Origin of the sequence: Xanthomonas sp. LMG 12459, assembly GCF_009192905.1 — a bacterium.
In the GTDB taxonomy this organism is placed as follows: Bacteria; Pseudomonadota; Gammaproteobacteria; order Xanthomonadales; family Xanthomonadaceae; genus Xanthomonas_A; species Xanthomonas_A sontii.
The window spans coordinates 1-55,556 of the sequence record NZ_NSGT01000084.1 but is presented as its reverse complement, the minus strand read 5'-3'; the positions used below and the strand labels follow the sequence as shown (position 1 = coordinate 55,556).

Here is a 55,556-nt window from a genome sequence, read left to right as displayed (position 1 = left end):
CTGATGCGCGAAGGCTTCGCCCCGTACCCTCACCCCAACCCCTCTCCCGGGGGGAGAGGGGCTTACGTTGCTCCTGACGATGACGGAGCAGTGCCGACGTCGCCGGATGGGGGCGGCACCGCGCGCTCAGCCCAGGCGCTGCCGTACCGCTTCGAACAGGGTCACGCCGGCGGCGACCGAGACGTTGAGGCTCTCGATCTCGCCCGGCATCGGGATCCGCACCAGGCCGTCGCAATGCTCGCGGGTCAGCCGGCGCAGGCCGTCGGACTCGCCGCCCAGCACCAGCGCCACGTTGCCGCGCAGGTCCTGCGCGTAGAGCGAGGTCTCGGCCTCGCCGGCCAGGCCGTAGATCCACACGCCCTGCTTCTGCAGCTCGCGCAGGCAGCGCGCCAGGTTGGTCACCGCCACGATCGGCAGGCGGTCGGCGGCGCCGGCCGAGGTCTTGCGCACGGTGGCGTTGACCGGCGCCGATTTGTCCTTGGGAATCACCACCGCGGTCACCCCGGCCGCGGCGGCACTGCGCAGGCAGGCGCCGAGGTTGTGCGGATCCTGCACACCGTCGAGCACCAGCAGCAGCGCACGGCCTTCGGCGGCGCTGACCAGGCCTTCCAGCTCGCTCTCGGCCCAGGTCCGCGCCGCGGCATAACGCGCGGCCACGCCCTGGTGCCGCACCGAGCCGCCGACGCCGTCCAGCGCCTGCGTGTTCACCCGCCGCACGTCGATGCCCTTGCGCCGCGCGTTCTCCTCGATCTCCTGCAGACGCGGATTCTTGCTGCCCGCTTCCACCAGCACCTCGCGCACGTTGTCCGCGTCGTTCTCGATCGACGAGGCCACGGCATTGACGCCGACGATCCACTGGTTCTGCTTGCTCATGAGGCGGGACTACGCGTAAGGAAAGCGGGCATGGTAGGGGTTGTGGCCGCTGGCGTCATGCCTGGGGGCCGGGATTGGGGATTCGGGATTGGAGATTGGTAGAAGCGGCTTGGCCGTGACGTCGCACTTTCCTGCGACGCCCGGGGCCTGCGTGTCGCGACAGCAAGACCAACGACGCAGCGCCATCCAGACAAGGCGCGGCGCAGCCTTGTGGGAGGGACTTCAGTCCCGACGCGATGACGTCGGGAACACCGGCCAGCTGCCTGGCGCGACCGATTCCCGAGGTCGCCAGCGATCTCCCGACAACGCGCCGCGCGAGGTCGGCACTGTCAGTCACGGCTCAAGCCGGCCAGCGCTCGGTGTCGTGGTCCGGATGCTGGCGCGAGACGATATCGGCCAGAAAGGGCGCGGCGACCAGATCGCCCTCGGTGCGGACCGCCGACAGGCGATGCAGGGCGTCGACGAATGGCAGCTTCGCCTCGACGCCATACTGGATGGTCGGCGGCAAGGCCTCCGGATGGTCGAAAGCGCCGGCCGCGATGGCGACACCATCCGGGGCCTCGTAGGTCAGAGGCGTGCCGCAGTCGGCGCAGAAGCCGCGCTGCACCAGGTTGGACGAGGCGAAGCGCCTGGGCGCGCCGCGGGTCCAGGTCAGGTCCGCACCGCGGGTGGAGACCAGCGGCGCGTAGTAGGCGCCGAACGCCTTCTGGCACATCCGGCAATGGCAGATCGAGGCGTCGTGCAGCCGCCCGCGCACGCGGAAACGCACCGCCCCGCACTGGCAACCGCCGCTGTACTCCTGCTCCATATCCGCTCTCCGCTGCGAACCGCATCGCGCAGGTGACCTCCCGCACGACGCACGGGAAGCGCGATCGCGGCGGCCGCCAGGCGGTTCGCCGCGACGCTGCGCCGTCAGTACTTCTTTTTCTTGCGCTTGGCCGGCTGCCCACGCGGTGGCGGCGGCGGCAACTCGTCATGCGCCGACGAGCCTTCCTCGACCAGGCGAAAGTCGATCTTGCGCTCTTCCATGCTCGCCTTCAGCACCAGGATGCGCACGCGGTCGCCCAGGCGGAACTCGCGCCCGCGGCGCTCGCCGGTCAGGGTCTTGCGGGTCGCGTCGAACTGGTAATAGTCCTGCGGCAACTGGGTCACGTGGATCAGGCCGTTGACCTTGGACTGGTCCAGTTCGACGAACAGGCCGAAGCTGGTGACGCCGCTGACCACGCCGTCGAACTGCCCGCCGACGTGCTTCTCCATCCACGCGGCGCGGTAGCGCTCGTCGACCTCGCGCTCGGCCTCGTCGGCGCGGCGCTCGCGCTCGGAGCACTGCAGCGCCAGCGCCGCCATCGCGCGCGGCGCGTACAGGTACTTGTCCGGCGCGCCGCGGGTCAACGCGTACTTGATCGCGCGGTGCACCAGCAGGTCCGGATAGCGGCGGATCGGCGAGGTGAAGTGCGCGTACGCCTCCAGCGCCAGGCCGAAGTGGCCGGCGTTGTCGGGCGAGTACACCGCCATGCTCTGGCTGCGCAGCAGCACCGATTCCAGCAGCGCCGCGTCCGGGCGCTCGCGCACCTTCTTCAGCAGCTTGGTGTAGTCGCCCGGCACCACCTTGCTCCACGCCGGCAGGCTCAGCTTGAATTCCTTGAGGAACTCCAGCAGGTCGGCGTACTTGGATTCCGGCGGGCGCTCGTGCACGCGGAACGGCGCCGGAATATGCGTTTCCAGCAGGTAGCGCGCCGCGGCCACGTTGGCGGCGATCATGCATTCCTCGATCAGCTTGTGCGCGTCGTTGCGCACCAGCATGCCGGCCTGGGTCACCTCGCCGGTGTTGTCGAGCACGAAGCGCACTTCCGCGGTCTCGAACTCGATCGCGCCGCGGCGCGCGCGCGCCTTGGCCAGGATCTGGTACAGCTGATGCAGCCGATCCAGCTGCGGCAGCACCGCCGCCACGTCCTTGCGCACCTGCTCGTCTTTTTCGCCGACCGCCTGCCACACCTGTTCGTAGGTGAGCCGCGCGTGCGAGTTCATCACCGCCTCGTAGAAGCGCGCACTGGCCACCTCGCCCTGGCGGTCGATCTGCATGTCGCAGACGAAGCACATGCGGTCGACCTTGGGGTTGAGCGAGCAGATGCCGTTGGACAGCGTCTCCGGCAGCATCGGCACCACGAAACCGGGAAAATACACCGAGGTCGCGCGCTTGACCGCCTCGGTGTCCAGCGGCGTGCCCGGACGCACGTAGTGCGACACGTCGGCGATCGCCACCACCAGGCGGAACCCGTCGGCGTTGGACTCGCAGAACACCGCGTCGTCGAAGTCCTTGGCGTCGGCACCGTCGATGGTCACCAGCGGCGTCTGCCGCAGGTCCACGCGGCCCTTGATCGCCGCCGGCTCCACCGTCAGCGGCACCGCCGCGGCTTCGTCCAGTACCTCTTGCGGGAACTCGTAGGGCAGCTCGTGGCCGTGGATCGCCGCTTCCACCAGCAGCGACGGGGTCAGCTTGTCGCCCAGCACGGCGATGATCTTGCCGATCGGCGGGCGCCGCGCGTCCGGCGCGGAGGTGAGTTCGCACACCACCAGTTGCCCGTCGCGGGCCTCGCCGACGGCGTCGGCGGGGATCTGCACATTACGCTGGATGCGCTTGTCGTCGGGCACCACGAAGGCGATGCCGGCTTCCAGGCTGAAGCGGCCGATCATCCGGGTCAGGCCGCGCTCGAGCACGCGCGCGATGCTGCCCTCGCGGCGACCGCGGCGGTCGATGCCGGTGACGTTGGCCAGGGCGCGGTCGCCATGCAGCACCTTGCGCATTTCGTACGGCGGCAGGAACAGGTCGTCGCCGCCCTCGTCCGGGCGCAGGAAGCCGAAGCCGTCCGGATTGGCGATCACCACGCCGGGGATCAGGTTGGTCTGCTGCAGCGGCGCGTAGCCGCCGCGGCGGTTCTGCACGACCTGGGCTTCGCGCAGCATCGCACCCAGGCGCTTGCTCAGCGCTTCCTTGCGCGTCGGCTCGGTCAGGCCGAGCTGTTCGGCCAGTTCGTCCAGGGTCTGCGGGCCGTCGCAGCGTTCGAGCAGTTGCAGGATCGCCTCGCGGCTGGCGATCGGCTGCGCATAGCGCTCGGCCTCGCGTGCGGCATAGGGGTCGTGGATCGGCGCGGCAGTGTCGGGCGCGGCCGCCGGCGGCGGCGACGGAGGGTGCAGCGGTTGCAGCGGCGGCTTGGGGCCACGGCGCAGGAAGCTGGGCATCCAGGCGGGCAGACGCGATTTCTTCGGCGTATCGGAGGTGGGCGCGTCGCCGGACGCGGATTTGCCGGGCTTGCCGGACTTGCTTTTGCGAGTTGTCATCCGCGCATGGTACTCCCATGCAGGTGGCGTCACCCGAACCGGGCGGCGCGCTGCGGCGAACGTGCGCCCCAGAAACGACGAAGCCCGCGTCAGCGGGCCGGTCGGTGCGAGAGTTCAGCGCTCTCGCGATCTTGCATGTGGTGCCCAGGAGAGGACTCGAACCTCCACGGTTTTACCCGCTAGTACCTGAAACTAGTGCGTCTACCAATTCCGCCACCTGGGCGCTGAAGGCCGCGAATTCTGCGGTGCCCGCGCGACCTTGTCAACGCCTATTTCGCATTCGCTCGCGATCGCCTGCACCGATGCCACGACCCCGTCGGGCCAAGCAGCCGCACCGCGCGCGTCGGCGGCGCACGCATTCGGCGGAAAACCGCAGTGCAATGCGGATTCCGACACAGCGCTGTCACAAGCGGACCCGCTTCGAAGATCCGGCGTGACGGCGGCGGAAGTTCGCGATTTTGTCGGTTGACCCGGATCGGCGCCCCGCTAGCTTGCATCCGGCAATCCGTCGCCCTCCCCCACGCTCCGGAGCATCCCCATGCACAACCTGTCCGCCTCCCTGCTCGCCGCCGCCCTGTTCGCCAGCGCCACCAGCGCCTCCGCCGCCGGCGCCGACGACGCCACGCTCAATTCCCTCACCGAGATCCAGCGCGCCCTGGACAGCGGCGCCTCGGTCGCCGTGGCGATCGACCTGAGCCAGTGCACGCCCACCTCCGGCGGCGCCACGCCGAGCCAGACCCGCGGCGGCCTGCGCATCGGCGCCTACCGCGTCACCGCCGACGGCACCCTGTCCTTCGCCGACGAGCACGTGACCGTCGGCCGCGACGGCAAGCCGATCCAGCAGTTCCTGCGCTACCAGGTACATCCGGACAACAGCATCGACTTCACCATGTTCGTGTTCGCCCTGCCCAGCTACCAGCAGACCGGCAGCACCCTCGGCTACCGCTGCGCGATCAACCAGGGCCTGCGCTTCAACGTCGGCTACTGAGGTCGCCACCGACGCGTCCGCGACGGCGCTGCACTGCCGCCGTCGCAAAACGCTTGACAGCGTCTGCTGCCACGCGCACAATTCTCGTTCTGAGTTGCCCAGGTGGCGGAATTGGTAGACGCACTAGTTTCAGGTACTAGCGGGTAAAACCGTGGAGGTTCGAGTCCTCTCCTGGGCACCACGACCGACAGGTCGAGCAAGATCTCAAAACCCGCTTCGGCGGGTTTTTTGTTGGCTGCGCGCAGGCCGCGGCGCTCAGCGCTGCGGCGGACGCAACGGACCGATGTCCACGCGCACGCCCTTCACCCACACCGCCACCTTGTAGGCACGGTAGCCCGGGTTGTGGCGTTCGGCCGCACGCGCGGCCAGGTAGGCATTGGCGGCATGCACCAGCACCTGCAAGGACGGCTCCAGTTGCGCGACGCGCCGGAGTCTCACTTCGTAGGTGGCCATGCGCCCTCCCCCACGTACCGGCAGGCGCCGCGTCGTGCCGCGATCGGCCAATGCATGGCGGCGGCGCACCGCGGCGCCGACACCCCCGTGTCCACAACATCCATGTCCTGCATGCGCATCCTCGCGCGTCCGTGCATTCCGCACCGCACGAGTATTGAATCTCCGAACAATTGGAGTCAAGCGTGACTGTACGACAAGCCGGCGGATGCTCCATATCTTGGTAGGCCCGCCGTCCCCCAAGGCCCACCGCGATGAATAGCTTCGGCGAGCGTTTGCGCGAAGCCAGAAAAGCCGCCGGGCTCACCCAGGAGCAGTTGGGCTTCGCGCTGGACGTCACCAAGTCCTCGGTGTCGGCCTGGGAGAACGACCGCGAAACGCCGAGCTTCCGCCTGCTGCCGACGCTACGCAGCGTGCTGAACCGCTCGCTCGACGAACTGGTGTGCGGCGTCGGTCCAGGCAAGCGTGTGCAGGACCTGCCCGCCGACTATCCGTTGCTGGCACAGGACGCGCAGGAGCGCGCCCTGCTCGCGCGCTATCGCAACGCCTCGGTGCGGCGCCGCGAAGCCGTGCTGGAATTGCTCAAGCCGGACAACGGCTGAGCCACACTGGCGGCGCGTGTGGCGTTCGGGCATCGCCAGTAACGACGGAATGCCATTCGCAGGAGCGGCTTCAGCCGCGACCAAACCCTACCGACATGCCCGTCGCGGCTGAAGCCGCTCTTACGAGGACGACCACGCTTCCCGCTGAGTCGCGGCACGCGTGATGTTCGAGACGCTCTTCAGCCGCCGACGCCGAGCGTGCGCAGCGCCTCGCCCCAGATCGCGTAGCCCGCTTCGCTGGGATGGGTGCCATCGGGCATCAGCGCCACCGGCAGCGTGCCGTCCGGCTGCAGGAAGCGCGCGCCGATGTCGAGCCAGCGCACCTGCGGGTCGTGGGCGAAGCGCGCGGCCAGCAGGCGGTTGGTCTCCAGGATCGGCGCACGCTGCGGCGCATCGGCGGCGAAGCCGCGCGGGAAGATGCCCATCAGCACGATCCGGCTGCGCGGCAGGCGCCGCCGGATCTCGGCGACCACCGCCGCCACGCCGTCGGCGGTCTCCTGCGGCGTGTTGGCGCGCGCATGCTCGGTGCCGGTGAGATTGTTGGTGCCGAGGTTGATCACCACCCAGCGCGGCGCCAGGCCGTCGACCTCGCCCTGGCGCAGCCGCCACAGCACGTTCTGGGTGCGGTCCCAGCCGAAGCCCAGGTTCAGCATCCGCGCGTCGCCGAAGGTGCGCTGCCAGGCCTGCGCGCCATTCACCCGGATCGCCTGTGGCGCGCCCGCCCAGAAATGGGTGATCGAGTCGCCGAGCATCACCACCTGCGGCTGCAACTGCCGCGCGGCGTCCAGCGCGGCATGGTGGCGGCCGTACCAGTCGTACGAATCCTGCTCCAGCCAGGGCACCGCGATGCGCGCGGTGTCGACGTCGGTCATCGCGTCCAGCGGCACCCGCGGCGCCTCGTCGAGCAGCCGCGCCAGGGTCGGCTCGATGGCCTCGGCCATGCGCCGCTGCCCACGCGTGTCCGGATGCAACGCGCCACTGCCGGGACGCTGCCGCGGATCGTAGAACAGGCTCGGGTCCAGCGTGCCATCGACGCGCTGGAACACGGTGCCGATGTCCAGGTAGGCCACACGCGGATTGTCGCCGTAACGCACCGCCAGCGCGCGGTTGACCTCGGCGTCGCGCGCACTCTTCTGCGCCGACAGTGCGCTGGGCAGCAGGCCGAGCAACAGGATGCGGGTGCGCGGCAGGCGCTGCTCCAGCGTGGCGACCACCGCATCGATCCCGCGCACCGTGTCCGCCGCGCTGTGCCCTTGGTGGCCGGTATTGTTGGTACCGATCAGCAGCAGCGCGACCTTGGGCCGCAGACCGTCGACCTCGCCGTGCTGCAGACGCCACAGCACGTGTTCGGTGGCGTCGCCGCTGAAGCCGAGGTTGAGCGCGCCGCGGCTGCCGTAGAAGGTCTGCCAGGTCGACTGGAAGTCTTCGTCCGGTGCCTGCGCCTTCTCGTCGTTCTGGGTGATCGAATCGCCGATCAGCAGCAGCGGCGCATCCGGGTGCGCGCGTACTTGCGCCAACACCTGTTGGTGGCGCTCGGCCCACCAGGCTTCGTGCAGGCGATCGGCCGGGGTCACCGGCACTGGCGACGGCGCCGGCAGCGGCGCGGCCTGGACGTTGCCTGGGTGCGCACCGAGGCATAGCAGTACGAGGACGGCCGCGCGCGGAAGCGATGCGGCGAAGCGGGCGCCGAAGGCGCGGAGAAAGCGCTGCATGTGCGGGGCTGCCGAAGCCTGCGAAGAGCGGCATTCTGGTGCGCAGGCCGCGGCAGCGGCAAGTGTCCCCGCGCCTGAGCGCGACGCCGGACACGCATGCCACTTGGCATGCCCGGGTGCGGCGCGCCGGACGGCACGCCATCAGGCAATGGCGCGTGCAAGCGCTGCTATCGCACCACCATTGCAGCGGCACGGAACGGCACAGGGCGTGGTGCCGTCCGTGCCGACGTGCCGCCGTCGAGGCTCAGTGGCCGCCAGCCGCCGCCGCGCCACCGCCGCCGCCGAACGGCGGCTTGGCCAGCCACAGGAAGAAGATGATCCCGAGGAAGGTCCAGCCCAGCAGGTAGAAGATGTCGTTGAAGCCCATCTGCGAGGCCTGGTGGTTGATGGTGTTGTTGAGCAGCGCCGCGCCGTTCTGCAGGCTGCCGTTGCCCATCATCTGCACCTGTTCCTGCATACCCGGCGTGTAGGTGGAGATGTGCTCGGTCAGATGCGCATGGTGCAGCTGCGTGCGCTTGGCCCACAGGTAGGTGGTCAGCGACGCCGCGAAGCTGCCGCCCAGCGTGCGCAGGAACGTGGCCAGGCCGGAACCGGCGGCGATCTCGCGCCCGTCCAGGTCCGACAGCAGGATCTGCAGCACCGGCATGAAGAACAGCGCCACGCCCACGCCCATCAGCAACTGCACCCCGGCCACGTGCGGGAAATCCACCTGCAGGTTGAAGTCCGAGCGCATGAAGCTGGTGGTGGCCATGAAGATGAAGGCGATGCTGGCCAGCAGCCGCAGATCGAAGCGCGAGGCGTACTTGCCGACGAACGGGGTCATGATCACCGGCAGGATGCCGATCGGCGCGGTGGCCAGGCCGGCCCAGATCGCGGTGTAGCCCATGTCGCGCTGCAGCCACTGCGGGATCAGCAGCGACACGCTGAAGAACGCCGCATAGGCGACGATCAGCGCCATGGTGCCGGCGCGGAAGTTGCGGTGGCGGAACAGCCGCAGGTCGACGATCGGATCCTTGTCGGTCAGCTCCCAGATCAGGAACACCGCCAGCGCCACCGCCGAGATCGCGGCCAGCACGACGATCTTGGTCGAACTGAACCAGTCCTCGTCGTTGCCCAGGTCCAGCACCACCTGCAGGCAGCCGACGCCGATGATCAGGGTGATCAGGCCGACGTAGTCCATGCGCGGACGCTCGATCGGCTCGGGACGGTCGCGCAGCTGCGAGCCGACCACGGTCGCGGCGATGATGCCCAGCGGCACGTTGATCAGGAAGATCCATTCCCAGCTGTAGTTGTCGGTGATCCAGCCGCCGAGGATCGGCCCGGCGATGGGCGCGACCACGGTGATCATCGCCAGCAAGGCCAGCGCCTGGCCGCGCTTTTCGCGCGGGTAGATCGACACCAGCAGGCTCTGGGTGATCGGGTACATCGGGCCGCAGACGAAACCCTGCAGCGCGCGCGATACCACCAGCATGCCCATGCTCTGGGCCAGGCCGCACAGCAGCGAGGCCGCGGTGAAGGCCAGCGTGGCCCACACGAACAGCTTGGTCTCGCCGAAACGGCGGCTGAGGAAGCCGGTCAGCGGCAGCGCGATGGCGTTGCTGACCGCGAACGAGGTGATGACCCAGGTCGCCTGCTGCGAACTGGCGCCGAGGTTGCCGGCGATGGTGGGCAGCGAGACGTTGGCGATGGTGGTGTCGAGCACCTGCATGAACGAGGCCATCGCCAGGCCCACCGTGCACAACGCCACACTGGCCGGGCGGAACCCGGCGGCCGGTGCGCCCGGAACCCCGGGCGCGGCGGGAGCGGCAGCTTGGTTGGACATGACCGGGCTCAGTTCGCCTTGGCGGCGTCGGGCAGGTTGGCGTGGATGATCTGCTTCACGGCCGCATCGGCCTGCTGCAGCTGCTGCGCATACACATCGGTATCCAGCAGCGTGCCGCTGGCCGGCTTGGTCGGCAGCACCGCGCCGTTCTGGTCATGCAGGTTGACGTCGGCCTTCATCGACAGGCCGATGCGCAGCGGATGCTGCTCCAGCTGCTTGGCGTCGATGGCGATGCGCACCGGCACGCGCTGCACGATCTTGATCCAGTTGCCGCTGGCGTTCTGCGCCGGCAGCAGCGAGAACGCACTACCGGTGCCGATGCCGAGGCTCTGCACGGTGCCGTGGTAGGTCACCGCGCTGCCGTACACGTCCGACTCCAGTTCCACCGGCTGGCCCAGGCGCATGTGCTTGAGCTGGGTTTCCTTGAAGTTGGCGTCCACCCACACCTGGTTCAGCGGCACCACCGCCATCAGCGCGGTGCCGGGCTGCACGCGCTGGCCGACCTGCACCGAGCGCCGCGCCACGTAGCCGGCCACCGGCGCGACGATGGCGCTGCGGGCGTTGTTGAGGAAGGCCTGGCGCACCTGCGCGGCGGCGGCCTGCACGTCGGGCTGGTCGGCCACGCCGTTCTCATCGATCAACGCGCGGTTGCGCGCCAGGGTCTCGCGCGAGCCGCTGACCGCGGCTTCGGCGGCGGCCAGCTGATCGCGGGCATGCGCCAGTTCTTCGGCGGAGATCGCACCGGTGGCGACCAGGCTGGCGCGGCGGGCGACGTCGGCGCGGGCGCGCTGCAGGGTCACCTGCTGCGCGGACAGCTCGGCCTGGGCGCCCTCGACCGAGCGGTACAGACCGCGCACCTGGCGCACGGTCCGCGCCAGATTGGCCTCGGCCTGCTGCAGGGCGACCTCGGTGTCGGCCGGGTCGAGCTTGACCAGCGGCTGGCCGCGCTCCACGCGCATGCCGTCGTCGGCGTCGATGCGCACCACGGTGCCGGCCACCATCGGGATGATCTGCACCAGGTTGCCCTGCACGTAGGCGTCGTCGGTGTCCTCGTGCCAGCGGCCGACCAGGAAATACCAGATCGCCAGCGCGATCAGCACCAGCACCACTACCACGGCCAGGCCGCGCAGCAGCTTGCCGCGCCGGCTGGGGGCGGGAGCGGAGGAAGCGGGGGTCGTTGTCTGATTCATTGCAGCGATCTCAGGAATGCGAAGGTGCGGAAGAAGAAGAGCTCGGCGCATCGGCGGCGGAGGTGGCGTCGTAGCCGCCGCCCAGCGCCTGATTCAGGCGCACCGAGACCAGGATCTGATTGGATTGCAGCGACGCCAGGCGCTGCTGCGCGTCCAGCAACTGCTGTTGCGCGCTGAGCACGTCCAGGTAGTTGCCGATGCCGGCGCGGTAACGCTGCTGCGACAGGTCGAAGGCGGCCTGCGCCGTCTCCAGCGCCTGCGCCTGCTGCTGCGCCTGCTCGGCCAGCGAACGCGCGGCGTTGACCTGATCGGCCACCTCGCGCAACGCCGCCACCAGGGTCTGGTTGTAGTTGGCCACCGCCAGGTCGTACTGCGCATCGCGCTCGGCCAGTTGGCTGCGCAGCCGCCCGCTGTCGAACAGCGGCAGGCTCACGCCCGGGCTGAGCAGACCCAGCACCGACGAACTCTTGAACAGGTCGCCCGGATTGGTGGCGGCGACGCCGCCCAGCAGGGTCAGATTGATGCTGGGATAGAACTGCGCCTTGGCCGCATGGATGCCCTGCGAGGCGGCTTCCACGCGCCAGCGCGCGGCGACCACGTCGGGCCGGCGGCCGAGCAGGTCGCTGGGCAGCACCGACGGCACCCGCGCGGCCTGCGGGTCGAGCAGGCGCGGGCGCTCGATCTGCAGCCCGCGGTCCGGGCCGCGGCCGAGCAAGGCCGCCAGGGCGGTGCGCGCTTCGTCGATCTGCTGCTGCGCCGCCGCCTGCTGCTGGCGCGCCGCCGGCACCCGCGCCTCGGCCTGGCGCAATTGCAGGTTGTTGTCGATGCCGGCATCGCGGCGCTGCCGCACCAGCTTCAGGCTGTTCTCCGAGCGCGCCAGTTCGGCGCCGGCCAGGTCGTACAGGTGCCAGGCGTAGCCCAGTTGCGCGTAGGCCCGGGCGACGCCGGCCGACAGGTCCAGGCGTGCGGCCTGCGCGTCGACCTCGGCCGCATGCGCCTGGTCCACTGCCGCTTCCCACGAGGCGCGCTTGCCGCCCCACAGGTCGAAGCCGTAGCTGAAGTCCAGCAGCGCCTGTTCGTTGTGGATGTACTTGCCGCCGATCTCGTTGCCGACCAGGCCCTTGGGCAGTTGCAGGCCGGTGTAGCCGGCCGACAGCGACAGCTTGGCGCCGCGGTCGGCATCGGCCGCGCCGGCCTGGGCCTGCGCCAGGCGCAGCCGCGCATCGGCGGCGTCCAGGCTGGGCGTGCCCTGCAGGGCCTCGGCGATCAGCGCGTCGAGCTGCGGATCGCCCAGCGCCCTCCACCAGTCCTGCTGCGGCCACGGCGCCGGCGCCAGCGCGTCGGCGGCCAGGGTCTTGCCGATGTGCAGCTGGCGGTCGGCATCGAGCCGGCGCCCCTGCGGTTCCAGGCCACGGCTGCTGGCGCAGGCCGCCAGTGCCAGGGTGAGGGCCGCGACCGCGAACGGGCGCAGGCGGGAGGGAGAAGAAGACAGAGTCATGTGGGCGGGTTCAGGGCGAATTGAGGGAATCGCGGACGCGGACCAACAGCGAAAACAAGTGCTCGCGCTCGTCGGCGGACAGATCGCGCAAGGCATCGGCGATGACGTCGTCGCCGCGCTGCTTGAGCTGCTGCCACCGCGCCTGGCCTTCGTCGGTCAGCACCAGGCGCAGCGCGCGGCGGTCCTGCGCGTGCGCCTCGCGGCGCACCCAGCCCAGGTCTTCCAGCTTGTCCAGCAGGCGCGTCACCGCGCTGGGGTTCTGGTCGATGGCCTGGGCCAGTTCGTTGGCGGTGCACGGCGCCATGTGGGCCAGGGCCTTCATGCCGATGTAGTGGCTGAAGCCCAGGTCCGGCTCCAGCCCGGCCATGGCGCGGTCGAGGCGGCGCATCAGGCCGTCACGCACCTGGCGCAGCAACAGGCCGAACGAGGGCTGGCCAGGAAAGGAGGGAGCGCAGTTCATGGGCGCCTATTATTTTCATTTAGAAATATATGTCAAGAAAATATCCCCAAGGAAACTAGATGCTGCGTTGCAGCGGAGGAACGCTGACGGCGAGCGCACTGTAGCGGCGCGCGGCCATGGCTCGGTATTACAATCCGGACAATGGATATCGAAATCGCGCCAACCCAGCCGGCCGACGTTCCGGCCATCATCGGCTCCGACAGCGCGCTGGACCCGCGCGCCATGGAGTGGTTCGAGCGCGCCGATGGCCCGCCCGCGCTGGCCTTCATCGCGCATTCGCCGGTGTCGCTGCGACGCGAGGTGGACTGGCACCGCCACGTGCGCGGGCAATTGATCTATGTGGAGGACGGCGTGCTGAGCACCCGCACCGCGCACGGCCAGTGGTCACTGCCGCCGGGCTGTGCCGGCTGGATGCCGCCGCAGGAACTGCACACGGTGCAGGTGTCCGGGCGGGTGCGCAGCTACCTGGTGCTGATCCGCCCCGACGTCTGCGCCGACCTGCCGCCGCGGACCTGCGTGATCGGCATGAACGGCCTGTTCCGGGAGGTGCTGCGGCGGATGAGCCAGTGGGGGGTGCCACCGGTGCTGGCGGCCGAGCAGCAGCGCCTGTGCGCGGTGCTGCTGGACGAGGTGCGCAACGCCCCGGTCGAGCATCTGCACCTGCCGATGCCGCGCGATCGCCGGCTGCTGCGCATCGCCACCCAGTTGCTGGAAACCCCCGCCGACGACCGCTCGCTGGCGCAATGGGCGCACTGGGCCGGGCTGTCGGCGCGCAGCCTGAGCCGCCACTTCCGCGACGAGACCGGCTTCGGCTTCGCCGGCTGGCGCCAGCAGGCGCGGCTGGCCGAGGCGCTGCGCCGGCTCAGCGACGGCGCCAGTGTCGCCGACACCGCCTTCCGGCTCGGCTACAGCAGCCCCAGCGCCTTCGTCACCGCCTTTCGCGGCCGCTTCGGCCATCCTCCGGCCCGTTACCTGGCCAGCGCCGGCGGCACGCGCGGCTTGGCATCGCCGGCCGCATCCGGATAATCGACCGGCTGACCTGCGGCGCCTGGCGCCGCGTTCCCCTATAGGTATTTCCTGCGCATGACCGATCTCGCCCGCCCCGCCTTCCATGGCTTCGAACAGCTGCCGCTGCGCGAATACGCCGAACGCGCCTACCTCGACTACTCCATGTACGTGGTGCTGGACCGCGCCCTGCCCTTCCTCGGCGACGGGCTCAAGCCGGTGCAGCGGCGCATCATCTATGCGATGAGCGAGCTGGGCCTGAACGCGACGGCCAAGCCGAAGAAATCCGCGCGCACTGTCGGCGACGTGATCGGCAAGTACCACCCGCATGGCGACAGCGCCTGCTACGAAGCGCTGGTGCTGATGGCGCAGCCGTTCTCCTACCGCTACCCGCTGATCGAAGGCCAGGGCAACTTCGGCTCCACCGACGACCCGAAGTCGTTCGCGGCGATGCGCTACACCGAGTCCAAGCTGACCCCGATCGCCGAAGTGCTGCTGGGCGAACTGGGCCAGGGCACGGTGGACTGGTCGCCGAACTTCGACGGCACCCTGGACGAGCCGACCTGGATGCCGGCGCGGCTGCCGCACCTGCTGCTCAACGGCACCACCGGCATCGCCGTGGGCATGGCCACCGACGTGCCGCCGCACAACCTCAACGAGATCGTCAGCGCGCTGATCCGCCTGCTCGACGACCCCGACGCCAGCGTCGCCGACCTGTGCGAGCACGTGCGCGGCCCGGACTACCCGACCACCGCCGAGATCATCACCCCGGCCGCCGACCTGCGCGCGATCTACGAGACCGGCCATGGCAGCGTGCGCGCCCGCGCCACCTACCAGAAGGAAAACGCCAACATCGTGGTCACGGCGCTGCCGTACCAGGTGTCGCCGTCCAAGGTGATCGAGCAGATCGCGCAGCAGATGCGCGCCAAGAAGCTGCCCTGGCTGGAAGACATCCGCGACGAGTCCGACCACGCCAACCCGGTGCGGGTGGTGCTGGTGCCGCGTTCCAACCGGGTCGACGCCGAGCAGTTGATGGGCCACCTGTTCGCCACCACCGACCTGGAGCGCAGCTACCGGGTCAACCTCAACGTGATCGGCCTGGACGGCCGCCCGCAGGTCAAGAACCTCAAGACCCTGCTGGAGGAGTGGCTGCGCTTCCGCAGCGACACCGTGGTGCGCCGCCTCAACCATCGGTTGGAGAAGGTCGAGCGCCGTCTGCACCTGTTGGAAGGCCTGCTGACCGCGTTCCTCAACCTGGATGAGGTGATCCGCATCATCCGCACCGAGGACGAGCCGAAGCCGGCGCTGATCGCGCGCTTCGGACTCAGCGAGGAACAGGCCGACTACATCCTGGAGACGCGCCTGCGCCAGCTCGCGCGGCTGGAAGAGATGAAGATCCGCGGCGAGCAGGACGCGCTGGCCAAGGAACGCGAGCAGCTGCAGGCGCTGCTGGCCAGCAAGACCAAGCTGAAGAAGCTGATCAAGGACGAGCTGACGGCCGACGCCAAGAAGTTCGGCGATGCGCGGCGTTCGCCGCTGGTGCAGCGCGGCGCGGCCCAGGCCATCGACGAGACCGAGCTGGTGCCGAGCGAGCCGATGACCGTGGTGATGTCGGAGAAGGGCTGGATCCGTGCGGCCAAGGGCCACGACGTGGACCCGGCGGCGCTGTCCTACCGCGACGGCGACGGCCTGCTGGCGGCGGTGCGCGGGCGCAGCACGCAGCAGGTGGCGTTCCTGGATTCGGAAGGCCGTGCCTATTCGACCCTGGTGCATACCCTACCCTCGGCGCGCGGCAACGGCGAGCCGCTGACCGGACGCTTCTCGCCCGCGGCCGGTGCGTCGTTCCAGGCCATCGCCAGCGGCGAGAACGACAGCCGCCTGGTGTTGGCGTCCTCGCACGGCTACGGCTTCGTCACCCGCTTCGAGAACCTGACCAGCCGCAACAAGGCCGGCAAGGCCATGCTCAACCTGACCCCGAACGCCAAGGTGCTGCCGCCCGCGCCGGTGAGCGGCGCCGGCAGCGACCGCATCGTCGCGGTCACCAGCGCCGGCCACCTGCTGGCGTTCCCGGTCGCCGACCTGCCCGAGCTGGACAAGGGCAAGGGCAACAAGATCATCGACATCCCCAAGGCCAAGCTCAGCACCGAACGGGTGGTGGCGATCGCCGCGGTGGCGCCGGGCAACACGCTGCTGGTCAAGAGCGGCCAACGCACCATGTCGCTGTCGTTCAAGGACCTGGACGCCTACCTCGGCGCCCGCGCCAGCCGCGGCGGATTGCTGCCGCGCGGGTGGCAGAAGGTCGACGATCTGGCGGTGGAGTAAGCGCTTGGCGCCAAGCGCGGGATTCGGGATTTGGGATGCGGGATGGGAGTTTCGCGCCGGTGCAGCGTTTGCATACGGCGCGGCATCCCGCTTCTCTTAGGAGCGGCTTCTGCCGCGAGGCCTTACCGCTGAAGCGTCGCGGTTGAAGCGCAACAGCGACCACTGGCTGCACGCGCATCGCGTGCGAACCCAAGCGTCCCCAATACCTGCACGTCACGAGGCTTTTGTGGGAGGGGCTTCAGCCCCGACGCGCATCACCTGCAGCGCGTCGGGGCTGAAGCCCCTCCCACAACGCGGCTGCCCGAGCGACCGAGTCCAAGTCGCCTAGCCTACTGTCGCAGCATCGCGCAACTGCTCGATATGGCTGGCGATCATCGCCGCCACCGTGTCGGCCACCGCGCGCGCGCTCAGGCGGGTATCGAACAACAGTTCCACCGTGGCATAGATCAGGTCGACCACGATGCGGCTGACCAGGCGCAACTGGCGCGGGTCGGCGTCGGGGAAGGCCTCGCTGAGGAAGCGCACCTGGCCCTTGGTCACCTGCGCATGCGACTCCAGGCGCACCTGCTGCAGCGCCGGCACCGCGCGCAACGCACGCAGCACCCACACCCCGCCCTCGGTCGCCTTGGTGACGCGGTAGGTATCCAGCACCAACCCGGCCAGCGCGCGCTGCAATTCCTCGCGCGTGCCGCTCATCGCATGCAGGGTGATCCACTTGGGGATGAGCTGGTTCTGCCGCTCCATCAGCCGCCGGCCCAGTTCCGACAGCAGCGCGTACTTGTTGGGGAAATAGCGGTACAGCGCCGGCGGCGTCAGCCCGGCACGCGCGCACACCAGGTTGGTGGACAGCCGCTCCACGCCGACGTCGCCGAGCAGTTGCGCGGTGACCGAGAGGATCTGTTCGTAGGTCTCGGTGGCGCGATGCTGGGCCGGCACCTTGTTCCCGGTCAGGCGCGGGCGGTGCGGTGCGGAGGGACGCGGCGTGTCGGCGGGCATGGGATCTCGATGGTGGTAAAGCAGCAGGCGCCGCAGTGGCGGCACGTCGCCAGCCTGACGGCACGCATCGCCGCGGCAATGGGTGCGCGGGCTGCGCCGCGACGTCGCGGCACGCGCCGACATCGCATCTTACCGCGCCCGCCGCTGGCACACCGGCAACGTCGCTCAGCGCCGTGCCAGCCAACCGCTGAGGCCGGCCGCCAAGCGCCGCTGCAACGTGGTGTACGGAGGAAAGAACGCCTTGACGATCGGCAGTCGGCCGCCGCGCAGCAGCGCGCGTTCGTGCGAGAAGGTGCGGAAGCCGTGCACGCCGTGCGCGCTGCCGAATCCCGAGGCGCCCACCCCGCCGAACGGCAAACCGCTGTGCACGAACTGCTGCAGGCAGTGGTTGACCACCGCGCTGCCGGAACTGGTGCGCGCCAGCACCTGGGCGATGCCGGCACGGTCTTGGCTCCACAGGTACAGCGCCAACGGCTTGGGCGCGACGTCGAGCCGATCGAGCACCTCGTCGAGGCGCGCGAACTCGACCACCGGCAGTACCGGACCGAAGATCTCCTCCCACGCGATCCGCGCCTGCGCCGGCACCTGCGCCAGCAGCGTCGGCGCCACGTAGCAGCGCTCCGCGTCGTGCTCGCCACCGGCCAGCAACTGCGCGCCGCCGGCGCGCGCTTCGTCGATCAGCGCGGCCACCCGCGCGGCATGCGCCGGGTGGATCATGCGCGCCAGGTGCGGGCTGGAGGCGACCGCCTGCGCGTCGGCACCGTACCGCTGCGCCAGCAGGGCGCGGCAGTGTGCGAGCAGGCGCGCGCTGACGTCGCGATGCACGAACAAGGTATCCGGCGCGATGCAGGTCTGTCCGGCATTGACCAGCTTGGCCCAGACGATCACCTCGGCGGCAAGACGCAGGTCGGCGCTGCGGTCGACGATCACCGGCGACTTGCCCCCCAGTTCCAGGGTCACCGGCGTCAATTGCCGCGCCGCCGCGGCCATCACCTCCCGGCCGACCGACGCCGAACCGGTGAAGAACACATGGTCGAACGGACAGGCCAGCAAGGCCTGCGCAGTGGCCGCACCGCCCTGCACCAGGACCACCTCTTCCGGTGCGAATGCCTCGTCCAGCACCGCCTGTAGCACCGCGTTGACCTGCGGGGTGAATTCGGAGGGCTTGATCAGCGCCGTGTTGCCGGCGGCCAGTGCCGACACCAACGGCCCCAGCACGGTGGCCACCGGGTAGTTCCAGGGCCCGATGATCAGGCAGCGGCCCTTGGGCTGGAACGCGATGCGCGCGCGCGTGCCCAGGGCCAGCAGGGTCGGGGCGACCTTGCGCGGACGCATCCAGCGCGGCAGCTGCGCGATGGCGGTGGCGATCTCGTCGACCACCGGCAGCAGCTCGGTCAGTTCCACTTCCAGTGCGGGCTTGGCGAAATCGGCGGCGAAGGCGGCGATCAGCGCCTGCCGTCGCGCCAGCAAGGCATCGCGCAGCGCACGCAGATGCGCGCGCCGCGTGTTCGCCGAGGAGCCGCGCCAGGCCAGCGCGGTGGCCTGCTGCGCGGCGAACAGCGCCGCGACCGTCTCCGGTGGGGTGTCCAGCACGGGCTCAGACGCCATCGCCGCGCTCCTGCTTGGCGGACATCGGCCATCGCCCGGTGCCTGGCAATCTCCTGCCCTGCGCCATGCGCGGCCGACGGAAGCGCGTCATCGCAGCGGCCAGCACGCTCGCACGGCCACCACCATCAGCCCGCATGCGAGCCCGCCTCCACGACGGCCGGACGGCGCTGCCGCCGGCCGATCCACAGCGCCAGCAGCGCCGCGGTCAGCGCAAAGCCCAGGCCGACCAGCGGCACCGGCGCCGGATCGTCGGCGTGCAGCAGCAGCGACGCCAGCAACGGCCCGCAGGCCGACCCGATCAACTGCGCGGCCGGCACCAGCACCGCCACCCGCCCCTGCGCATCGGCGCGCAGCGCCAGGCCGACATGGAACGGCATCAGGAACATCCAGGCGAAGCCGAACGCCACGCACACCGCGGCAAAGCCCAGCGCCGCATTGCCCGGAACCCGGTACATCGCCGCGGCCACCAGGCACAGCGCCACGCTGCCCAGGGTCAGGGTCGCCGTCACCGACAGTCGCCGCACCCAGTAGATCGCCGCCAGGCCACCGACGATCTGCATGCCCAGCACCCACGAGGTCTGCAGTTGCGCCGCGTGCGCGTCCAGCCCCGCGCGCAACGCCAGCGGCTCCAGGTACGCCCACAGCGCGCCGATCGCCGACATCTGCAGGAACGCCACCAGCAATGGCGCCAGCGTCGCCGGCGACCAGCGCAGCCTGGCGGTGGCGGTCGCCGCGCACTGCGCATCGGCGGCGGGAGCCAGGCTTGCCGGCACCGGCAGTGCCGCCGCCAGCGGCAGCACCAGCAGGCAGGTCGTGGCCATGGCGACGAAACCGCCCTTCCAGCCGGCCGCCGGCAACACCCACAGCGCCAGCGCCGCCGCCAGCGCGATCTGCGCCAGCGCCTGCAGCACCATGAACACCGCGGTGACCCGGTCCGGGGTGGCCGCGCGCACGATGCTGACCGTGGCCACCCAGACCAATAGACCCTCGGCCAGGCCGGCGACGGCACGCAGCGCGACGAACGCCGCATCGCCCTGCGCCTGCACCGTGGCCAGGTTCAGCGCCGCGGCCAGCAAAGCCGCCACGACCGCCGTGGCACGCTGCCAGGACACCGGCAGCAGCGCATCGCCCAGCGCCACGCCGATCCCCAACGCGATGATCTCGCCCATCGCCACCACGCCGACACCCGGCAGCGTGATCAGGTGCTGCTCGACCAGTGCGCCGAGCACGATCGGCTGCACGCCGAGGATCAGCAGCGCGATGGCGCCGATCGACAAGGCCGCGGCGAGCGGACGTGTCGCGTGGACGGCGGTTGATGCGACGGAAGACGGGGACGGCGTGGCGGTCATCGCGATGGACCCTCAGTAGCCTTTGCTTTCGGCCGGCAATTCGCCCGCGGCGAAGGCCGCGGCGGCACGCATCTGGTCCTTGCGCAGGCGTCCATTGGCGATGCGCCGGACCCACCAGGGCAGCTCCCGCACCCGGCCGCCGGTGGCCGCGGCGAGGATGTAGGCCTTGGCGCATTTTTCGAACAATTCCACGTTCAGCGCCAGCCGCTGCGCGGTGATGCCGAGGCACAGCGGGCGTCCGCCAAACAACAAGACGCTGCCGCTGCCCGGCGCGGCCGTCGCCAACGCGTCGACCGCAGGAAATGGCGCTGGCATCGGCCCGATGTGCCGGGCCTGTTCGTCGAACACCTGCGGCAGCACGCCGCCGACATTGGCCAGAAGGTGGCCGAACGCGCCGGCCGACCAGGCGCTGGCACCGACATCCGGACGCCGCGCATACACCTGCGCGTGCACCTGCGCCCATGCCGGCAGCGCCGGGTCGCGCCAGTCCAGCCACTGCGGCCGCTCCGCCTCGAGCGCGCCACAGCACATCGCCGTGCTGCCCGGACAGCGCAGCGCCAGCGCTGCCGCGTCGTCGCCGAGCAGGCGCTTGGCCACGAGCCGCTCGCGGGTGTGCAGCCAGAGCGCTTCGATCTGCGGGACGGTGGGCATGCGCTACACCAGCTTGAACACGTCGTCGAAGCGGTTCAGCGCCTCGTCGACCACCGCATCGGTATCGGCGCGACTGGTGTAGATGCGGCTGCCGGCCAGGGTGATCAGCCCGTGCGCCGAATACGCCGCGCCCATCTCTTCCATCATGTGCTTGCGCTCCTTGGCTTCGTTGCGCACGCGCCACAGCTTGTACAGGTTGCCGGTGTCCAGCAGCAGCACGCCGGAGGTCTGCAGGTGCACGATCGAGCCCATGTTGTAGACCACGTAGGGCAGGCCGAGACGGCGGATGATCGCCTCCAGGCCCTGCCGCAGGCGATCGCCGGCGCGGCCGGCCTGGCCGGCGGCGTCGCTGCGCTGCGCTTCCAGCAAGGCGTGGTAACCGGCCACGCAGGACAGCGGATTGGCCGACAGCGTGCCGCCGACGAAGGCGCGCCGCGCGGTGGTGCCGATGCCGCCGACCAGGCTCATCATCACCTCGCGGCGACCGCCGATCGCGCCGGCCATCGGATAGCCGCCGGCCAGGCACTTGCCGAGCACGGTGATGTCCGGCAGGACCCCGAAGTAGCCTTGCGCACCGCCCGGCCCGAGCCGGAAGCCGGTGACCACTTCGTCGAAGATCAGCAGCGCGCCGAACTCGTCGCACAACTTGCGCACCTGCCGGTTGTAGTCGTGATGCACCGGCCGCGTGCCGCTCTCCGGCCCCAGCGGTTCCAGCAGCACCGCCGCGGTGCCGCCGCGCAGGCGATTGAACTGCAGCTTGCGCCGCAATGCCTCCAGATCGTTGGGATGGCATTCCTGGGTATGGGCGGTGGCGCCGCGCGGGATGCCGATCGCCTCCATGCGCCCGGTGCCCGGCAGGCGCATGCCGTACACCAGCTGGTCGCTCCAGCCGTGATAGGCGCCGCCGATCTTGATGATCCATTTCTTGCGCGTGTGGGTGCGGGCCAGGCGCACCGCGCCCATCACCGCCTCGGTGCCGGAGCCGAGCAGGCGCAACATCTCCACCGCCGGCATGCTGGCGCAGACCAGTTCGGCCAGCTTGACCTCGTACTCGTGCAGCAGGCCGGTCACCGGGCCGCACTGGTCCAGCACCGCCTGCACGTGCTCGCGCAGTTCCGGCGGATTGGATCCGAGCAGGGTCGGGCCACCGGCCTGCAGGAAGTCGATGTAGCGGTTGCCGTCGACGTCGGTCAGGTACGCGCCCTCGGCGCTGTGCATGGCCAGCGGGAACGGATGGTTGAACGCCAGGTTGTGCTGCACGCCGCCTGGGATCACCTGCTTGGCCGCCTCGCCCAGGCGCCTGGAGCCCTGGCAACGCGCGTCGAAATAGCGCATCACCTTGGCCATGCCGGCGGCGCCGATCGGCCGCATCGGCTGGTTCACCAGTGCATGGAAGCGTGCGTACAACTGGTCCACATCGGGCCATTGCGAAATGGCGGGGGTCTGGCTCATGGTCGGTGCCGGGTTCGGGGGAGCGGAAACGGAAAGGGCGTGCATGGGGTCAGGCCTCCAGGGCGGTGAGGACGGCACGCAACGGCGCGGCCAGGCCGGCGTCGTGCAGCGCGCGGCGTTCGATGCGGCGCGCCAGGTGATCGCGCGCCAGCTGCTCCAGTGCATCCACCGCCGCCACCGCCTGTTCCAGACTGCGGCCGCAGCACAGCACGCCGTGGTTGCGCATCAGGTAGGCGTTGCTCGACGGGCGCAGTTGCCGCGCCAGCAGCCAGGCCAGCAGCCCGGTGCCGGACGGGAAGTAGCCGACCATCGGCACGCGGGCACCGATCGTTGCCTGCAACGCCGGATCCTCGACCGGCAGCGCCGCGCCGAGCAGCGCGCAGGCGCTGGCCACCGGCTGGTGGGTGTGGATGCTGCAGGCCACGTCGGGCCGGCGGCACAGCACCTGCGCATGCAGGCCGGTCTCCACCGACGGCGTGGCGGCGCCGTCCAGTTGCCGCAGGTCGGCCAGGCGCACCACGCAGATGTCCTCGGCGCGCATCGCCAGGTAATCGATGGCCGACGGCGTCACCGCGAAGCGTTCGGCGTCCAGGCGCAGCGCGACGTTGCCGCCGGTGCCGGCCAGGTAGCCGCGCCGCGACAGCTCCACGCACAGCGCGACCACACGCATGCGTTGTTCATGGGCAAACATGCTGGGGAACCTCCGGCACGCATTCGGGAACGGGATTCATGCGCCGGTAGATCGGCGCGAGCGTGCGCTGCAATTCGCGGAACATCGCATAGCGGTCGTCGTACAGCGCGCGGGTGCGCGGCGACGGCTCGTACACCCGGCGCGCGCGTTGCAGCGCCGGCAGGTCGGCGAAGCGCAGCCGGCCCAGGCCGACGCCGGCGATGAAGGTGGCGCCGATCGCATTGGCCTGGATCGGATTGTGCAGTTGCCGGATCGGCTGGCCGCTGACGTCGGCGATGATCTGGCACCACAGGTCCGATTGCGCGCCGCCGCCGACCGCGGCGACCACGCCCGGATCGCGGCCGAGCAGACGCGCGAACGGCTCCATCATCCAGCGCGTGTTCAACGCCACCCCTTCCATGAAGGCGCGGATGATGTCCTCGCGAGTGTGCATCAGCGACAGGTTGACCAGCCCGGCGCGCAGGCTATGGTCCTCCACCGGGGTGCGCTCGCCGAACAGCCACGGCATGTAGACCAGGCCGTTGGCCCCGGCCGGCACCCGCGCGGCGATGACGTTGAGCACCTCGTACACGTCCGGGCGTTCTTCGTCGCGCAGCAGTTCGTCGGGATGGAACAGGATGCGGTCGCGCAGGAACGACAGGTTGGCGCCGGCGGTGGACTGCAGCGCCGTGGCCAGGTAACGCCCGCTGACCGCGCACGGCACCGCGGCGATGTTGCTGAACACGTCGGTCTTCATCCGCGGCACGTGCGCGCCAAGCCACGACGACGTGCCCAGGTACAGATGCGCGGCGTAGTCCTCGACCGCCGCGGCCACCGCCACCGCCGAGTTGTCGATGGCGCCGGCGATCACCCGGGTCTGCGGCGACAGCCCCAGCTGCGCCGCCACCTGCGGCAGCAGCGGCCCCAGCACTTCGGTGGAGGCCACCAGCTCCGGCAGCTTGTCGCGCTCGATGCCGAGCAGCCGCAGCAGGCCGTCGTCGTAGCGGATGCGCATCGGGTCGCGGTTGTCGGTGACCCAGGTGGTGAGTACCGAATCGGCGGTGGCGCAGAAACGCCCGGTCAGGCGCAGGTTGAGATAGTCCAGCGCGTTGAGGAACTTGTGCGTGCGCTGATAGCGCAGCGGCTCGTGGTCGCGCAGGTAGGCGATATGGCCGGCGCAATCCTTGCCGCTGCCGGCCGGTGCGCCGCCGCTCAGGCGCAACCAGCGCAGCAGTTTCAGCGGCGCGTAGCCGCGCACGTTGAGCCAGCGCCCGCGCAGGCGCCGCGCGATCGCCGCCTGCCCGCGCATGTCCAGCCACAGCATGGCGTTGCCCAACGCGCGGCCGTCGCGGTCCACGCATACGGTGCACTCGCCCTGGGTCGAGCAGCACACCGCGGTCACCCGCCGGCGCAAGGCCTCGCCGCCTTGCAGCACCGCCGCCGCGGTGACCAGCAACGCGTTCCACCAGTCGCGCGGATCCTGCTCGGCGCAGACCCCGTGCACGTGCAGCGGCACCGGTTCGAAGGCCCAAGCGATCACCTGGCCCTCCAGGGTGACCAGCGCGCACTTGCAGCCGGAGGTTCCCAGGTCCACCGCCAGCACCAGCGGCTGGTCGCCGCCCCGGTCGGCATCGAGCAGTTCGCTGCGCATCGGTCAGAACGTGTAGCCGATCGAGGCCACCAGGGTGTCGCCGTCGGTCTTGCGGATGCGCGCGCCGTCCTGCACCCAGTACAGCTCGTGCGCGTTGACCCGGGTGCTGACCCAGTCCAGGTTCCAGTCCAGGCCCCAGCGCTTGTGGGTGACGCCGATCTGGTAGTCGGCGAAGCTGCCCTCGCTGAAGTTGCGCAGCTTCTGGTAGCCGGCGTGCAGGCGCAGCGTGGTCGACGGCAATATCGACGGCAGCAGCGGGGTCTGGTAGTTCAGATCGCCCAGCAGCGTACCGCGCGAGTCGTGCTCGCCACGGGCGAAGCAGCGCAGCGCCGCCGTCGGGTCGGCGGCGAACTGCAGGATCTGCGCGCACACGCCGCCGGTGTCGGCACCACGGTAGGTCTTGGAGAACACGTACAGCAGGCGGCCCTCGACCGCGCCGTAGCCGAGTTCGAGCACGCCGAAATTGCTGTCGTAGTCGGTGCGGCGGATGCCCTCGGGCGTTCCGGTCTCCAGGTCGATCCGGTGCGGGGCCAGGAAGCTGGCGCCCGGGAAGCGCTCCGTCGCCAGACCGACGCCCGCATGCCAGGCATCGGGATTGCCGAAGCGGTAGCCGGCCGCGGCGGTGATGCCCAGGCCGTCGCCGTCGAGGAACTGTTTCTTGCTGACCTTGGCCACCTCCAGCAGCGCGACGAAGCCGCTGGCGTGCACGAACTGGGTGGTCCACTTCAGCGACGGGCGCATCAGCGAGTCGGACACGCCGCGCGTGCGCTGCTCGCTCATCAGCTTGATCTGGTTCTGGAACTCGTAATTGACCATGCCATCGGCGTCGGCCTGCTGGGCCTGCGCCTGCGCACAGCACGCGCCGTGCAGAGCCAGTGCGCCCGCGAGGATTGCCATGAAGCGGACTGCGGTCATCTCAATCTCCCCTGTTCGCTGAGGAAGGTGGGACGCGCGGCGGCCGTCGCTGGCCCCGCACATTGATGACGCCGGCGCGTTGCGCGCGCGGCGGGTGATTACTTGGCGCAGACCGGCGTGCTGGGCAGCGTCTGCACGCGTGTGAAGCGTTCGGTCTCGCCGAGCACTTCCACCCCGACGAAGGCGCGCAGGTCCAGCGATTTGCCGCTGGCGCGCAGCGTGGCCTTGTAGCGCTTGCCGCTGCGCGGATCGAAGGCCCAGCCGTCGCGCCAGGTATCGCCGTCCTCGCGCCCCAGACGTGCGATCTGCACGCCGCAGGTATCGGTGGCGGTGCCGGCGTCCTTGTCCCAGACGATGCGTCCGCACAAGGCCGTGGCCGCATCCGCGCACGGCGCGAACTCCACCACCGCGTCCTTGGCCGCGGTCAGCCACAACCCCTGCGCCGCGGCCGGCGCCGCACACGCCGGCGCGGTCGCCAGCAGCCATCCCGCGACCACCACGCCGTACCGCTTCATTCCCGGACTCGCCTGCATCGAACGCCCCCTCGCCATCGCGCAATTAAGTAGTGAAAACTACCGTATAGCGATCACTACCGTTTTGCAAGCATTGCCCGCGCGGCGTTCGCCACGGACGTGGCGAGGCGCGCAAACGCCTGGATTTCAAGGGTTCGCGCATGCAGCGACATGCGTGCGACGGCCGATTTTTGCGGCGTTGCAACAGCCATCGGCGAGGACGGCGACAACAGATCGGCTCGCCCGATCGCCATGGCGTCGCACTGCGAACCGAGCGAATGCGCCAGCCACGCCATCCAGCGACGCGGCCGCGCGCGGCCGAACCCGATCGGCGGCGTCAGGAAACGAGAAGGGCAGAAGGCGTGTCGGCAGTCGTTGCGGCCTTGCTGCAGCAGCAACCGCCGCGACATCGCGATGCGCACTATCGCCCGCGAAGGTGGGCAGCGCCGGTGCGGGCCAGCGAGAGTTGTGGCGACCGGCACGATCGGCGGGTCAGAAGCGGCCGGCGATGGCACGGCCGCGGTGGCGGGGATGGGTCCCGCTCAGTGCATCGGCGCCTCCCGCAAGCGGGAGGCGCACGGACGGATCAGGCGTCCTTGCCGGACACGTGCCCGTCGATCTTCGACGTCTGGTACAGCGCCATGCCGATGCGCTTGATCAGGCCGAGCTGTTGCTCCAGCCACCAGGCATGGTCTTCCTCGGTGTCGCGCAGCTGCGCCAGCAGCACGTCGCGGCTGACGTAGTCGCCGTGCTGCTCGCACAGCTTCATGCCCGCGGCCAGATTGGCGCGCACTTCGTACTCGACCTTCAGATCCTTCTCCAGCATCTCCTCGACCGTGCGCCCGGGTTCGAAGGCATGCGGGCGCATGTCCGGGTCGCCCTCCAGGAACAGGATGCGCCGCAGCAGCGCATCGGCGTGCTCGGTCTCCTCTTCCATCTCGTGGTTGATGCGTTCGTACAGCGCCAGCAGGCCCTGGTCCTCGTAACGCCGCGAGTGGATGAAATACTGGTCGCGCGCGGCCAGTTCGCCGCGCAGCAGCTCCTTGAGGCATTGCACAACGTCGGGGTGTCCCTTCATGGGGCGGGCTCCGTGGGGTCGACTGAGGGCGCCATAGTGCCCGATGCCGCCGCGCCGCGTTCCAATCGGAATCATTCACATCCCGACTCGCACATCCGCGATGCGTGACCCCGCGCACAGCGCGCCGCGCCTACGCGGGAACGACACGCAGTCGTGTCTAGAATCGGAGACTTGCCCACCGGAGAGAGACGATGCGCGGTCGATGGAAACGCCTGCTGCTGGGGACGCTGCTGCTGACGGCGGCCGTGGCGCTGGGCATCTGGCTGCTGCTGCGCGGCAGCCTGGCCACGCTCGACGGCAACGCGCCGCTGCAAGGCCTGCGCGCGCCGGCAAGCATCCAGCGCGACGCACTGGGCGTGGTCACCATCGAGGCCGCCGACGAGGCCGATGCGATGCGCGCGCTCGGCTACGTGCACGCGCAGGAACGCTTCTTCGAAATGGATCTGCTGCGCCGCGCCGCCGCCGGCGAGCTGTCCGAACTGGTCGGCCCGCACGCGCTGGAGGTGGACAAGGCACGGCGGGCACATCGCCTGCGCGCGCGCAGCAGTGAGCAACTGGCCGCGTTCGCCGGCACGCACGCAGCGGCCTTGCAGGCCTACAGCGCCGGCGTCAACCAGGGCCTGCACGCGTTGCGGATACGGCCGTGGCCTTACCTGATGCTGTTCGCCGCACCACGCGACTGGCAGCCTGTGGATTCGGCGCTGGCCGGCCAGGCGATGTACTTCGACCTGCAGGGCAAGCAACTCGAGCGCAAGCTGGCCCTGTATCGCCTGCAGCAGCGCTTGCCGGCGCCGCTGTACGCCCTGCTGCGTCACGAGGGCAGCAGTTGGGACGCGACACTGGACGGCAGCGTGCGCGGCGACGCGGAGCTGCCCTCCGCCGATCAGGTCGATCTGCGCCGCCTGGCGGGCGCGCCCGCCCCCGCCGCGACCGAGGCGGTCGCCACCAGCGCGCCCGGCAGCAACAACTGGGCGATCGCCGGCAGCCGCACCGCCGACGGCCGCGCCATCGTCGCCAACGACATGCATCTGGGCCTGCGCGCGCCCAGCCTGTGGTTCCGTGTGCGCCTGCGCTATGCCGATGCGCAGGCGCCGGGCGGCCACGTGGACGTGTCCGGATTCTCGCTGCCCGGCCTGCCGGCGGTGATTGTCGGCAGCAACGGTCACGTCGCCTGGGGGTTCACCAACAGCTATGCCGATACCGCCGACTGGTACCGGCTCACCCCGTGCGCCGCGGTGGCGCAGCCCGGCTGCACGCCGGTCACCGTGCATCGCGAACGGATCAAGGTCTCGGGCGCCCCCGACACCGAACTGCAGGTCGAAGACACCGCCTATGGCCCGATCCTGCAACACGAACCCGACGGCAGCGCGCTGGCGTTGCGCTGGACCGCGCAGTTGCCGGGTGCGCTGAATCTGGGGCTGGCCGACTTCGCCCGCGCCACGTCCCTCCCCGACGCCTTCGCCCGCGCGCAACGCATCGCCACGCCGGCGCAGAACCTGGTGCTGGCCGACCGCGACGGCCATATCGGCTGGCGCGTGCTCGGCCCGCTGCCGCTGCGCGGCCCGCATTGCGCGGCCGATGCGGTGATGCACGACGTGCGTGCGACAGTGCCGGCGGAGGCGCGCTGCGTGCCATGGCCGCTGTCCACCAGCCAGTCGCCGCAACGCATCGATCCCGCCGACGGGCAACTGTGGACCGCCAATGCCCGCGTAGTCGGCGGCGCCGAACTGGCACCGCTCGGCGACGGCGGCTACGCGCTGGGCGCACGCGCACAGCAGATCCGCGACGACCTGCGCCTGCATCCGCGGCTGAACGAACCGCAGTTGCTGGCGATCCAGCTCGACGACCGCGCCCTGTTCCTGCAGCGCTGGTGGGCGCTGCTGCAGCAACGCGACGCGGGCGCGGCCACGCCGGCGCTGCACGCCGTGTCGCAGGCGGCCGCGCACTGGGAGGGCCGCGCCAGCACCGGATCGGTGAGCTACACCCTGGTGCGCGCCTGGCGCCTGGCGGTGCTGACCCGGATCCGCGACGGCCTGATCGCGCCGGCACCTACAGGATCGGACGCCGATGCCGCGCCACCGGCGCTGCCGCAACTGGAAGGCGTGGCCTGGCCGCTGCTGCAGCAACAGCCGCTGCACCTGCTGCCGCGCCGCTACGGCAGCTGGCAGGCGCTGCTGGAAGACGCCGCCGCCGAGGTGCGCACGCACCTGCAGGCCGATGGCCCGCTGGACACACGCCGCTGGGGCCAGGAGAACCGTGCGGCGATCTGCCATCCGCTGGCGCAGGGCCTGCCGGCGCCGCTGCGCGGCTGGCTATGCATGCCGGACACGCCGCTGCCCGGCGACGACGACATGCCGCGGGTGCAGCGCCCGGCGTTCGGCGCCTCCGAGCGCATGGTGGTGGCACCGGGCCACGAGGCCGAGGGCATCGTGCACATGCCCGGCGGCCAGAGCGGCCACCCGCTGTCGCCGTTCTGGGGCGCCGGCCACGCCGACTGGGTGCAGGGCCGCGCCACAAAGTTCCTGCCCGGCCCGACCCGGTACACGCTGACATTAAGCCCGTCCGCACCACAATGACCCGCGATCGGCTCCGCGCCGGCGTCCGCCCGCATACGCCGGCCTGCCTTCCCCCTTCCCCCACTGCCGAGTCTGCCTACCGATGAAGCGCCCTCCCCTGCTCGCCCTGTTGCTGCCGCTCGCCGCGGCCGTGTCGTTTTCCGCCTGCGCCACGCCGGCTGCCGACGCGCCCGCGGCCGCCTCCGACTGCAGCGTGCGCGCCCAACCCGGCGACGATCTGCAGGCCGCGATCGACCGCGTCCCCAACGACGGCAAACCCGCCACCGTGTGCCTGAGCGCCGGCGAGTTCCCGGTCGGCAAGCTGATCTCGATCCAGCGCGACGGCCTGCGCCTGCGCGGCCAGGGCGACAGCACCGTGCTGCGCATGCGCGACCACGTGCAGCAACCCACCATCGTCATCGGCGACTACCAGAACGAGCGCCCCATGCGGCCGATCCGCGACGTGCGCGTGGAGCAGTTGCAGATCGTCGGCGGCACCATCGACAAGGAGTTCATGCCCGAACGCCCGTACCTGAGCAACAGCCTGGTGGTGGTGCGCAACGGCCAGAACATCCAGCTGACCCACCTGCGAGTGAGCAAGTGCCGCAGCGCCTGCCTGCTCAGCGAGTTCGACAGCCGCGACCTGCTGATCGCGCACAACGACGTGTCCGGCGCGACCTGGGACGGGGTGTCGTTCAACCGCACCGCCAAGGTCAAGCTGATCGACAACGTGATCCACGACAACGTCGCCGCCGGCATCACCACCGAGCATCTGGAAGACAGCGAGATCCGCGACAACCGCCTGGAGCGCAATGGCAGCCAGGGCGTGTACCTGGCCGACGCGCGGCGCAACCTGTTCGCGGGCAACCAGTTCATCGACAACAAGGGCGCCGGGCTCTACCTGACCTGCTCGATCCGCCAGCGCACGCCGCAGATCCTGTGCTGGGACAACAGCATGAGCCAGGACAACACCTTCGAGAACAACACCTTCCGCGGCAACCCCTACACCTACACCATCGGCGTGGACAGCGCGGCCAACTGCACCGGCCCGGAGTTCCGCCCCAATCTGTGGCGCAAGAACAACCAGGCCGATGCCTCGGGCATCGACATCCAGCCCGAACGCTACGGCCACTGCGTGCGCTTCGAGTAAGCGCGCGCGGCCGCGGCGCCTGCGCACGCCACCCGGCCGGCCTTGAACAGGTCGGCCGGGGCGCGCCCGCCCGCGCGTGGCGGCAGAACCGGGGTGACCCCCAGGCCAGGCCGCGTCCAGGCGGGTGTCGGACCACGACCAGGCGGACGACACGCACGCCGCGACACATCCATTAAAGCTCTGCCTGCAGCGGCCGCTAACCGGTGACGACGCCCCAGCGACCGACGGACCGCGCTGGACCACCGACCGGCCGTGCCGCAGACGCTGGAGTGCCGCGGCGCTCTGGGAGAGCAGATGAACTACCACCTTCATGTCCGCCGCACCCTCGACACGCCGATCCTGGCGATCCAGGGCCTGACCCTGTGCGTGTGGCTGGCGCTGCTGCTGTGCAACCCCTACCTGAGCCACCCACTGGACGCGCGCTACGCGCTGGCGTTCGTCGCCATGCTCGGCAGCGGCCTGGTCATGCGCATGGCCAGGCGGTCCTGGCAATGGCGGCTGGGCGCCTTCCTGTCGGTGATCGCGTTCGATGCCGCGTTCCGGCTGCAGTTGCACCACATGGGCGGCGCCGGCCTGGCCTGGATGCTGCCGGTGGCGGTGACCCTGAGCCTGGGCTACAGCGTGCTGTTCTGCCACGCGCGCGACTATCTGCTGGCGCTGGCCTGCACCTGGGCGATCATGCTCGGCTGGCACGACAGCCTGGTGCCGGCCTCCGCCGACCTGCCGCTGCTGGAGATCCTGGTGGCGGCGGTGACCATGGTCGGGTTCGCGTTGAACCGCATCTTCGTCACCACCATGCGCAGCAACCACGCACTGAAGGAAGGCTATCGGCGCCTGGCCGCGACCGACGCACTGACCGGCATCCCCAACCGGCGCGCGCTGATGGCCGACCTGCAGGCAGCGGTCGGCACCCAGCACGCCGTGCAGTTGGCCATGCTGGACATCGACGACTTCGAGCAGATCGGCGCCGAGCACGGTCACCACGTCGGCGATGCGGTGCTGCAGGCGCTGGCGACGGAACTGGTGCGGCTGGACCCGCGTTGCCGCGTCGGCCGCCTCGGCGGCGAGGAGTTCGGCCTGCTGTTCGAGGGCGTGTCGCAGGACAAGGCGAGCGCACTGGTGCGGCGCCTGCAGCAGCGCATCCGCGGCCTGCGCGTGGATGGCACCAGCTTCACCTGCAGCGTCGGCATGGCCTCGTTGCCGGCCGGCGGCGAACTGTCCGACCTGCTCGCCCGCGCCGACCGCGCGCTGTCCGCCGCCCGGCAGGCGGGCAACGGCAGCCTTCGCCTGGACGGCGCCACGCCGGTGTCGGCCAGCACGTCCGCGGCGTTCGCGGGCGATCCCGGTCTGCCGGCCGCCACGTCGCTGTAGCAGGCAGCACCAACAGCCCCCCGCGGGGCGGCGCATGCCGCCGCCCCGCAGCGCACTCGCTCGTGGTGCACGCGCATCAGGCCCGACGCAGACAGCGCAGACGTCCACCCCGCTTCACCGCCGCTGCGTGCGGCACCAACAGGCTGAACCGCAGACGCTGCGGCCACTCAAGCCGCCACGCCGGCATGCCGATAAGCTGCCATCGATCCATCGCGTGCGCGTCGGCGTCCGCACATCACGAACCGGCCGGGACGCGCCGTTGGGCAGCACATGACGTACCCGGAGTACATCCGCCACCTGCTGGGCCGGTCGACCACCGCCATCCAAGCGCTGACCCTGTCGATCTGGGTCGCGACGCTGCTGTTCAATCCGTATCTGCAGCGACCATGGGGCCTGGTCAATTTGATCCTGCTGGCCGCGCTGCTCGGCGCCGCCGCCTGCACCCTGCTGGTCCGCCGCTTCTGGCACTGGCGCCTGAGCGGCGCGCTGTATGTGCTGCTGCTGTCGTGGGCGTATCACATCGAGCTGCTGCAGATGGGCGTACATGGCGAATTCTGGTGGCTGCCGACCGCGGTCACCCTGTGCCTGGGCATCAATCTGTTGTTCCCGTTCACGCGCGACTACCTGCTGGCGCTGGCATACACCTGGACGCTCATGCTGAGCGGTCGGGCGCTGCCACCGGCGGCCGCCAGCGACCCGATGCTGCTGGGGCTGCTGGTCGCCGCGGTGTCGCTGATCGGCCTGGCCATGAACCGCACCTTCGCGCGCAGCATGCTGATCACCTACCGTCTGAAGGAAGACTACCGGCGCATCTCCGAGACCGATGCGTTGACCGGGCTGGCCAACCGGCGCGCCCTGATGGCGCAACTGCATGCGCTGGCGGCCGAGCGCGGTCGCCGCGGCACGCTGCAGTTCGCGATGCTGGACATCGACGATTTCAAGCAGGTCAACGACCGCCATGGCCACGATGTCGGCGATGCGGTGTTGCTGGCCCTGGCCGCCGAACTGACCCGGCTCGGGCACGGCTGCCGGGTCGGCCGGCTCGGCGGCGAGGAATTCGGCATCGTGCTCGACGGCATGAGCGACGCGCAGACCGATGCCCTGCTGCAGCGGTTGCTGGAACGCGTGCGCCAGACCCGCGCCAAGGGCGTGGCCTTCACGTTCAGCGCCGGGGTCGCGCGCATGCATCCCGACGGCGACGTCTCGGATCTGCTCAAGCGTGCCGACCGTGCGCTGTATGCGGCCAAGCGCGACGGCAAGAGCCGGATCTGCCTGGACAGCGCCACAGGGCCAGCCCCCATCGCGGCCATGCACGGCGCCCTCGACAGCGCGGCGCCGACGGCGGATCCGGCGTAGCGGGAGGCGCGCGGAAAGGAGCCGCATCCCGCGGCACGCATCGCCGGCGTCGAACACGCACGCTACCGGAGCAGCGCGACCCGCCTGCGCTTGCGGCTACACCGCCCGCCACAGCAGGCGCAGGCCCAGGCCACTCATCAGCACCGCACTGAGCCGGTCCAGCGGCCGCCGCGCGCGCAACCACCAGCGCCGCGGCGCCGGTGCGGACAGCAACCCGGCCACCAGCGCGAACCAGGCCGCATCGATGGCGAAGGCCAGCGATGGCAGCGCCACGTACTCGACAGGCACGCGCTGCGCCGGCAGCAGCGCGGCGAACAGGCCGGCGAACACCAGCGCGGTCTGCGGGTTGCCGAGCTGGGTCAACAGGCCCATGACGAAGGCCGAGCGCACCGCCGGCACCTGCTGTTCCGGCGCGGTGGCGGCCAGCCACGCCGGCGTCCGCCACGCCCGCCAGGCCAGCCACAGCAGATAGGCGGCACCGGCGACCGACAGCGCGCGATGCAGCGCCGGCACCCGCTCCAGCAACGCCTGCAGGCCGAACAAGGCCGCCAACGCGAACAGCGCGCAGCCCACGCCCATTCCCAGTGCCGCGGCGAGCCCTGCCGCGCGCGAGCGCCCCGCGGCCAGCCGCGCCACCAGCAGGAAGCTGGCGCCGGGGCTGATCGCCCCCAGCGTCAGCACCCCGGCGATCGCCAGCAGGCTGGCACAGGTCACCCCAGCGCCTGCGCGTGCACCCCGGCCACCGCGCGACCGGAGGGATCGGCCATCGTCGCGAAGCTGGCATCCCAGGCGATCGCCGCCGGCGAGGAGCAGGCGATCGACTTGCCGCCGGGCACGGTCTCGGCCGCGGCCGGCGTCGGGAACACGCGCTCGAACAGGCTGCGGTAGTAATAGGCTTCCTTGGTCTGCGGCGGGTTCACCGGGAAGCGCTTGTCGGCGGCGGCCAGTTCGCGGTCGCTGACCTGGGCCTCGGCATGCGCCTTCAGCCCATCGATCCAGCCGTAGCCGACGCCGTCGCTGAACTGCTCCTTCTGCCGCCACAGGATCGACTCGGGCAGATAGCCCTCGAAGGCTTCGCGCAGCACCGCCTTCTCGATGCGCTTGCTGCCGTCGGCGCGGGTGCCGGCCATCTTGTACTGGGCGTCCATGCGCATGGCCACGTCCAGGAACTCCACGTCCAGGAACGGCACGCGCGGCTCCACGCCCCAGGCCATCATCGACTTGTTGGCGCGCAGGCAATCGTAGTTGTACAGCGCGTCGAGCTTGCGGATCAGTTCTTCGTGGAACTCGCGCGCGTTCGGCGCCTTGTGAAAGTACAGGTAGCCGCCGAAGATCTCGTCGCTGCCTTCGCCGGAGAGCACCATCTTCACCCCCATCGCCTTGATCCGCCGCGCCAGCAGGAACATCGGCGTGGAGGCGCGGATGGTGGTGACGTCGTAGGTCTCGATGTGCCGGATCACCTCCGGCAACGCGTCCAGGCCTTCCTCGAAGGTGTACTCGAAGCCATGGTGCACCGTGCCCAGCGCCTCGGCGGCGATCGCCGCGGCGGCCAGATCCGGCGAGCCCTTCAGGCCGATCGCGAACGAGTGCAGGCGCGGCCACCAGGCCTCGGCCTCGTCGTTCTCCTCGATGCGCTTGCGTGCGAAGCGCGCCGCCACCGCCGCGACCAGCGACGAATCCAGTCCACCGGAGAGCAGCACGCCGTACGGCACGTCGGTCATCAACTGGCGATGCACGGCGCGCTCGAAGGCCTCGCGCAGTTCCTGCTTGCTCACCTCCACGCCCTGCACCGCCGCGTAGTCGCGCCACGGCTTGCGGTAGTACTGCACGAGTTCGCCGCTGGCACTGTCGTAGTAGTGCCCCGGCGGGAACTGGGCGACGTCGGCGCAACTGTCGGCCAGCGACTTCATCTCCGAGGCCACCCGCAGCCGCCCTTGCGCGTCGTGGCCCCAGTACAGCGGGCACACGCCCATCGGATCGCGCGCGATCAGCACGCGCCCGGCGGCCTTGTCCCACAGCGCGAAAGCGAAGATGCCGTTGAGGCGGTTCAGCAGCGCATCCGGCGTGGTTTCGCGGTACAGCGCGTTGATCACCTCGCAGTCCGAGCCGGTCTGGAAGGCGTATGGCTGCACGAGCTGCTTCTTCAGTTCGCGATGGTTGTAGATCTCGCCGTTGACCGCCAGCGCCAGCTGCCCGTCGTCGGAGAGCAGCGGCTGCGAACCGCCGGCCGGGTCGACGATGGCCAGGCGCTCGTGGACCAGGATCGCGCCGTCGTCGACATACACGCCGCTCCAGTCCGGGCCGCGGTGGCGCTGCCGCTGCGAGCAGTCCAGCGCCTGCCGCCGCAGCGCCTGCAGGTCGTCGCCCGGTTGCAGGCCGAAGATGCCGAAGATCGAACACATGGGAAAGCTCCTGATCGTGGGGTGGTGGTTGCGGAGGGGAGACACCCAGGCACAAAAAAACCCGCATCGGCCGATGCGGGTTTTCTGGTGGCTGGGCGTGGTGTTTCTGGTAGCGCCTAGTCGCAGACCCGCATCGGCCGCGCACGATTATTCGCCAGCGCATTATTGCGGCCGTTGGCGTTGCTCGAGCGGAGGGCGGACAGCGAGGTCATGGAACGACCGTAACCCGGCACGCGAGCCGGCGCAACTGTTACCGCAGCAACCGTTCGATCAGGCGCAGGTACAGATCCGGCAACGCCTCCAGGTCGGCCACGCGCACGTGCTCGTCGACCTGGTGGATGCTGGCGTTGACCGGGCCGACCTCGATGCATTGCGCGCCCAGCGGGGCGATGAAGCGCGCATCGGAGGTGCCGCCGCCGGTGCTCTCCTCCGGCGGCGCGCCGGCGACCTCGCCCAGCACCTCGCGCGCCACCCGGCGCAGCGTGCCTTCGGGGGTGTAGAACGGCTCGCCGCTGCGGTGCCAGCGCAGGTCGTAATCCAGGCCATGGCGATCGAGCAGCGCGACGATCTCCGCTTCCAGCCGCGGCGCATCCCAGTGCGGGGTATAGCGCAGGTTGAAGGCGACCTGCAGTTCGCCGGGAATGACGTTGTTGGCGCCGGTACCGGCATGGATGTTGGAGAGTTGCAGGCTGGTCGGCGGGAAGCTTTCGTAGCCGTCGTCCCAGTGCCGCGCCACGAGCTCGGCCAGTGCCGGCGCGGCCAGGTGGATCGGGTTGCGCGCCTTGTGCGGATAGGCCACATGCCCCTGCACGCCGCGCACGCGCAGCGCACCGGAGAGGCTGCCGCGGCGGCCGACCCGCAGCAGATCGCCGAGCCGCTCGGTGGACGAGGGTTCGCCGGTGATGCACCAGTCGATGCGCTCGCCACGCTCGGCGAACACGCGCGCCACATGGCGCACGCCGTCGATCGCATCGCCTTCCTCGTCGCTGGTCAGCAGCAGCGCCAGCGTGCCCGGGTGCTGCGGCTGCGCGGCCACGAACCGCTCCGCGGCGACCACGAAGGCGGCCACGCTGCCCTTCATGTCGGCGGCGCCGCGCCCGTACAGCACGCCATCGCGGACCTGCGGCGCGAACGGATCGCTGCTCCAGTCCTCGCGCGGCCCCGGCGGCACCACGTCGGTATGCCCGAGCAGCACCAGCACCGGACCGTTGCCACCGCGATGGGTGGCCCACAGGTTGTCGACCTCGCCGCAGCGCAGCCGCTCGATGGCGAAACCAGCACGTTCCAGCCGCTGCACGATCAGTTCCTGGCACCCGGCATCGTCGGGGGTGACCGACGGGCGGGCGATCAGGTCGCAGGCGAGTTCAAGGACATCGGACATGCAGGGACACCGTTGGAAAACACGAGGGAGACGCGATGCGGATCGGCGGCGGCAGCGGCGCGTGCCGACGGCGCACGGCGTGCAGTGTACGAGTGGGAGTGGCGGATTCGAAGCATCGGCCGGGATCGCCGAACGGGTGCGCGGTCGCGGTGTCGGCCGTCGCTACGGCGCGATGCCCGGCCAGCGCATGCATTGCACGCGCACCGCGAAAGCTTCGTTGCCAGGCATGCGCCCGCCGTGCGTGCCGGTCTCGACGAAACCGCAGACGCGGTAGAACGCCAGCGCCGCGGCATTGCCCTCCAGCAGTTCCAGCGTCAGGCCGGCCGGGCTGGTACCCTGCACCGCGGCCACCAGCGCCTGACCGACGCCGCGCCGGCGCGCGGCCGGATCCACGTACAGCCAGGCCAGTTCCTCGCCATCGTCGGCGACGAAGCCGAGCACCTGGCCATCGCACTCGGCGACCTGCACGCGGTAATCGAACAGGCCTTCGCGCTCGGCCGCGATCGGCAGCGGCAGGAACGCCTCCGGCAGCCCCGCCGCCTGCAGTTCTTCCAGGCGCGCGGCATCGTGGATGGCGCACAGGCGCGCCCAGTCGTCGGCCCGGTACGGGCGGACGGTCACGCCACCCCGAACCGCTGCTTGAAGCCGTTGTCGGAGAAACCCTGGCTGAGCTTGCCGTCCTCGGTCACCACCACCGGGCGGCGGATCAGTTGCGGGTATTCGCGCAGCAGCAGCTTCCACTCGGCATCGGAGCCGGGTGTCTTCTTGTTGTCGGGCAGTTGCCGCCAGGTGGTGGAGGACTTGTTGACCAGCGCATCGAATCCACCGGCCTGGCCGGCCCAGTCCAGCAGGGTCTCCGGGGTCGGCTTGTGCTCGCGGTAATCGACGAAAGTGTAGGCCACGCCGAAGCGGTCCAGCCACTTGGTCGCCTTCTTGCAGGTGTCGCAGTTCTTCAATCCGTACAACGTCGTCATCGAAACATCCCTTCAAGCGAATGAAGCCCCTCTCCCACCGGGAGCGGGGTTGGGGTGAGGGTCGGTCGGCCCAGAACAGATCGCATTCCAAAGCGCCGCGCACCGCCTTTCGGCGGGCGATGCCATCAGGAGACGAACCGGGCATGCCGTCATCGACAGGCAGCAGCGAGCGTGATCTTACCCGCCGCGCGCGCCATCGGCCTCCCACGCGCAAGAAGACGCCGCCAGGCCTCACTGCGCCGGCACTTCCTGGAGCTTGGCCGAGTCGATCCGCCAGCGCAGTTGCGCCGCCGAGGCGCCGTCCACACCGTTGACCCGGCGCAGGACGTAGTCGCCGCGGAAGCGTTGCCGCCTGCCGTCGGCCAGCGTCGCCTCCACGGTGACCGGTACCGGCTGGTACACCGAGCCGGCGGCGCCATCGCTGGCGCCCAGCGCGCCGATCGTCGCCTTCACCGCACGCGTCTGCGCGAAGCCGGCCTTGAAGGCCGCGTAGGACTGCCCCGGGCGCCCGTCCTCGCCCCACTGCTGCCAGGCCGTGGCGTAGTCGCGCGCATTGATCGCCGCGTAATAGCGCCGCACCACGTCGGCCGCGGCCTGCGGGCTGTCGGCGGCCGGGCCGCACCCGGCGGTGGCCGGCCCGTCGCGGCCGAGCAGCGCGCAGCTGCGCGCGATCTCGTCGTCGATCATGGCGCAGCTGTTGGCGGCATTGCAGGGCGGGTGCGTGGCCGGCGACACCGAGCGACAGGTGGCCGCACGCGCCGCCGCGGCGTCGGCGCCGATCTCGTCGGCGCAGGACAGCGGCGCGCCCGCCGCACCGGCAGTCCCCGTCGTCGTCGCAGGCGCTTGCGCAGGCGCAGGTGTCGCGGCCGGCGCCGGATTTGGCGCAGCGGCGGCCGCCGCAGGCGTGTCGCCCTGCTTGGGCGTCGTCGACGCCGGCGCGCCCTCACGGCCGCACCCGGACAGCGCGAACGCCGCCGTCATCCAGCAAGCCCACATGATCGTACGCATCGGTCTCTCCTGTTCGTTGGTGGCAGCGCGCCAGGCCTCTTCCGTTCCGCCCCCCTGACGTGGCGGCAGTGGCGCAATCGCGTGCGCCAGCGTATCGGGCCACCCATGTACGCCGGGTATGCACAGCGCTCCCGACCGGCCGCGGGATCGCCCGGTTCAACCGACGGCCGGCCGTCCATCTCCTGCAGCGTCGATCACCCAGGCGGAGGCGAGCGTCGACGCAACAGGCACGGCGACGCTGCGGTGCAACCGGCGCGCATGGCCCTGTGCCACGGGCACGCGACGGAACCGCTCGAACCTGTTGCACGCTGCCGGCGTTACCCAGGCGCCAGGCGCTCAGAGCAGCCGTTCGGACACCACCCGGAACGCGACACGCGGCAGGCGAAAGGCCAATCCCTCCTCCAGCGCGACACCCAGCGCCTGCAGCCGCGGGCAGGTCAGCGCCCCGGTCAGCCGCAACGGCTGCAGCGTGGCCGGGTCCACCGGCAAGGCGATGCGGGTGCTGGCCCAGCGGCCGTCGCAGGTGCGCGCGATGGCCTCGTCCTGGCAGGTGAGGAAGCGCAGCAGCGCCTCGCGCGTGGCGAACGCCGGCGTCCAGTCGGCATCGTGCCAGGCCTGGGCAGGCTGCCAGTGCAGTTGCAGCGCCGGCGCGCTGCCCTGCCCCGGCTCGATCTGCGTATGGCCGCTGCCATCGGACTGCAGCGCGTGCACGAAGCGCGCGGCCAGGTGCGGCTGCATGGCGTCGCTGGCGGCGCGTGCGCCGGCCACGTAGGCCAATCCATCCATCACGTTGCGGTCGAACAGCACCACCGGCCCGGCGTTCACATCGTCCACGCGACGCAGGTACCACCGCCAGTTGCTCTGCAGCGGCGATGGCAGCAGCTTCCGCAGCGGTCCGGCCAGGGCCGGACCGAAATGGCCGTGGCGATAGCTGAGGATGGTGTACGGCGTGCGCCCCTGGTGGACGACGTGGGCGTAGCCCGGCGGCGGCGGCGGGGCGCGACGCACGTCGACCCACCAGTTCAGATAGACCACCTCGCGCACGTCGCTCACAAGCGCCGGCAGCGGCCAGCGTTGCGTCAACGCGCGCCGCAGCCGGGTCCAGCCAGGCGCATGCAGCAGGCGCGGCAGCGCGCGCCCGTACCAGGCGGCGGACGGGTGCCGGTAAGCCGCGGCCTCGGCCAGGTCCGGCACCGCCGCCGGCATCTCAGTCGGCCAGGCCGCGCAGCAGGTCGTTGACGCTGGTCTTGCTGCGGGTCTTGGCGTCGACCTGCTTGACGATCACCGCGCAGTACAGCGAGTGCGAGCCGTCCTTGGACGGCAACTGCCCGGACACCACCACGCTGTACGGCGGCACGTAGCCGTAGGAGATCTCGCCGGTGGCGCGGTTGTAGATGCGCGTGCTCTGGCCCAGGAACACGCCCATGCCGATCACGCTGTGATGGCCGACCACCACGCCCTCCACCACTTCCGAGCGCGCGCCGATGAAGCAGTGGTCCTCGATGATGGTGGGGCTGGCCTGCAGCGGTTCGAGCACGCCGCCAATGCCGGCGCCGCCGGACAGGTGGCAGTGCTTGCCGATCTGCGCGCAGGAACCGACCGTGGCCCAGGTGTCGACCATGGTGCCCTCGCCCACGTGCGCACCGATGTTGGTGAAGCTCGGCATCAGCACCACGTCCTTGCCGAAGTAGCTGCCGCGGCGCGCCACCGCGCCCGGTACCACGCGCACGCCGGCCTTGCGGAACTCGGCTTCGTGATAGCCGGCGAAACGCGATTCCACCTTGTCCCAGAACGGCGCCGGCTGCGCTTCCACCACGGCCATCTCGTTGACCCGGAAGTACAGCAGCACCGCCTTCTTCAGCCACTCGTTGACCTTCCAGCCGCCGTGCCCGTCCGGCTCGGCGACACGGAACTCGCCGCTTTCCAGGCCGTCGATGACGCGGTTGACCACCGGCCGGGTCGAGCCCTCGATCTCGTCGAGCGTCAGCGTGGCGCGGCGCTCGAAGGCGCTGTCGATGGTGAACTTCAGCTCGTCGGCGCTGGGCACGGCCACCGGCTTGGCGCGCAGCGGCTTCGGCGCGGGCTTGGCGGGCTTGCTCGCCGCGGTCGGCGCCGCCGGCTTTGCGGCAACCGGCTTGGCCGTCTTCTTGGGGGCCGCCGTCTTGGCAGCGGACTTCTTGGCGGCAGGCTTCTTGGTGGCCATCAGCGGGGGTCTCCAGGCGGGGTATCGGGGTCCAGACAGGCCTGCAGCGCGGCCTGCAACGCCTGGCGGGCGGCGTCGGGCAACGGCAGGTTGTGCTCGTCGGTGATGTGGAACAGATCCTCGGCGCGCTCGCCGAAGGTGGCGATGCGCGCATCGTGCACGCGCAGGTGCTGCCGGCGCAGCACCTGGGCCACGTCCGACAGCAGCCCGGGGCGGTCGGGCGCGACCAGGCTGAGCCGGGTCAGGCGGCCGTCGAGGCTTTCGCGGAATTCGATGCGCGGGGCGAAGCGGAAATGCCGCAGCTGGCGCGGCACCACCCGCCGCGCCGGGCGCAGCCGCGCCAGGTCGCCGGCCAGCGCCTCGCGCAGTCCGGCCTGCAACTGCGCGATGTCGCCGCTGGCGAAGGCGTCGGCCGGCATCACCTCGAAGGTGTCGAAGATCGCCCCGTGCGGGGCGTCGAGCACGCGCGCGCGATGGATGCCGTAGCCGAGCCGGTCCAGGGTCATCACGATCGCGGCGAACAGGCCGTCGCGGTCCGGCGAATACACGAACACTTCCAGCGCCGCGTCGTCGGGGGTGACCGGGCGCACCTTGACCAGGGTGCCACCGAGTTCCACCTCCATCAGCGAGGTCGCCTGCCAGGACAGTTGCTCGGGACGGAAGCGCAGGAAGCTCTCGTCCGGCATGCCGGCGAACTGGCGGTCGATGATGGCGTCGTCGTGGCCCTGGATGTGCATCAGCGCGCGCGTGGCCTCGCGCGCCTCCTGCAGGCGCTCGGCCACCGGCAGCGGATGCTCCAGGCCTTCGCGCAGGGCGCGGCGCGCGGCGAAGTACAGATCGGCCAGCAACCGGTCCTTCCACGCGTTCCACAGCTTGGGGCTGGTGCCGGCGATGTCGGCGCAGGTCAGCAGGTACAGATAGTCCAGGCGCTCGCGGTCGCCGACCAGGCTGGCGAAGCGATGGATCACCTCCGGATCGGCGATGTCCTGCTTCTGCGCGGTCACCGACATGCGCAGATGCTGCTCGACCAGCCAGGCGACCAGTTCGGTGTCGGCGGCGCTGAGCGCGTGCGCGGCGCAGAACGCGCGCGCATCCACCGCGCCCAGCTCCGAATGGTCGCCGCCGCGGCCCTTGGCGATGTCGTGGAACAGGCCGGCCAGCAGCAGCAGTTCCGGCTTGCGCAGCCGCGGCCAGACTTCATGCGCGATGGAGAAGCGTTCGTCGGCGCGCGCGTTGGCGAACACCGCCATGTTCTTCAGCACCATCAGCGTGTGCTGGTCGACCGTGTACACGTGGAACAGGTCGAACTGCATGCGCCCGGACACCTGCGCGAACGCCGGGATCCACTGCCCGAGCACACCCAGCCGCGCCATCCGGGTCAGCGTCTGCACCGCGCGCGGGCCGCGCAACAGCGCCAGGAAGCGCTCGCGCGCGGTCGGGCTGGCGCTGGCGTAGGCCGGCAGATGCGGCAGCGCCTCGGCCAGCGCGCGCGCGGTCAGCGAATGCAGGCCGCGGATCTCACCGTGCGCGGCCCAGGTGGCGAACAGCGCGAACACCTGCACCGGATCGGCCTGCGGCCAGCGCTCGTCGTCGGCAGCCAGGTAGCCACGGCGCAAGGAGAAGCCGCCGTCCAGCGGCTGCGGCTGCGCTTCGCCGTCGAACTGTTCCTCGAAGCGCTGCAGCAGCCGGTCGCTGAGCCGGCGCACGATCGCCGCGCTGCGATAGAAGCGCTGCATCATCTTTTCGACGCCCAGGCTCTCGACGTCGTCGGAGAAGCCCAGGCGCTGCGCCAGGGTCTTCTGGTAATCGAAGCGCAGGCGCTCTTCCGGACGGTTGGCGACCAGGTGCAGCCCGTAGCGCAAGCGCGCCAGTTCGCGGCGCTCGCGGCGCAGCGCGGCGGCCTCGTCGCCGCCGACATGGCCCAGCCCGATCAACGGCTCCAGGTCGCGCACGCCGAACGCGCGCAGCGCCATCCAGCCCAGCGTATGCAGGTCGCGCAGGCCGCCGGGGCCGTCCTTGATATCCGGCTCCAGGTTGTCGGCGGTGTCGCCGAAGCGCTGGTGGCGGGCCTGCAGTTCCTCGCGCTTGGCCATGAAGAATTCGCGCGGCGGCCACACCCGCTGCGGGGCGATGGCCGCCGCCAGCGCCGCCTTGGCGGCGGCGTCGGCCTGCAGCGGGCGCGCCTCGATCAGCGCGGTCAGCACGGTCTGGTCGGCGCAGGCCGCGGTGCACTGCGCGGCCGAGCGCACCGCATGGCTCACCGGCACGCCGGCGTCCCACAACAGCGGGAACAGCCGTGCCAGCGCCGGTTCGTAGGCGGGATCGAGGTCGCCGAACACCAGCAGGTCGATGTCCGAGCGCGGGAACAGTTCGCCACGGCCATAGCCGCCGACCGCGAACAACGCCAGCCCGGCCTCGCGCGGCACGCAGCGGCTCCAGGCGTGGCGGATCAACTGGTCCAGCGCGCGCGCGCGCAGCGCCAGCAGGCGATCGATGTCATCGCCCTGGTCGAAACGCTTGCTCAGCCGCGCATCGGTCTGCGCCAGCAGTTGCCGGACAGCAGCCGCCCAGCCGGCGTCGTCGACGCCGGCACCGGGCATGCCGGCATCGGCACCGGCCGGCAGCAGGCTCACGGTTCGCCGAGGCCGCCCGGCGACAGGGTCAGGACCTCCACCCCATCCTCGGTGACGGCGACCATGTGTTCCCATTGCGCGGAGAGCTTGCGGTCCTTGGTCACCACGGTCCAGCCGTCCGGCAGCACGCGGGTGTAGCGCGTGCCCTCGTTGATCATCGGCTCGATGGTGAAGGTCATGCCCGGCTTCAGCACCAGGCCGTCGCCCGGCCGGCCGTAGTGCAGCACCTGCGGTTCGTCGTGGTAGACCTTGCCGATGCCGTGGCCGCAGTACTCGCGCACCACGCTGAAGCGCTCGCTCTCGGCGTACTGCTGGATGGCATGGCCGACGTCGCCGAGCGTGGCGCCCGGCTTCACCGCGCGGATGCCGCGCCACATCGCCTCGTAGGTGGCCTCGATCAGGCGCCGCGCCATCACCGACGGCGTGCCCGCGCAGTACATGCGGCTGGTGTCGCCATGCCAGCCGTCCTTGATCACGGTGACGTCGATGTTGACGATGTCGCCGTCCTTCAGGACCTTGCCCTCACTGGGGATGCCGTGGCAGATGACGTTGTTCACCGACGTGCACACGGTCTTCGGAAAGCCGCGATAGCCGACGTTGGCCGGCACCGCCCCCTGCACCTTGACGATATGGTCGTGGCAGATGCGGTCCAGCTCGGCGGTGGTGACGCCGGGCTTCACGTACGGGCCGATCAGGTCCAGTACCTCGGCGGCCAGGCGGCCGGCCACGCGCATCTTCTCGATGTCCTGCGGAGTTTTCAGATTGACGGTCATGGTCGTCATTATCGCTCATCCCGGCGCTGGCTGAACGCGCCGGACGCGTTGCCGGGTTTTTGGCACGCCGGCGCGGTCGCCGCTGCCTTCATCGCACTGAACACGGCGCCCTGTGGCGGTCATCCCATGTGAAAACTGGATAACGATCCATAAATATGTGAACTGGCGCGCATTTTGCACTGTCGGTGGCACCGGCGGTTGTCCGCCCTCACCGAAGAACCCTGCCATGTACCTCTTCCATCGCGTTCTCGCCTTCCTCGTGCTGTTCGCCGCCGGGACCGGCCTGGCCTGGGCCCAGTCCGACTCGCGCACCTTCAACGTCAAGATCCAGATCACCAGCGTCTGCGACATCCAGACCGCGCCCACCGACGTCGATTTCGGCAGCGTCAATTCCACCCAGACCGCGATCAACAGCACCGGCACCTTGAACGTGCGCTGCACCTCCGGCACGCCGTACAACATCGCGCTGAACGCCGGTTCCGGCTCCGGCGCCACGGTCACCACCCGCACCATGGGCAGTGCCGACGCCAGCAATACCGCACGCGTGCCGTACGCGCTGTACCGCAATGCCGCGCGCACCCAGAACTGGGGCTCGACCATCGGCACCGACACCCAGGCCGGCACCGGCAATGGTGCAGTGCAACCGATCACCGTCTACGGCCAGGTCGCCAGCACCAACTACCCTGCCGGTTCCTACAGCGACGTCGTCACCGCCACCGTCACCTGGTAACCGGAGCCGCCTGCATGCGTTCGCGACTGTCTTCCTTCCTGCGCCTGCCGGCGCTCGCCGCGCTGTGGCTGGCGGCGGCAGGCGCGGCTGTCGCGGCGAGCCTGCAGGTGGCGCCGACCTCGGTGTCGCTGCGTACCGAGGAGACCGCGCAGGGCCTGTGGCTGAGCAACAGCGGCGACGTGCCGCTGCGTGCGCAGGTGCGCGTGTTCCATTGGCAGCAGCGCGACGGCGAGGATGTGCTCGACCCCAGCGACCGCATCGCGCTCAGCCCGCCGATGCTGCAACTGGCGCCGCACGCGCGGCAACTGGTGCGGGTGATCCGCCTGGATCCCGCGCCCACCGCGGGCGAGGACGCCTATCGCATCCTGGTCGACGAACTGCCCAGCCAGGATGCCGGCGCCAGCGCCAGCGCCGGGCTGCAGTTCGTGCTGCGCTATTCGGTGCCGGTGTTCCTCAAGCCGGCCGCGACCACGGCGCCGGCACTGCGCGCGCGGCTGCTCCGCGACGGCGCGGGCGCGGCGCTGGAAGTGCGCAATGAGGGCAACGGCCACGCGCAGTTGGTGGACCTGCAGTTCGTCGCCGGCGATGGCCGCCGCAGCGCCATCGCCGAAGGCCTGGCCGGCTACGTGCTGCCTGGCCAGCGCAAGCGCTGGCCGCTGCCGGCGGCGCTGGCGCAGACCCAGGGAACGTTCGAGGCAAGGATCAATGGCGAGCCGCGCGCGCAGTCGCTGGTCGTGGACGCCGCGGCGCCCTGAACTGCTGCTGGCGCTGTGGGCCGGCAGCGCCGCGCTCGCCGTCGCCCAGCCGCAGCCCCCGCCCCGGCCCGAGGCGACCGCTCCGGCGCAGGAGACCCTGTACCTGGAGGTCACCCTGAACCAGACCCGCCAGCCCGGCCTGTTCCAGTTCCAACGCGACGGCGAGCAACTGCGCGCCAGCGCCGCCACCCTGCGCCAGCTCGGCCTGCGCGTGGACGGCAGCGACGCCAGCGCGGCGATCGCCCTGGGCGACCTGGACGGCGTGCGCTTCCGCTACGACGCCAGCCTGCAGCAGGTGACGATCGACGCGCCGGTGGCATTGCTCGACGTCGCCACCACCCGCATCGACGCGCGCGGCGGCGTGCCGTCGCTGCCGGCGACCAGTTCACCCGGCGCATTGCTCGACTACGACCTCTACGCCAGCCGCCAGGGCGGCGCCAGCAATCTCACCGCCGGCGGCGAACTGCGCGTGTTCGGCCTGGGCCAGGGCCTGCTGCGGCAGTCCTTCGTCGGCCGCGTGTACCGCGAGCCGCAGCAGGACTGGCGTGCCCAGACGATCCGCCTGGACACGCAATGGCAGTGGTCGCTGCCCGAGCGCATGACCAGCGTGGTGCTGGGCGACACCTTCAGCAGCAGCACCAGTTGGAGCCGCACCGTGCGCCTGGGCGGCGTGCGAGTGGGCAGCGACTTCGGCCTGCAGCCGTATCGCGCGATCACCCCGTTGCCGGAATTCCTCGGCGAGGTGGCGGTGCCGTCCAGCGTGGACCTGTACGTCAACGGCATCCGCCAGTACGGCGCGCAGCTGCCGGCCGGGCCGTTCCAGCTGTCCGCCGCGCCGGGCGTGGACGGTGCCGGCAACGCCCAGGTGGTGATCACCGACGCCTACGGCCGCACCCGCTCGCTGGCCTTTCCGTTCTATGCGACCCAGGACTTGCTGGCCAGCGGGCTGACCGACTGGTCGCTGGCGCTGGGCCGGGTGCGCGAGGCGTACGGCGTCGCCGATTTCGCCTATGCCGGCGACACCGTCGGCAGCGCCAGCTGGCGGCGCGGCCTCGGCCCGCGCTTCACCGCCGAGGCGCATGCCGAGGCCGGCGCCGGCGTGCGCTACGCCGGGGTCGGCGGCCTGTGGCTGTTGCCGCGCGCCGGCGTGTTCGGCGCCTCGCTGGCGCACGGCGGTGCGGCCGGCCAGCAAGGCCTGCAGTACGCGCTGAGCTACCGCTGGAACAACGGCCGCTTCAACCTAGCGATGGATACCCAGCGCGCGCAATCCGGCTACCGCGACGTGGCCGCGCGCTACGGCGCCGCGCCGCCGCGGGTCAGCGAGCGCGCCCTGTTCGGCAGCACCTGGAACGGCGTCGGCAATATCGCCCTGAGCTATGTGCGCCTGGCCTACCCCGACAGCGGCGACCAGCGCTATGCCAGTCTGTTCTGGACCCGGACCCTGCCGTGGCAATCGTCCTTGAACCTGAGCGTCAACCAGAACCTGGATCAGGCCCGCGACCGCAGCGTGTACCTGGGCTGGTCGATCGCCCTGGACGGCCGCCGCCAGGCGGGCGTCGCCGTGCAACGCATCGGCGCGCGCACCAGTGCGACGGCCGACCTCAGCCAGGCGGCCGCCGCCGACGGCGGCAGCGGCTGGCGGCTGCAGGCGCGCGGCGGGCAGGACGGCGGCGGCGGCCTGGCCGAGGCCAGCTGGCGTGGCGACAGCGCCCGTTACGCCGGCGGCATCGCCAGCGCCGGCGGCCAGCGCTACGCCTATGCGGAAGCGTCGGGCGGCGTGGCCTGGATCGGCGGCGGCTGGTTCCCTGGCCGCGATCTCGACCAGGCCTTCGCCCTGGTCTCCACCGGCGGCGTCGCCGACGTGCCGGTGCTGCTGGAGAACCGGCCGATCGGCCGCACCGATGCGCGCGGCTTCCTGCTGGTCACGCCGCTGCTGGCCTGGCAGCACAACCGGCTGTCGATCGATCCGATGCGCCTGGCGCCCGAGTTGCGGCCGGAGCAGGTCGACCAGATCGTGGTGCCGCGCGATCGGACCGGGGTGGTGGTGGCGTTCCCGATCCGCCGCAGCGACGGCGTGCTGGTGCAACTGCACGACGCCGCCGACGCGCCGCTGCCGGTCGGCAGCCGGGTGCATGGACCGGGCGTCGACACCGTGGTCGGCTACGATGGCCAGGCCTATGTGGAAGGGCTCGCGCCCGGCCGCAACGACCTGGAGGTGGACATGCAAGGAAGCCGCTGCCGGTTCCGGATCGAGCGCCCGACGCAGGCGCCGCCCACCCGGCTGGGTCCGCTGCGCTGCCTGTCGGGGCGCACGCCGTGAGCGCGCGCGCCTGGCGGATATGGCTGCCGGCGCTGCTGCTGGTGGCCGCGGCGCTGCTGCCGCAGCGCGCTGCCGCGACCACCACCTGTACCGCGCAGGCCACGGCGGTGAGCTTCGGCACCCTCTCCGACACCGCCGCCACCGACGCCACCGCACAGATCCTGGTGACCTGCCAGACCGGCGCGATCAGCGTGCTGGGCACGATCTACGTGCGCATGTGCCTGAACATCGGCGAGGGCGCGCAGGGTGCCGGCTTCGGCATCACCCCACGGCGCATGCTCAACCCGCTCAACGACAGCCTCGGCTTCCAGCTCTACCGCGACAGCGCGCGCAGCCTGATCTGGGGCAGCGCGCTGAGCGGTTCCACGCCGCTGCAGGTGGACCTGACTTACTCGTCGCTGGCGACCGGCGGCAGCGGCACCGGCACCTACACCATCTATGCGCGCGTCCCGTTGCAGAGCGGTATCGCCACCGGGACCTACCAGAACAGCTTCAGCGGCGTGTACACCAACCTGCAGTACCGCTACGACGAGCCGTTGGTCGGCAACCCCGCGGTGATTCCCACCTCCTGCACCACCGGCGGCAAGGGCGGCGGCACCTCGGTGCAGTTCCCGTTCGTGGCCAGCGCCACCGCCGCACCGACCTGCACCATCGCCAGCATCGCCGACCTGGACTTCGGCACCCAGTCCGGCCTGATCGACAACCCGCTGAACTACACCACCGTGCTCAGCATGAACTGCCGCTACCGCACCGCCTGGCAGGTGAGCCTGGACAATGGCCAGAACGCCAGCGGCAACGTGCGCCGCATGCGCAGCGCCAGCGGCCAGTACCTGACCTATGAGCTGTACCGCGACGCTGCGCGCACCCAGCGCTGGGGCAGCACCCTGAATACCGATACCCAGACCGGCACCGGGACCGGCAGCGCACAGACGCTGACCCTGTACGGGCAGGTCCCGGCCCGGCAGACGCCCGCCCCGGGCAGCTACAGCGACGTGGTCAAGGTCACCGTCACCTACTGAGGCCTGAACGGCGCCGTGGCGCCGGTCAAGTTGCCGGGGGGTCGGGCCGCTATTGGCTGTGTCCTCCCCGGAGTTCCGCTCGATGACTGCGCCGTTCCTGCGACCGCTGCTGCTGGCAAGCCTGTGCGTGGCCGGCGTCGACGCGGCTGCGCAACCCGCCGTCGGCACCGGCGGCGCGATGTTGCGGATCGGTATCCGTATCGAACGCAGTTGCGAGATCGGCGCCCCGGCGCGTCCGCAACCCGGGGCACTGCCGACGGTCGCCTGCAACCGCCCGCTGGCCTACCAGGTCAGCATCGACGGCACACCCGCGCCCGGCGCCGGCATGGCGTTGGCCTTGAGCCTGCCCGCCGCCGGCATCACGCCGGGCACGTCGGCGGGCTACGCCACGGTCGCGTTCTAGTGGGCCGCGCTCGCGCGCGCCTGCTGCCGGCGCTGCTGCTGGCGCTGGCCGGCAGTGCTGGCGCGGCCGGGGTGCGGATCAGTCCGACCCTGGTGCAACTGGCACCCGGCGAGACCAGCACCGACATCTGGCTGAGCAATACCCAGGACCGCCACTGGCAGGCGCAGGTCACGGTGTACCGCTGGCGGCAGAGCGACGGGATGGACGACCTGGAGAGCACCGACGAGGTCCGCGCCAGCCCGCAGTCGATCGACATCCCCGCGCAGGGGCGGCAACTGCTGCGGCTGGTGCGTACCGGCCCTGCGAGCGCCAACGAAGGCGCCTACCGCCTGGTGCTGGAGGAACGCATCGCCCCACCCGACACCGGCGCGCCTGCCACGCAGGGCGCTCCGTTGCTGCTGCGCTATTCCACGCCCGTGTTCCTGAGCCCTGCGGACCCGGCAGCCGCACCGCGCCTCAGCGCCCACCTGATCGCCGGCGCGCGCGGGCCGGAGCTGGTGGTGCACAACCGCGGCAGCGCCCATGCCCGGCTCAGCGACCTGAGCTTCGTCGGCGCCGACGGCCGCACCCAGACCCTGTTCCCCAGCCTCGCCGGCTACATCCTGGCCGGCGACTACAAGCGCTGGCCGCTGCCGGCCGCCGCGGCCGCGCCCGGCGGCCGCTTCGCGGCACGGCTCGACGACCAGGCGCCACTGCAGCCGCTGCCGGCCGAGTGAACCGCCCGGCGCATTGCGCCACCGCCGTCCGCCAGGTATAGTGCGCGGCTTCGTCGTGCCTGTCATCGGCCGATGGACCGTCCACGCCGGACGCACCGGCGAATTCACACCTGCCGCCATCGCCCGTGCCGGGGTGCTCCGCAAGGAGTTCGGCCACGGAGGCGGCAGGGAGGCCCAACCCCGGAATCGTCGTGCGGCCCGCAAGGCCGCCGTCATGCGCGCGCTTCACCCATTCCTGCCCGCGCACGGCCGGTTCCCCATCAGGAGTCACTGCAATGCCTCAGGTCACCATGCGTCAGATGCTGGAAGCCGGCGTCCACTTCGGCCACCAGACCCGCTACTGGAACCCCAAGATGGCGCCGTACATCTTCGGCGCGCGCGGCAAGATCCACATCATCAACCTCGAGAAGACGGTTCCGCTGTTCAACGACGCGATGAACTTCATCTCCAGCGTCGCGCAGAAGCGCGGCACCATCCTGTTCCTGGGCACCAAGCGCAGCGCCCGCGACGCGGTGAAGGAAGAAGCCGAGCGTTGCGGCCAGCCGTTCATGACCCAGCGCTGGCTGGGCGGCACGCTGACCAACTTCCGCACCGTCAAGCAGTCGGTGGCGCGCCTGAAGGAGCTGGAAGCGGCCGAGACCGACGGCACCTTCGACAAGCTGGTCAAGCACGAAGTGCTGACCCTGCGCCGCGAGCGCGACAAGCTGGAAGCCTCGCTGGGCGGCATCAAGGAAATGAACCGTCTGCCGGACGCCCTGTTCGTCATCGACATCGGCCATGAAGACATCGCCATCAAGGAAGCCAAGAAGCTCGGCATCCCGGTGATCGCGGTGGTCGACACCAACTACAACCCGGACCTGGTCGACTACGCCATCCCGGGCAACGACGACGCCATCCGCGCCGTGCAGCTGTACGCCCGTGCCGCCGCCGACGCCGTGCTGGAAGGCAAGGCCGCTGCGCCGAACGCCGCCAGCGTGCGCGAGGAAGAGTTCGCCGAGGGCGCCGACGACAAGGGCCGCGGCCCGCGCAAGAACGGCAAGAAGGCCGAAGAGACCGCTCCCGCCGCCGAGTAACCGGCGCGCCATGCGGCTGCGCGATCATGCGCAGCCGCCGCCCGGCGCGTTCGGCGCGCCCGGCTTCGCGAGCGCCGCCTGCGGCGCCCGCTTCCCAGATCTACCGGCCGGCCGCAAGCCGGCCTTTTCCCACCTTTCGTGAGGACATCCCGTGGAAATCACTGCTTCCCTGGTCAAGGAACTGCGCGAGCGCACCGGCGCCGGCATGATGGAGTGCAAGAAGGCACTCACCGAGAACGCCGGCAACATCGACAACGCCGCCGAGTGGCTGCGCAAGTCGGGCCTGGCCAAGGCCGACAAGAAGGCCGACCGCGTCGCCGCCGAAGGCCGCATCGCGATGGCCCAGGACGGCGGCAAGGCGGTCCTGGTCGAAATCAACTCCGAGACCGACTTCGTCGCCAAGGACAACAACTTCCTGGCCTTCACCGACGCCGTCGTCCAGGCCGCCCTGGCCTCCGGCGCCGCCGACGTCGAAGCGCTGAAGAGCGCCAAGCTGCCCAGCGGCGAGACCGTCGAGGAAGCCCGTGCCGCGGTCATCGCCAAGGTCGGCGAGAACGTGCAGGTGCGCCGCCTGGTGCGCATCGACAGCGCCAACAACGTCGCCGCCTACGTGCACGGCGGCCGCATCGGCGTGCTGGTCGAGGTCAAGGGCGGCGACGCCGACCTGGCCCGCGGCATCGCCATGCACATCGCGGCGATGAACCCGCCGCACGTCAAGGCGTCCGACGTCCCGGCCGAGTTCGTGGCCAAGGAAAAGGAAATCGAGCTGGCCAAGATGTCGGAGAAGGACAAGGCCAAGCCGGCCGACATCCTGGAGAAGATCATCAGCGGCAAGATCGCCAAGATCGTCAACGAGGTCACCCTGTACGGCCAGCCCTACGTGCTGAACACCGACCAGACCGTGGAGCAGGCGGTGAAGGCCGCCGGCGCCGACGTGGTCGGCTTCCAGCGCCTGGCAGTGGGCGAAGGCATCGAGAAGGTGGTGGAAGACTACGCCGCCGAAGTGATGAAGCAGGCCGGCCTGGCCTGATCCCGCTCCCGGGAAGAAAAGAGCCGCGCTTGTCGCGGCTTTTTTTTTACGGGTGTACGCTGCGCAGGCCGGGACAGGCCGCTCCCCCACCTCTCATTCCATGCCGTATCGGAAGTGCATGCATCCTGAACTCGAAGCGATCCTGAGTCACTCCCGCGACCTGCCCTCGCCCCCCGGCGTTGCCTTGCGCATCATCGAACTGGCGCAGGATGCGGACGTGGACCTGGCCGCGACCGCCGATGCGATCGCCATGGACATGGCATTGAGCGCGCGCATGCTGCGCATCGCCAATTCCCCGCTGTACGCCAGCCGGCGCCGCGTCGACAACCTCGGCCAGGCGCTGACCATGCTCGGCCTCAACGCCGCGCTGAGCCTGGCCCTGGGCTTCTCGATGGTGCAGAGCCTGCGCGGCGGCAGCGGCGAGCCGCAGGAACGGCTGTGGCGGCGCAGCGTGCTGGCGGCACTGGCCAGCCGCCTGCTCGGCCAGGCCGCGGGGCTGCGCAAGCACGAGGAACTGATGCTGGCCGGGCTGCTGCAGGACATGGGCGCACTGGCCCTGCTGCACGTCTGCCACGACCAGTACGCCACTCTGCTGCACGAGGCCGCCGGCGATCCGCAACGGCTGAGCGCGCTGGAGCGCGAGCACCTGGGCGCCGACCGCGCCGAGGTCGGCGCCTGGCTGGCGCAGAAATGGAAGCTGCCCGCGTACCTGCAGCGCAGTATCGGCGGCGGCGGCACTGCCGGCGCCGCGACCGAACCCTTCGACATCTGCGTGCGCCTGTCCGGCGCCGTCGCCGACATCTGGCTCAGCGACGACCCCGAAGCCGCGCGCACCCACGCCATGCAGTGCGCCTATCGCGACCTGCAACTGGACAGCCGCCGTTTCGACGAGGTGGTGGGCCACATCGCCGAGGCGCTGCCGGCGGTCAGCCCGATCTTCGATGTGCGCATCGCGCAGCCGGAGCGGGTCGACGCGATCATCAGCCATGCCCGCGAACTGATGGTGCTGCGCAACCTGCGCGAAGTGCAGGAAGCCAACCGCGTGCGCCAGCGCGCCGACGAGTACGAGCAGCACGCACGGCGCCTGGCGGAACAGGCCAGCCGCGACGCGCTCACCGGCGTGTTCAACCGGCACCAGCTGGACACTTTGCTCAAGCAGCAGTTCGAACTGGCCAATCGCCACGACTGGCCGCTGTCGGTGGCCTTCATCGATCTGGACGATTTCAAGAAGATCAACGACGCGCACGGGCACCTGGTCGGCGACCAGGTCCTGCGCGCATTCGCGCAGACCCTGCAGCCGATGCTGCGCGCCAGCGACACCGTGGCGCGCTTCGGCGGCGAGGAATTCCTGGTGCTGTTGCCCAACACCGGCGAAGAGGCCGCGCTGGGCGTGATGCGGCGCATCCTCGCCGAGATCGCGCAGCGGCCGATGGCCGACACCAAGCAGGGGCCGCTGCACATCAGCTTCTCCGCGGGCGTGGCCACCCAGGGCGGCCGCGAGCGTTTCAACAGCGCGCAGGAACTGCTGCAGGCGGCCGACGACATGCTGTACAGCGCCAAGCACGGCGGCCGCAATCGCGTCACCGCGCGTTCGTCCGGCGAGGCGCAACGCTGAAGCATCGCCGGCGGCACAGACGCGCTGGCGCGCATCGGCTAAAATCGTGTGGTTTGCCCGTCATCCCCCAACGAGGTCGCCATGTCCCAGCTCGCCTATCGCCGTATCCTGTTGAAACTGTCCGGCGAAGCGCTGATGGGAGACGGGGACTACGGCATCGACCCGAAGATCATCAATCGCCTCGCCCATGAGGTGATCGAGGCGCAGCAGGCCGGCGCGGAAGTGGCGCTGGTGATCGGCGGCGGCAACATCTTCCGCGGCGCCGGTCTGGCCGCCAACGGCATGGACCGGGTCACCGGCGACCACATGGGCATGCTCGCCACCGTCATCAACGCGCTGGCGATGCAGGACGCGCTGGAAAAGCTCGGCGCCAAGGTGCGCGTGATGAGCGCGATCAAGATCAACGACGTGTGCGAGGACTTCATCCGCCGCCGTGCGATCCGCCACCTGGAAAAGGGCCGCATCGCGATCTTCGCCGCCGGCACCGGCAACCCCTTCTTCACCACCGACTCCGGCGCCGCGCTGCGCGCGATCGAGATCGGTGCCGACCTGCTGCTGAAGGCGACCAAGGTCGACGGCGTGTACGACAAGGACCCGAAGAAGCACGCCGACGCGGTGCGCTTCGACAGCCTGACCTACGACGAAGTCATCGCCCGCAACCTGGAAGTGATGGACACCGCCGCCTTCGCCCTGGCCCGCGACAGCGACCTGCCGCTGCGCATCTTCAACATGGGCCAGCCCGGCGAACTGCTGAAGATCCTCCGCGGCGCCGAGATCGGCACGTTGGTGAAGGGACGGGGCTGAAAAGCCGGGAATGGGGAATCGGGATTAGGGAATCGCAGAGCGTTGCGCACTGCAGCATTGGCGCTGGCCACGATTCCCCGCCACATTGGCGTTCAGTTGGGCGCGCCGGAATCCGCCCTTGCCATTCCCCATTCCCGATTCC

General features: G+C 70.5%; 47 protein-coding genes, 2 tRNA genes and 1 pseudogene. 19 read left to right on the top strand and 31 right to left on the bottom strand.

The annotated features are described in order from the left end of the window. Nucleotides 1-126: 126 nt before the first annotated feature. From rlmB to CEK65_RS17025, 4 genes are all read right to left on the bottom strand, one after another. Nucleotides 127-873 (bottom strand): 23S rRNA (guanosine(2251)-2'-O)-methyltransferase RlmB, encoded by a 747-nt coding sequence (rlmB, locus tag CEK65_RS17040; protein ID WP_017913459.1) that lies wholly within the window; start codon nucleotides 871-873, stop codon nucleotides 127-129. Between the two features lie 340 nt (nucleotides 874-1,213). Next, a complete protein-coding gene (locus tag CEK65_RS17035; protein WP_152182462.1) occupies nucleotides 1,214-1,681 on the bottom strand; it encodes a GFA family protein in 468 nt (155 codons plus the stop codon). A 104-nt stretch (nucleotides 1,682-1,785) separates the two neighbouring features. Then, nucleotides 1,786-4,212 carry a ribonuclease R gene (gene rnr / locus CEK65_RS17030; protein WP_152182461.1) on the bottom strand — a complete coding sequence of 809 codons (2,427 nt, stop codon included), beginning with the start codon at nucleotides 4,210-4,212 and terminating at the stop codon, nucleotides 1,786-1,788. A gap of 138 nt (nucleotides 4,213-4,350) precedes the next feature. Beyond that, nucleotides 4,351-4,435, bottom strand: a tRNA-Leu gene (locus CEK65_RS17025). 315 nt (nucleotides 4,436-4,750) lie between these two features. Here CEK65_RS17025 and CEK65_RS17020 point away from each other — a divergent pair. Then, nucleotides 4,751-5,200 carry a VirK family protein gene (locus tag CEK65_RS17020; protein WP_017910999.1) on the top strand — a complete coding sequence of 150 codons (450 nt, stop codon included), beginning with the start codon at nucleotides 4,751-4,753 and terminating at the stop codon, nucleotides 5,198-5,200. A gap of 96 nt (nucleotides 5,201-5,296) precedes the next feature. Further along, nucleotides 5,297-5,381: transfer RNA gene (locus CEK65_RS17015), tRNA-Leu, on the top strand. A 74-nt stretch (nucleotides 5,382-5,455) separates the two neighbouring features. Here CEK65_RS17015 and CEK65_RS17010 read toward each other — a convergent pair. After that, nucleotides 5,456-5,653 carry a hypothetical protein gene (locus CEK65_RS17010; protein ID WP_010343993.1) on the bottom strand — a complete coding sequence of 66 codons (198 nt, stop codon included), beginning with the start codon at nucleotides 5,651-5,653 and terminating at the stop codon, nucleotides 5,456-5,458. Between the two features lie 251 nt (nucleotides 5,654-5,904). Here CEK65_RS17010 and CEK65_RS17005 point away from each other — a divergent pair, with 251 nt between their 5' ends. Next, complete coding sequence (locus CEK65_RS17005) at nucleotides 5,905-6,252, top strand: helix-turn-helix transcriptional regulator (protein WP_017910998.1); 348 nt, start codon at nucleotides 5,905-5,907, stop codon at nucleotides 6,250-6,252. Nucleotides 6,253-6,431: 179 nt separating this feature from the next. On the opposite strand, the gene CEK65_RS17000 is transcribed toward CEK65_RS17005, so the two are convergent. From CEK65_RS17000 to CEK65_RS16980, 5 genes are all read right to left on the bottom strand, one after another. Then, nucleotides 6,432-7,964, bottom strand: coding sequence for a GDSL-type esterase/lipase family protein (locus CEK65_RS17000; protein ID WP_152182460.1), 1,533 nt, complete (start codon nucleotides 7,962-7,964; stop codon nucleotides 6,432-6,434). A 244-nt stretch (nucleotides 7,965-8,208) separates the two neighbouring features. Continuing rightward, a complete protein-coding gene (locus CEK65_RS16995; RefSeq protein ID WP_026144761.1) occupies nucleotides 8,209-9,786 on the bottom strand; it encodes a DHA2 family efflux MFS transporter permease subunit in 1,578 nt (525 codons plus the stop codon). 8 nt (nucleotides 9,787-9,794) lie between these two features. Continuing rightward, a complete protein-coding gene (locus tag CEK65_RS16990) occupies nucleotides 9,795-10,976 on the bottom strand; it encodes an efflux RND transporter periplasmic adaptor subunit (protein WP_152182459.1) in 1,182 nt (393 codons plus the stop codon). A 10-nt stretch (nucleotides 10,977-10,986) separates the two neighbouring features. Then, the gene (locus CEK65_RS16985; RefSeq protein ID WP_152182458.1) at nucleotides 10,987-12,474 is read right to left on the bottom strand and encodes an efflux transporter outer membrane subunit; all 1,488 of its coding nucleotides are present in this window, start codon (nucleotides 12,472-12,474) and stop codon (nucleotides 10,987-10,989) included. Nucleotides 12,475-12,484: 10 nt separating this feature from the next. Beyond that, on the bottom strand, nucleotides 12,485-12,934 hold the full coding sequence (locus CEK65_RS16980) for a MarR family transcriptional regulator (RefSeq protein WP_152182457.1): 450 nt from the start codon (nucleotides 12,932-12,934) through the stop codon (nucleotides 12,485-12,487). A 222-nt stretch (nucleotides 12,935-13,156) separates the two neighbouring features. Here CEK65_RS16980 and CEK65_RS16975 point away from each other — a divergent pair, with 222 nt between their 5' ends. Both CEK65_RS16975 and parC read left to right on the top strand, forming a co-directional pair. After that, nucleotides 13,157-13,960 (top strand): helix-turn-helix transcriptional regulator, encoded by an 804-nt coding sequence (locus CEK65_RS16975; RefSeq protein ID WP_191091457.1) that lies wholly within the window; start codon nucleotides 13,157-13,159, stop codon nucleotides 13,958-13,960. A gap of 57 nt (nucleotides 13,961-14,017) precedes the next feature. Beyond that, nucleotides 14,018-16,261 carry a DNA topoisomerase IV subunit A gene (parC, locus tag CEK65_RS16970; RefSeq protein WP_043092448.1) on the top strand — a complete coding sequence of 748 codons (2,244 nt, stop codon included), beginning with the start codon at nucleotides 14,018-14,020 and terminating at the stop codon, nucleotides 16,259-16,261. A 324-nt stretch (nucleotides 16,262-16,585) separates the two neighbouring features. Here the strand turns inward: parC and CEK65_RS16965 are convergent, their stop codons facing one another. The 11 genes from CEK65_RS16965 to bfr form a co-directional block, all read right to left on the bottom strand. Beyond that, on the bottom strand, nucleotides 16,586-17,257 hold the full coding sequence (locus tag CEK65_RS16965; RefSeq protein ID WP_152182455.1) for a TetR/AcrR family transcriptional regulator: 672 nt from the start codon (nucleotides 17,255-17,257) through the stop codon (nucleotides 16,586-16,588). Between the two features lie 165 nt (nucleotides 17,258-17,422). Further along, nucleotides 17,423-18,865 (bottom strand): aldehyde dehydrogenase family protein, encoded by a 1,443-nt coding sequence (locus CEK65_RS16960; protein WP_193314822.1) that lies wholly within the window; start codon nucleotides 18,863-18,865, stop codon nucleotides 17,423-17,425. Between the two features lie 125 nt (nucleotides 18,866-18,990). Further along, nucleotides 18,991-20,142, bottom strand: coding sequence for an MFS transporter (locus tag CEK65_RS16955; protein WP_152182454.1), 1,152 nt, complete (start codon nucleotides 20,140-20,142; stop codon nucleotides 18,991-18,993). Nucleotides 20,143-20,226: 84 nt separating this feature from the next. Beyond that, nucleotides 20,227-20,865, bottom strand: coding sequence for a hypothetical protein (locus CEK65_RS16950; RefSeq protein WP_152182453.1), 639 nt, complete (start codon nucleotides 20,863-20,865; stop codon nucleotides 20,227-20,229). Between the two features lie 3 nt (nucleotides 20,866-20,868). Next, on the bottom strand, nucleotides 20,869-22,317 hold the full coding sequence (locus tag CEK65_RS16945; protein ID WP_152182452.1) for an aminotransferase class III-fold pyridoxal phosphate-dependent enzyme: 1,449 nt from the start codon (nucleotides 22,315-22,317) through the stop codon (nucleotides 20,869-20,871). A 49-nt stretch (nucleotides 22,318-22,366) separates the two neighbouring features. Beyond that, entirely contained in the window at nucleotides 22,367-23,008 is a 642-nt protein-coding gene (locus tag CEK65_RS16940) for a class II aldolase/adducin family protein (protein WP_152182451.1), read from the bottom strand. Next, nucleotides 22,995-24,638, bottom strand: a complete 1,644-nt coding sequence (locus CEK65_RS16935) for an FGGY-family carbohydrate kinase (RefSeq protein ID WP_152182450.1) — start codon at nucleotides 24,636-24,638, stop codon at nucleotides 22,995-22,997. Before CEK65_RS16935 ends, CEK65_RS16940 begins: the two co-directional genes overlap by 14 nt. A 3-nt stretch (nucleotides 24,639-24,641) precedes the next feature. Further along, a complete protein-coding gene (locus CEK65_RS16930) occupies nucleotides 24,642-25,535 on the bottom strand; it encodes a TorF family putative porin (RefSeq protein WP_152182449.1) in 894 nt (297 codons plus the stop codon). Between the two features lie 116 nt (nucleotides 25,536-25,651). Then, nucleotides 25,652-26,068, bottom strand: coding sequence for a DUF2147 domain-containing protein (locus CEK65_RS16925; protein ID WP_152182448.1), 417 nt, complete (start codon nucleotides 26,066-26,068; stop codon nucleotides 25,652-25,654). Between the two features lie 74 nt (nucleotides 26,069-26,142). Next, entirely contained in the window at nucleotides 26,143-26,487 is a 345-nt protein-coding gene (locus CEK65_RS16920) for a hypothetical protein (protein WP_152182447.1), read from the bottom strand. 164 nt (nucleotides 26,488-26,651) lie between these two features. Continuing rightward, nucleotides 26,652-27,143: a bacterioferritin gene (gene bfr / locus CEK65_RS16915; RefSeq protein WP_026143459.1), complete on the bottom strand. Its 492-nt coding sequence runs from the start codon at nucleotides 27,141-27,143 to the stop codon at nucleotides 26,652-26,654. A 191-nt stretch (nucleotides 27,144-27,334) separates the two neighbouring features. Here bfr and CEK65_RS16910 point away from each other — a divergent pair, with 191 nt between their 5' ends. The 4 genes from CEK65_RS16910 to CEK65_RS16895 all read left to right on the top strand — a co-directional run bounded on the left by CEK65_RS16910 (nucleotide 27,335) and on the right by CEK65_RS16895 (nucleotide 33,575). Beyond that, complete coding sequence (locus CEK65_RS16910) at nucleotides 27,335-29,719, top strand: penicillin acylase family protein (RefSeq protein ID WP_152182446.1); 2,385 nt, start codon at nucleotides 27,335-27,337, stop codon at nucleotides 29,717-29,719. Between the two features lie 82 nt (nucleotides 29,720-29,801). After that, the gene (locus CEK65_RS16905; protein WP_017914346.1) at nucleotides 29,802-30,848 is read left to right on the top strand and encodes a right-handed parallel beta-helix repeat-containing protein; all 1,047 of its coding nucleotides are present in this window, start codon (nucleotides 29,802-29,804) and stop codon (nucleotides 30,846-30,848) included. 294 nt (nucleotides 30,849-31,142) lie between these two features. Further along, nucleotides 31,143-32,219 (top strand): GGDEF domain-containing protein, encoded by a 1,077-nt coding sequence (locus tag CEK65_RS16900; RefSeq protein ID WP_152182445.1) that lies wholly within the window; start codon nucleotides 31,143-31,145, stop codon nucleotides 32,217-32,219. Nucleotides 32,220-32,489: 270 nt separating this feature from the next. Further along, nucleotides 32,490-33,575 (top strand): GGDEF domain-containing protein, encoded by a 1,086-nt coding sequence (locus tag CEK65_RS16895; protein WP_152182444.1) that lies wholly within the window; start codon nucleotides 32,490-32,492, stop codon nucleotides 33,573-33,575. A 96-nt stretch (nucleotides 33,576-33,671) separates the two neighbouring features. Here the strand turns inward: CEK65_RS16895 and CEK65_RS16890 are convergent, their stop codons facing one another. The 10 genes and pseudogenes from CEK65_RS16890 to map all read right to left on the bottom strand — a co-directional run bounded on the left by CEK65_RS16890 (nucleotide 33,672) and on the right by map (nucleotide 44,949). Then, nucleotides 33,672-34,289 carry a LysE family transporter gene (locus tag CEK65_RS16890; protein ID WP_152182443.1) on the bottom strand — a complete coding sequence of 206 codons (618 nt, stop codon included), beginning with the start codon at nucleotides 34,287-34,289 and terminating at the stop codon, nucleotides 33,672-33,674. After that, on the bottom strand, nucleotides 34,286-35,977 hold the full coding sequence (gene asnB, locus CEK65_RS16885; protein ID WP_017915799.1) for an asparagine synthase B: 1,692 nt from the start codon (nucleotides 35,975-35,977) through the stop codon (nucleotides 34,286-34,288). The genes CEK65_RS16890 and asnB overlap by 4 nt, the downstream gene beginning before the upstream one ends. A gap of 250 nt (nucleotides 35,978-36,227) precedes the next feature. Continuing rightward, a complete protein-coding gene (gene dapE / locus CEK65_RS16880; protein WP_152182442.1) occupies nucleotides 36,228-37,358 on the bottom strand; it encodes a succinyl-diaminopimelate desuccinylase in 1,131 nt (376 codons plus the stop codon). A 162-nt stretch (nucleotides 37,359-37,520) separates the two neighbouring features. Next, nucleotides 37,521-37,979 carry a GNAT family N-acetyltransferase gene (locus tag CEK65_RS16875; protein ID WP_152182441.1) on the bottom strand — a complete coding sequence of 153 codons (459 nt, stop codon included), beginning with the start codon at nucleotides 37,977-37,979 and terminating at the stop codon, nucleotides 37,521-37,523. Next, nucleotides 37,976-38,332 carry an arsenate reductase gene (locus CEK65_RS16870; RefSeq protein WP_152182440.1) on the bottom strand — a complete coding sequence of 119 codons (357 nt, stop codon included), beginning with the start codon at nucleotides 38,330-38,332 and terminating at the stop codon, nucleotides 37,976-37,978. The genes CEK65_RS16875 and CEK65_RS16870 overlap by 4 nt, the downstream gene beginning before the upstream one ends. 231 nt (nucleotides 38,333-38,563) lie before the next feature. Beyond that, nucleotides 38,564-39,340, bottom strand: a complete 777-nt coding sequence (locus CEK65_RS16865; RefSeq protein WP_226980622.1) for a hypothetical protein — start codon at nucleotides 39,338-39,340, stop codon at nucleotides 38,564-38,566. 336 nt (nucleotides 39,341-39,676) lie between these two features. Continuing rightward, nucleotides 39,677-40,546, bottom strand: coding sequence for a hypothetical protein (locus CEK65_RS16860; protein ID WP_152182439.1), 870 nt, complete (start codon nucleotides 40,544-40,546; stop codon nucleotides 39,677-39,679). A gap of 1 nt (nucleotide 40,547) precedes the next feature. Next, nucleotides 40,548-41,540, bottom strand: a pseudogene (gene dapD, locus CEK65_RS16855) (2,3,4,5-tetrahydropyridine-2,6-dicarboxylate N-succinyltransferase); the annotation flags it as partial. Nucleotides 41,541-41,542: 2 nt separating this feature from the next. Beyond that, nucleotides 41,543-44,143 (bottom strand): [protein-PII] uridylyltransferase, encoded by a 2,601-nt coding sequence (locus CEK65_RS16850; protein WP_152182463.1) that lies wholly within the window; start codon nucleotides 44,141-44,143, stop codon nucleotides 41,543-41,545. A gap of 29 nt (nucleotides 44,144-44,172) precedes the next feature. Next, the gene (map, locus tag CEK65_RS16845; protein ID WP_017911155.1) at nucleotides 44,173-44,949 is read right to left on the bottom strand and encodes a type I methionyl aminopeptidase; all 777 of its coding nucleotides are present in this window, start codon (nucleotides 44,947-44,949) and stop codon (nucleotides 44,173-44,175) included. Between the two features lie 226 nt (nucleotides 44,950-45,175). Between map and CEK65_RS16840 the strand changes: the two genes are divergently transcribed. The 10 genes from CEK65_RS16840 to pyrH all read left to right on the top strand — a co-directional run bounded on the left by CEK65_RS16840 (nucleotide 45,176) and on the right by pyrH (nucleotide 55,414). Further along, entirely contained in the window at nucleotides 45,176-45,679 is a 504-nt protein-coding gene (locus tag CEK65_RS16840; protein ID WP_017912102.1) for a spore coat U domain-containing protein, read from the top strand. 14 nt (nucleotides 45,680-45,693) lie between these two features. Continuing rightward, nucleotides 45,694-46,434: a molecular chaperone gene (locus CEK65_RS16835; RefSeq protein ID WP_152182437.1), complete on the top strand. Its 741-nt coding sequence runs from the start codon at nucleotides 45,694-45,696 to the stop codon at nucleotides 46,432-46,434. Continuing rightward, on the top strand, nucleotides 46,385-48,754 hold the full coding sequence (locus tag CEK65_RS16830) for a fimbria/pilus outer membrane usher protein (protein WP_152182436.1): 2,370 nt from the start codon (nucleotides 46,385-46,387) through the stop codon (nucleotides 48,752-48,754). Before CEK65_RS16835 ends, CEK65_RS16830 begins: the two co-directional genes overlap by 50 nt. After that, entirely contained in the window at nucleotides 48,751-49,773 is a 1,023-nt protein-coding gene (locus tag CEK65_RS16825) for a spore coat U domain-containing protein (RefSeq protein WP_152182435.1), read from the top strand. The genes CEK65_RS16830 and CEK65_RS16825 overlap by 4 nt, the downstream gene beginning before the upstream one ends. Before the next feature lie 82 nt (nucleotides 49,774-49,855). After that, nucleotides 49,856-50,176: a hypothetical protein gene (locus CEK65_RS16820; protein WP_017916088.1), complete on the top strand. Its 321-nt coding sequence runs from the start codon at nucleotides 49,856-49,858 to the stop codon at nucleotides 50,174-50,176. Continuing rightward, on the top strand, nucleotides 50,176-50,892 hold the full coding sequence (locus CEK65_RS16815; RefSeq protein ID WP_152182434.1) for a fimbria/pilus periplasmic chaperone: 717 nt from the start codon (nucleotides 50,176-50,178) through the stop codon (nucleotides 50,890-50,892). The genes CEK65_RS16820 and CEK65_RS16815 overlap by 1 nt, the downstream gene beginning before the upstream one ends. Nucleotides 50,893-51,167: 275 nt before the next feature. Next, nucleotides 51,168-51,965 carry a 30S ribosomal protein S2 gene (gene rpsB / locus CEK65_RS16810; RefSeq protein WP_017911569.1) on the top strand — a complete coding sequence of 266 codons (798 nt, stop codon included), beginning with the start codon at nucleotides 51,168-51,170 and terminating at the stop codon, nucleotides 51,963-51,965. Nucleotides 51,966-52,116: 151 nt separating this feature from the next. Then, a complete protein-coding gene (gene tsf, locus CEK65_RS16805) occupies nucleotides 52,117-52,995 on the top strand; it encodes a translation elongation factor Ts (RefSeq protein ID WP_017908840.1) in 879 nt (292 codons plus the stop codon). Nucleotides 52,996-53,113: 118 nt separating this feature from the next. Continuing rightward, on the top strand, nucleotides 53,114-54,610 hold the full coding sequence (locus tag CEK65_RS16800) for a GGDEF domain-containing protein (RefSeq protein WP_152182433.1): 1,497 nt from the start codon (nucleotides 53,114-53,116) through the stop codon (nucleotides 54,608-54,610). A gap of 81 nt (nucleotides 54,611-54,691) precedes the next feature. Next, nucleotides 54,692-55,414 carry a UMP kinase gene (pyrH, locus tag CEK65_RS16795; protein WP_010344040.1) on the top strand — a complete coding sequence of 241 codons (723 nt, stop codon included), beginning with the start codon at nucleotides 54,692-54,694 and terminating at the stop codon, nucleotides 55,412-55,414. Nucleotides 55,415-55,556: the final 142 nt, after the last annotated feature.

Bases quoted from the DNA above. Each gene is read 5' to 3' on its own strand.
- CEK65_RS16930 (WP_152182449.1), bottom strand. From the start codon at position 25,535: ATGGCAATCCTCGCGGGCGCACTGGCTCTGCACGGCGCGTGCTGTGCG.
- dapE (WP_152182442.1), bottom strand. From the start codon at position 37,358: ATGTCCGATGTCCTTGAACTCGCCTGCGACCTGATCGCCCGCCCGTCG.
- CEK65_RS17020 (WP_017910999.1), top strand. From the start codon at position 4,751: ATGCACAACCTGTCCGCCTCCCTGCTCGCCGCCGCCCTGTTCGCCAGC.
- CEK65_RS16925 (WP_152182448.1), bottom strand. From the start codon at position 26,068: ATGAAGCGGTACGGCGTGGTGGTCGCGGGATGGCTGCTGGCGACCGCG.
- CEK65_RS16835 (WP_152182437.1), top strand. From the start codon at position 45,694: ATGCGTTCGCGACTGTCTTCCTTCCTGCGCCTGCCGGCGCTCGCCGCG.
- CEK65_RS16960 (WP_193314822.1), bottom strand. From the start codon at position 18,865: ATGGCGTCTGAGCCCGTGCTGGACACCCCACCGGAGACGGTCGCGGCG.
- CEK65_RS16905 (WP_017914346.1), top strand. From the start codon at position 29,802: ATGAAGCGCCCTCCCCTGCTCGCCCTGTTGCTGCCGCTCGCCGCGGCC.
- rpsB (WP_017911569.1), top strand. From the start codon at position 51,168: ATGCCTCAGGTCACCATGCGTCAGATGCTGGAAGCCGGCGTCCACTTC.
- rlmB (WP_017913459.1), bottom strand. From the start codon at position 873: ATGAGCAAGCAGAACCAGTGGATCGTCGGCGTCAATGCCGTGGCCTCG.
- bfr (WP_026143459.1), bottom strand. From the start codon at position 27,143: ATGAAGGGACACCCCGACGTTGTGCAATGCCTCAAGGAGCTGCTGCGC.
- CEK65_RS16865 (WP_226980622.1), bottom strand. From the start codon at position 39,340: ATGCGTACGATCATGTGGGCTTGCTGGATGACGGCGGCGTTCGCGCTG.
- CEK65_RS16935 (WP_152182450.1), bottom strand. From the start codon at position 24,638: ATGCGCAGCGAACTGCTCGATGCCGACCGGGGCGGCGACCAGCCGCTG.
- CEK65_RS16910 (WP_152182446.1), top strand. From the start codon at position 27,335: ATGCGCGGTCGATGGAAACGCCTGCTGCTGGGGACGCTGCTGCTGACG.
- CEK65_RS16895 (WP_152182444.1), top strand. From the start codon at position 32,490: ATGACGTACCCGGAGTACATCCGCCACCTGCTGGGCCGGTCGACCACC.
- CEK65_RS17010 (WP_010343993.1), bottom strand. From the start codon at position 5,653: ATGGCCACCTACGAAGTGAGACTCCGGCGCGTCGCGCAACTGGAGCCG.
- CEK65_RS16985 (WP_152182458.1), bottom strand. From the start codon at position 12,474: ATGACTCTGTCTTCTTCTCCCTCCCGCCTGCGCCCGTTCGCGGTCGCG.
- map (WP_017911155.1), bottom strand. From the start codon at position 44,949: ATGACCGTCAATCTGAAAACTCCGCAGGACATCGAGAAGATGCGCGTG.
- CEK65_RS16820 (WP_017916088.1), top strand. From the start codon at position 49,856: ATGACTGCGCCGTTCCTGCGACCGCTGCTGCTGGCAAGCCTGTGCGTG.
- asnB (WP_017915799.1), bottom strand. From the start codon at position 35,977: ATGTGTTCGATCTTCGGCATCTTCGGCCTGCAACCGGGCGACGACCTG.
- CEK65_RS16850 (WP_152182463.1), bottom strand. From the start codon at position 44,143: ATGCCCGGTGCCGGCGTCGACGACGCCGGCTGGGCGGCTGCTGTCCGG.
- CEK65_RS16965 (WP_152182455.1), bottom strand. From the start codon at position 17,257: ATGCCCGCCGACACGCCGCGTCCCTCCGCACCGCACCGCCCGCGCCTG.
- CEK65_RS16995 (WP_026144761.1), bottom strand. From the start codon at position 9,786: ATGTCCAACCAAGCTGCCGCTCCCGCCGCGCCCGGGGTTCCGGGCGCA.
- CEK65_RS17005 (WP_017910998.1), top strand. From the start codon at position 5,905: ATGAATAGCTTCGGCGAGCGTTTGCGCGAAGCCAGAAAAGCCGCCGGG.
- CEK65_RS17035 (WP_152182462.1), bottom strand. From the start codon at position 1,681: ATGGAGCAGGAGTACAGCGGCGGTTGCCAGTGCGGGGCGGTGCGTTTC.
- CEK65_RS16900 (WP_152182445.1), top strand. From the start codon at position 31,143: ATGAACTACCACCTTCATGTCCGCCGCACCCTCGACACGCCGATCCTG.
- parC (WP_043092448.1), top strand. From the start codon at position 14,018: ATGACCGATCTCGCCCGCCCCGCCTTCCATGGCTTCGAACAGCTGCCG.
- CEK65_RS16940 (WP_152182451.1), bottom strand. From the start codon at position 23,008: ATGTTTGCCCATGAACAACGCATGCGTGTGGTCGCGCTGTGCGTGGAG.
- CEK65_RS16860 (WP_152182439.1), bottom strand. From the start codon at position 40,546: ATGCCGGCGGCGGTGCCGGACCTGGCCGAGGCCGCGGCTTACCGGCAC.
- CEK65_RS16980 (WP_152182457.1), bottom strand. From the start codon at position 12,934: ATGAACTGCGCTCCCTCCTTTCCTGGCCAGCCCTCGTTCGGCCTGTTG.
- CEK65_RS16870 (WP_152182440.1), bottom strand. From the start codon at position 38,332: ATGACGACGTTGTACGGATTGAAGAACTGCGACACCTGCAAGAAGGCG.
- CEK65_RS16800 (WP_152182433.1), top strand. From the start codon at position 53,114: ATGCATCCTGAACTCGAAGCGATCCTGAGTCACTCCCGCGACCTGCCC.
- CEK65_RS17000 (WP_152182460.1), bottom strand. From the start codon at position 7,964: ATGCAGCGCTTTCTCCGCGCCTTCGGCGCCCGCTTCGCCGCATCGCTT.
- CEK65_RS16950 (WP_152182453.1), bottom strand. From the start codon at position 20,865: ATGCCCACCGTCCCGCAGATCGAAGCGCTCTGGCTGCACACCCGCGAG.
- CEK65_RS16975 (WP_191091457.1), top strand. From the start codon at position 13,157: ATGGAGTGGTTCGAGCGCGCCGATGGCCCGCCCGCGCTGGCCTTCATC.
- CEK65_RS16830 (WP_152182436.1), top strand. From the start codon at position 46,385: ATGGCGAGCCGCGCGCGCAGTCGCTGGTCGTGGACGCCGCGGCGCCCT.
- CEK65_RS16945 (WP_152182452.1), bottom strand. From the start codon at position 22,317: ATGAGCCAGACCCCCGCCATTTCGCAATGGCCCGATGTGGACCAGTTG.
- CEK65_RS16990 (WP_152182459.1), bottom strand. From the start codon at position 10,976: ATGAATCAGACAACGACCCCCGCTTCCTCCGCTCCCGCCCCCAGCCGG.
- pyrH (WP_010344040.1), top strand. From the start codon at position 54,692: ATGTCCCAGCTCGCCTATCGCCGTATCCTGTTGAAACTGTCCGGCGAA.
- rnr (WP_152182461.1), bottom strand. From the start codon at position 4,212: ATGACAACTCGCAAAAGCAAGTCCGGCAAGCCCGGCAAATCCGCGTCC.
- CEK65_RS16840 (WP_017912102.1), top strand. From the start codon at position 45,176: ATGTACCTCTTCCATCGCGTTCTCGCCTTCCTCGTGCTGTTCGCCGCC.